Raw genomic sequence first — 53,747 nt, 5'->3', positions numbered from 1 at the left:
GGCGTCGTCGTCTTCATCTTCGGCGCGCTGACGCTCTATCTGCAGGACGACATCTTCATCAAGATGAAGCCGACCATCGTCAACACGCTGTTCGGCGGCGTGCTGCTCGGCGGCCTCTACTTCGGCAAGTCGCTGCTCGGCTATGTCTTCGATTCGGCCTTCAGCCTCGACGCCGAGGGCTGGAGGAAATTGACCTTCCGCTGGGGTCTGTTCTTCCTGTTCCTGGCCCTTGCCAATGAAGTGGTGTGGCGGAATTTCTCCACCGACGCCTGGGTTACCTTCAAGGTCTGGGGCATCATGCCGATCACGCTTCTGTTTACCTTCAGCCAGATGCCGCTGATCCTGCGCCATTCGCTCGAGGACAAGGCCGGGAAGGAAGAGAAGGCGGGCAAATAGCGCAATTCCAGGAAAAGCGCATAGCGCTTTCCCTCAGGCAATTGCGTCAAACAAAGCTCTGGGGAGAGGGCCATGGAATTCGTCACCACGCGCGATGAACTGAGGACGATCTACAAGACGCCGCGACCGACCGATGGCTCGATCCGCAAGGAATTGAAGACGCTCGACGGCCATTGCCGCTCCTTCATCGGCAAGAGCCCCTTCGTGCTGATTGGCTCGTCCGATGGCGCCGGCAATGCCGATGTGACGCCGAAGGGCGACAGGCCCGGCTTCGCCGCCGTTCTCGACGACAGGACCATCGCCATCCCCGACCGGCCCGGCAACAACCGGCTGGACACGCTGGAAAACATCCTCCTCAACCCGTCGGTCGGGCTGCTGTTCCTCATTCCCGGCATGAACGAGACGCTGCGCGTCAACGGCGACGCGCGCATCACCGTCGACGCGACCTTGCGCGAACAGCTCGCCGTTGACGGCAAGCAACCGCAAAGCGTCGTCGTGGTCTCCGTCAAGGCCGCCTACATGCATTGCGCCAAGGCCTTCATGCGCTCGGATCTGTGGAAGCCGGAAACCTGGTACGATCGCGCGACACTGCCAACGCTCGGACAGATTCTACACGACCAGCTGGCGGTGGCCGATTCGGCCGAGGCGACCGACCGCTGGCTGGACGACGCCTACAAGCAGACCATGTGGTAGGCTTTCGGGACGACGATTCGTCCTGACTGGTTCCAATCCTTGCTGAACTTCCTTGCCATTTCCGGCAGCCTGCGGGCGGCCTCCACCAATTCCGCGCTGGTCGCGGCCCTGGCGCGGAATGCTTCGCCCGGCTGTCGGGTCACAGTCTATGACCGGCTTGGTCGTCTGCCGATCTTCAATCCCGACGATGAGGGCGAGCGGACGCCGCTCGCGGCATCCGAACTGATCGACGCAGTCACTCAAGCCGACGGCGTCATCGTCTCCTGTCCGGAATATGCCCATGGAGTGCCGGGGGGCTGAAGAACGCCCTCGACTGGCTGGTGTCACGCGACGCCGCTGTCGAGAAACCTGCGATGCTGGTGCACGCCTCGCCGCGTTCGCTGTTTGCCCGCGCCGCGCTGACCGAGATCATGCGCACGATGTCGTTTGCGCTTTGCGAAGATGTGCTGGAGATCGCCCTGCTCGGCAAGGAGCCGCCGGAGGTGGAGACCATCCTGTCTAAGCCGGAAAACCGGCTGGCGATGCACAATGCGCTGTCCGCTTTCGCGGACTTCATCGCCAGCCGCTGAGGCTACTTCTTGCTTCTCAGTGTCTCCACATCGGTCTTGCCGACGTACCAGTCGCGGGCGTTGACCTCCTCGAAGACCACCCAGACATCGTCATTGCTGAGGCCGGTGGCGTCCACGATGGCGGCCGTGACTTTCTTGGCTATGTCCGCCTTCTTGCCCGCCGGATCGGCGGCGATCACTTCCTTGACGATGCGGATGTTGACGAATGGCATGATTTCCTCCCCTTCGATTTTGTTAACGGCAGCTCAGTACGTTTTGGCGCCGTTGACCATCAGCCGCACCATGTAGAGTGAGGTGGTGCCGGCTATATAGAGGCAATTCCGCTTGTTGCCGCCGAACACGCAATTGGCCGTCACTTCCGGCACCTTGACCTTGCCGATCAGCGTCCCATCCGGATCGTAGCAGTGGATGCCGTCGGCGGCACTGGTCCAGATGCGGCCGTCCTCATCGAGCCTGAAGCCGTCGAACAGGCCGGCCGTGCAATCGGCGAAGACCTTTTCGCCCGACACCTTCTTGCCGCCCTTGCCGACATTGAACACCCGTATATGGGCAGGATCCTGCGCGCCATGCGTGCGGCCGGTGTCGGCGACATAGAGCTTGCTCTCGTCGAGCGAGAAGGCAAGGCCGTTGGGCCTGACCATGTCCGTGATGACGGCCTCGACCTCGCCGGTGCCGGGGTCGACCCGGTAGACGTAGCAGGCGCCGATCTCGCTTTCGGCCTTGTCGCCCTCATAGTCGGTGTCGATGCCGTAGCTCGGATCGGTGAACCAGATCGAGCCATCCGACTTGACCACCGCATCATTGGGCGAGTTCAGCCGCTTGCCGCGCCATTTGGTGGCAATGGTGGTGACCGAGCCATCGAACTCGGTGCGGCTGACGCGGCGGCCCGAATGCTCGCAGGTCACCAGCCGGCCCTGCCGGTCGACGGTGTTGCCGTTGGAATTGCCGGAGGGCTGACGGAAGACGCTGACATTGCCGTCCGTCTCGTCGTAGCGCAGCATGCGGTTGTTGGGGATATCCGACCAGACGACGTAACGGCCGGCGGCGAACCAGGCTGGCCCTTCCGCCCATTGGCATCCAGTGAACAGCTTTTCCACTTGCGCGTTGGAACTGAACAGCCGCGCGAAACGCGGATCAAGAATTTCGTAATAATCTGCGGCGGCCATGCTTTTTCTCCCGGCATTTAGGTCGGGCGCATGATCCCGAAAAATCGATTCCGATCTTCGGAAAGGATCATGCGCAAAATGAAAGTGCTACAGCGTTCTTTGCACGTCCGGAAGGACGCAACGCTACAGGCGCGATCAAGCCAGCCGGAAATCGATCTGGCAAGATCGATGATGAGCGCTTCACCGCATCTTGACCTCTCAAGGCAGATGGGAAGCAACGCCAACTCATCAGAACTGCCAGTAAGGACCGATTAACCGGCTATGCGCTGCGTGCAATGGTGCATTGCAACATCTTCTTTTTGCAATGCATCACTACTATGTCATGCTTCGTATCGATCAAGGGAGGAACAACCGGCCGCCAGAAACGCGGCACAGAAGGAACCTTGCTATGATCTTCAACGATCTCATGACCCGCGCTCGCACCAGCATTGCCAAGCGCAAGCACTACAACCGCCTCGTCGCCGAAATCGACAGCTTTTCCAGCCGCGATCTGGCCGACATGCGCGCTGACCGTTCAGAAATGCTCTACCAGGTCCACAAGCAGATCTACGGCTGATCTCGGACTATTGCTCGGCGCCGCCCAGGCGCGTTGAGATTGAGGTCAGGCTGAGCCGAAAACGGTGGATTCCGAGAACCGGAGCGGAGCGTACTTTTGAGTACGTGAGCACCGGAAGCAAAGGAAGCCGCCGTTTGCAGGCCGGCAACACCTGAATATCAATGCGCCGCCAGTGCCCTGTCGATCTGCGGCAACAACACCATCCGCGCCGCCTCGGCCGTCAGCGGCCCGACATACTTGTAGGCGATCCTGCCGTCCTTGCCGATGACGAAGGTTTCCGGCACGCCGTAGACGCCCCAGTCGATCGCCGTGCGCCCGGCTTCGTCGACCCCTATCGCCTGGAACGGATTGCCGAGATCGCCGAGGAACCGGCGGGCGTTTTCCGGTTGGTCCTTATAGTTCAGCGCCGCCATCACGAAACGCTTGTCCTGCGCCAGCGCCAGCAGCACCGGGTGCTCTTCGCGGCACGGCGCGCACCACGACGCAAACACGTTGACCAGCGTCACCTTGCCAGCGAAGGATTTCGTATCGAGCCCGGGCAGGTTGATGCCCTCCAGCGCCGGCAGGTTCGTCTGCGGCGCCGGCAGGCCGATCAGGGCCGACGGCACTTCCGAAACATCGCGCCCCGACAACAGCTGCGACAGGAACAGTCCGGCCAGGCCGAGGAAGATCAACAGCGGCAAAAGCACGAATAGGCGGCGACTGGGTGGTGGCGTTTCCGTTTCCATGCTCATGGCTTGGCGCCCTTGTCGGAACGCCGCCGCACGCCTGACGCTTCGAGTTCAGCGAGTTCGCGCTTGCGCGCCCGCTGGTCGAGCAGGATCCAGCCGACCAGCCCGGCCAGCACCACGGCGGTGATCGTATAGGCGGCGGTCACGTAGAGGGCGTGCGCGCTCATACGCCAGGCCCCGCCAAGGTGCCGCTTTCCAAACCGGTCATGTCGCCCAATTCGAACATGCCTTCCCTTATCCCCGCACCATCGGCTTCGCAATCGGGCGCCGCGCCGCAGCCTTTGATGTCACCTCAATCCGTTCCATGACGAAGCGCCAGCGCCGCCGAGACCGGGCCCAGCACCGCAAGAAACAAGGTCAGCGCGGCAAGAATGAGGAAGGGCTGCAGAAACGGATCGGGATTGGCCGTCGCGCCGTAGCTCGCCGAAACGCCGAAGATCAGCACTGGGATGGTCAGCGGCAGCACCAGCACCGAGATCAGCAGCCCGCCACGCGGCAGCGCCACCGCCACCGCCGCACCGGCCGCCCCGATAAAGGTGATCGCCGGCGTGCCGACGAGCAGCGTCAGCGCCGTGGCACCGATGCTGATCGGCTCCATGTTCATGAACAGGCCGAGCAAGGGAGCGGCGACCACCAACGGCAGCACGCTGCCCGCCCAATGCGCCAGACATTTGGTCAACACCGTCAAGGCCAGCATGTGCCGATCGTTGCCGAGCACCAGCAGATCGAGCGAGCCGTCCTCGCGGTCGGCCTGGAACAGCCGGTCAAGGCCAAGCAGGCAGGAGAGCAGCGCGCCAATCCACAGGATCGCCGGCCCGATGCGGGCAAGCAGCTTGAGGTCCGGCCCGACGCCGAAAGGGATGGTGGCGATGACGGCGAGGAAGAAGATGACCCCAGTCAAGGCCCCGCCGCCGGCACGGATGTTGAGACGGATGTCGCGCAGGAAGAGGGCTAGCATGCTTTGAGGTGCCTTTGCCCAGGGAGGAACGCCGACATCACTGCCCCATCCTCAATTCCTTCGCCTCATCCAATCCCAGCGGCAAATGCGTCGCCGCAACGATGATCCCACCCTCCCCACAATGCTTCCCCATCAACTGCGCAAATCGCCGCTCCGAAGCCTTGTCCAGCCCCGCCGTCGGCTCATCAAGCAGCCACAGCGGACGGTGGCTGACCAGAAGCTTGGCGATCGCCGCGCGCCGCCGTTGCCCGGTCGAGAGATAGCCGAAGGGCAGGTGGCCGATGCCGCCCAGCCCGACCGTTTCCAGCGCCTCTTCGACGCCGGCATGTCCATCGCCGTTGAAGTCGCGCCAGAAGCGCAGATTTTCCGCCACGCTGAGCGCAGGCTTCATGGCGTTCTGGTGACCAAGGTAATGACAGGCCGCAGCGATCGACGGAAATGCCTCGCCCCCGTCTTCAATCTCCACAACGTCTTCGATCTTCACAACGCCTTCGATCCGCACACTGCCTTCGGCCACCGGCAGCAACCCGGCGATGACCCGCAGCAAGGTCGATTTGCCGGCACCATTGGGCCCGGTGACAACCAGCGCCTGCCCGTCCTCCAGGGCAAAGCCGATGCCGGAAAACACCGTGTCGCCGCCGCGTTCGCCGCCCAGATTTTCGGCGATCAGCCGCATCCCTCGCCTGCCCTGAAAACCATGTGTCGCGGCAGCTGCCGCATCGCACAAATTTGCTTTGCAACTGTCTAGAACTATTCCAGAAAATTCTCTATATGCGGTGCATCCGTGCCAGCGGTCGGCGCGGGAACAGAATTAGCGCCGAACCAGCGCACGCGCCGCCTTGAACGGCTCGGGTTGCTTGGGAACGGACAGCGGAAATGGCCGTACCCGCACCTTTGCGCGTGATTGCATGCCATCGGCGTCCGTTCCCTTTCAGGCTGAACAGACAAGGATCGCACGTGTCAAAATCCCTAGACAGTTTCAATTGCCGCCGCACGCTGACCGCAAGCGGTACGGAGTATGTCTATTTCGATCTCATCGAGGCCGAGAAGAACGGCCTCACGGGCATTGCCCAGCTGCCCTATTCGATGAAGGTGCTGTTGGAGAACCTGCTGCGCAACGAGGACGGTCGCTCCGTCACCAAGGAATCGATCCAGGCGGTCGCCGGCTGGCTGACCGACAAGGGCACCGCCGGCGTCGAGATCGCCTATCGCCCAGCTCGTGTGCTGATGCAGGATTTCACCGGCGTTCCGGCCGTGGTCGACCTTGCCGCCATGCGCGACGCCATGGCCTCGCTCGGCGGTGATCCGCAGAAGATCAACCCGCTGGTTCCCGTCGACCTCGTCATCGACCATTCCGTCATCGTCGATGAATTCGGCACGCCGCTGGCCTTCGCCCGCAATGTCGAGCTCGAATACGAGCGCAACGAAGAGCGCTACAAGTTCCTGAAATGGGGCCAGCAGGCGTTCCGCAACTTCCGTGTCGTGCCGCCCGGCACCGGCATCTGCCATCAGGTCAACCTCGAATATCTCGGCCAGGTGGTGTGGACCAACACTGAGGACGGCGAAACCACCGCCTATCCCGATACCTGCGTCGGCACCGATTCGCACACCACGATGATCAACGGCCTTGGCGTGCTCGGCTGGGGCGTCGGCGGCATCGAGGCCGAGGCGGCCATGCTTGGCCAGCCTGTCTCCATGCTGCTGCCCGAGGTCATCGGCTTCCGCCTCACCGGCAAGCTGAAAGAAGGCGTCACCGCCACCGACCTCGTGCTCACCGTCACCCAGATGCTGCGCAAGAAGGGCGTCGTCGGCAAGTTCGTCGAGTTCTTCGGCCCGGGCCTCTCAAACATGACGCTGGCCGACCGCGCCACCATCGGCAACATGGCGCCCGAATACGGCGCCACCTGCGGCTTCTTTCCGGTCGACAGCGAAACCATCCGCTACCTCACAATGTCCGGCCGCAGCGAGGATCGCATCGCGCTGGTCGAGGCCTATTCAAAGGCGCAAGGCCTGTGGCGCGACACCGGCTCGGCCGACCCGGTGTTCACCGACCTGCTCGAGTTGGAACTTGGTTCCGTCGTGCCGTCGATGGCCGGCCCCAAGCGGCCCGAAGGCCGCGTCGCGCTGGAAGGCATTCCGGAAGGCTTCACCAAGGCGATGGAGACCGAGTACAAGAAGGCCGCCGAGATCCACAAACGCTACGCCGTCGACGGCACCGACCACGATCTCGGCCATGGCGATGTCGTCATCGCCGCCATCACCTCCTGCACCAACACCTCGAACCCGAGCGTGCTGATCGGCGCCGGCTTGCTGGCCCGCAACGCCAACCGCCTCGGTTTGAAGCAGAAGCCATGGGTCAAGACCTCGCTGGCGCCGGGCAGCCAGGTGGTCGCAGAATATCTGGAAAAGTCAGGACTGCAGAAGGAGCTCGACCAGATCGGCTTCAACCTGGTCGGCTTCGGCTGCACCACCTGCATCGGCAATTCCGGCCCGCTGCCGGCGCCGATCTCGAAAACCATCAATGAAAAAGGCTTGATCGCCGCCGCGGTCCTGTCCGGCAACCGCAACTTCGAAGGCCGCGTCTCGCCCGACGTGCAGGCGAACTATCTCGCCTCGCCGCCGCTGGTCGTCGCGCACGCGTTGGCTGGAACCGTCACCAAGGACCTCACCACCGAGCCGCTCGGCGACGACAAGAACGGCAATCCGGTCTATCTCAAGGATATCTGGCCGAGCTCGGCAGAGATCCAGGAGTTCATCGAGAAGAACGTCACCCGCGAGCTGTTCGCCCGCAAATATGCCGACGTCTTCAAGGGCGACGAATACTGGCAGAACGTCGAGGCGCCGGTAGGCCAGACCTACACCTGGGACGACAACTCGACCTATGTGCAGAACCCGCCCTATTTCGCCGGCATGACCGCTGGTTTCGGCAAGATCGGCGACATCAAGGGCGCCCGCGTGCTCGGCCTGTTCGGCGACAAGATCACCACCGACCATATCTCCCCGGCCGGTTCGATCAAGGCGGCCTCGCCGGCGGGCAAATATCTCACCGACCATGGCGTCGGCGTCGCCGACTTCAACCAGTACGGCACGCGTCGCGGCAACCATGAGGTGATGATGCGCGGCACCTTCGCCAACATCCGCATCCGCAACCACATGCTGGGCGAGAATGGCCGGGAAGGCGGCTACACCATCCACTACCCGTCGAAGGAAGAGGAATCGATCTACGACGCGGCGATGGGATACAAGAAGGAAGGCGTGCCGCTGGTGATCTTTGCCGGTGTCGAATACGGCAACGGCTCGTCGCGCGACTGGGCGGCCAAGGGCACCAATCTGCTCGGCGTGCGCGCCGTCATCGCCCAGTCCTTCGAGCGCATCCATCGCTCGAACCTGGTCGGTATGGGTGTCATCCCCTTTGTCTTCGAGGACGGCACATCCTGGGCGTCGCTCAACCTGAAGGGTGACGAGCTGGTCGAGATCGACGGGCTGAGCACCATAAAGCCGCGCCAGACGATGACCGCCAAGGTCACCTATGGCGACGGCACGGTGAAGAACGTGCCGATCATCTGCCGCATCGATACGCTGGACGAGCTCGACTACTTCAAGAACGGCGGCATCCTGCAATACGTGCTGCGCGATCTGGCAGCATAGTAATAAGGGAATAGGGCAGTAAGGGAGTAGGGGAGTAGGGCAAGCAAGAACAGGCTAACCTATTCCCCTACTGCCTTACTCCCATATTCCCTTACTCCCATATTTTTCGGCGCTCCGAAGCGCGCCGCTGCGGCCAGCAGCACGCCGAGCATCAGTCCGTTGAGGATGTGCCAGAGGAAATGCGTGCCGAGCGGGAAGCCGGCGCAGACCAGCGGGTCGACCATCCGGCAGATGACGGACACGACGAAGATCGCCGATCCCACCAGATTGTACCAGCCGGCGCGATTGCCGCTGGCCGCCACCAGTATGCCGAAGAAGGCGAGCGCCAGGAACGGCGGCAGGTAGCCCGTCGTGCCATTCGAGGCCTGGCGAAGCCAGTCCGGCACCGCCAGCGTCAGCAGCCCGGCAACCACGTAAAAGGCGACGAAGATGGCGATCGCCTTGCCCCATTGCATACCGAGGAAGCGGCGCAGGTTGAACAGCGTATAGGCCAGCGTAAAGCCGGCGATCGGCAGCACATCGGCCCAGACCGTGCCCCTGGTGGCGAAGGTGTGGAAGATCGTCGAGCCAATGCCGATTGCCACCACCCACCAGGCCAGCACCTCGGCGAAAGTGCCGGTGCGCAGCCTTCGCACCTCGCGCACGCCCCACAGGCCGGCCGCGATGAAGGCAAGGTTTGTCAGGGCATTGACCGGCTCGGACCAGAGTTCCGGCCCGGTTCGCTCGCAATAGAGATCGATCGGCCCCGAAAGAGTTTGCCACATCGTGATTGCCGCCCGAATCGGTTTCTACCCTGAACTGCGAGCCCTTCTCCTATTGCGCCGCTGCGGTCGGTTGCAACGGCAAAAATTTCACCGCAACGTGACTTCCCGTTGACTTCCGCTTCTGCCACATATTCCAGCAACGACAATAAAGCCGGCGCCACCGGCGGGAATCGGAATGACCATGGCCTCGCGAAAAACATTGTGGCTGGCGGCCCTTGCGCTGGCCTTCTCAGCGGCTGCCGGCACCGGCCAAACCGCCGAGCCCGGCAAGACGCAGGCCGACAGACCTCAGATCGACAGGCCCTTGGGCGTGGTCGARCTGTTCACCAGCCAGGGCTGCAATTCCTGTCCGCCGGCCGATGCGTTGTTCGCCGAGCTTGCCGCCAAGGAAGACATCGTCGCGCTCGCCTACCATGTCGACTACTGGGATTATCTCGGCTGGCAGGACACGCTGAGCCGCAAGGAGAACACCGAGCGGCAAAATGACTATATGCGCGCCTTCGGCAGCCGCTCGGTCTACACCCCGCAGGCCGTCATCAACGGCCGCGTCCATGTCAACGGCGCCAGCCGCGTCGATGTCGATGGCGCGCTGGCGCGGATGGCCAAGAGCGGCCAGGGCATGCGGGTCGCGGTCAAGGTCAGCCGGACCAGCGACCGCGTGATGATCGACGCCGGCGATGCCGGAAACGGTCCCAGCGATGCCCATGTCGTCATCGTCTATTTCGACCCGCCGCAGACGGTCAAGATCGGCCAGGGTGAGAACACCGGCCGCAAGCTGACCTACTGGAACGCGGTCTCGGGCATTCAGACCGCCGGCATGTGGCACGGCAAGGCGCAGCGCTATGAATTGCCGATGAGCGAGATCTCCAAGAAGGGCGGCTGCGCCGTGCTGCTGCAGTCGGTCGGCAGGGATGGCTTGCCCGGCCCCATTCTCGGCGCCGCCTTCATTCACAAGCCTTGAAGCTTTCACATCTCGATTGGCGCGTTCCGTTTCGCCGATAGCGAGACGATCGTCATTTCGTCATCCTGAGGCAGGGCAGGGGCAAGGCAACGATGCGCTGACGCCACAGCTTTACAGGACCTTGATGTCGGCGGGACAGCCCCCCTCTGGCCTGCCGGCCATCTCCCCCGCAAGGAGGGAGATTGGCAGCTTTGTCGTGTTCGCCATCTTGTTCGACATTGGAGATTGGCGAAAGCAGAAGTGAAATCCGATCTCCCCTTGCGGGGGAGATGTCCGGCAGGACAGAGGGGGTGGGAAGGCTCGCTACGGAACAACGATCATGCTCTGCCTCGCCGCATTGCCCCGCGCTCCGCCCCAAAAACAAAAAACCGACGTCAGCTTGCTTCTGACGTCGGTCATTTAGGTTTTGGGATCGTCGCACCCGATCCTTCCGAAGAAAGACCGAGGTTGGTTCGATCCGACGCAGACCCGTGGGCGGGGGGCTTGGGGTTTACGAGCCGGTGCCGGACCGAACCGTCTCAGGCAACGCGGGTAAACTCGTCGGACATTGGGGCAGGAGCGCGGATAAAAAATGGCGAGAATATGGCGAAGCATCACCAATTCCAACAAGGCGTTTCATAAAAGTGACTGGACGTTGCAGAAACAGCGCGCCTCCGCCCTGCTTCGCCGGGTCTTGCAATTCAGCTGCGAACGCGCCAACTTTGGTTGGCAAAGATTCATTTTGAAGGATCGAGGCATGACTGACGACAGCGGCGGGACGGGGGATGTTGACGCATCCGCAATATTGATCCCGCTGCACGAGGCGCGACCTGAGCGCCTCGATCAGCCGGTGCGGTTCGACCGGCGTGAACTGGACCAGATCCTGAGGCTCTACGGCCGCATGGTCGCCGCCAACGAATGGCGCGACTACGCCATCGATCATCTCACCGACAGGGCGGTGTTTTCCGTGTTCCGCCGCACCAGCGAAGTGCCGCTGTTCCAGATCGTCAAGGACCCGAAACTGGCACGCAAGCAGGGCGCCTTTGCCGTCATTGCCGCCGGCGGCCGCATCCTCAAGCGCGGCCAGGAGCTCGGCCGCGTGCTTGGCATCTTCGACAGCAAGCTGAAGCTCGTCGAGGCCTAACCACTTATTTTTGCTGGCGGAATTTTCGCTCCGGCAGCGAATCGGGATCGGGTGGAGCGAGCGCCCCGCCGTTCAGCGGGAGCTGCATGAACACCGTGTCCAGCCAGCGCCCGTGCTTGTAGCCGGAGCCTTCGAGGCATCCCGAATGGCGAAAGCCGAGCTTTTCGTGGAGCCGCACCGAGGCGCTCTCCGGCCGCCCGTCGCCGATCACCGCGATGACCTGACGGAAGCCCGCCGCCCGGCAGGACCCGATCAGGCTTTGCATGAGCAACAGCCCGACTCCCTGGCCCTTGGCCTCGGGCGCCACATAGACCGAATCCTCGACGATGAAGCGGTAGGCCGGGCGCGGCCGGAAAGCGCCGGCATAGGCATAGCCGAGCACGGCGCCGTCCTTTTCCGCCACCAGATAGGGAAAGCCGCCAGCCATCAAAGTGTCGAATCGCTCGCCCATCTCGGCGCGGCTGGGCGGCTCCAGCTCATAACTCGCCGTGCCCTGGCTGACCGCGTCGGCATAGATTTCCGTGATCCGGTCGAGGTCAGCCGCCGTTGCGGGCCGCATGATGATACTGCTCATTATTTATGCACGCCGTTATTCTGCCGCAATAACAGCAAAACCCGACACAAAAGAAAAGGGCGGCCCATTAGGCCGCCCTTTGGAACTCAATGGTCCAAGCGTCGCTGCTACTAGCGGCGGTCGCCCATGAACTGCAGCAGGAACATGAACAGGTTGATGAAGTCGAGGTAGAGCGTCAGCGCGCCCATGATGGCCTTGCGGCCGGCGACATCCGAAGCGTCGCCCTCGAAATACATCTCCTTGATCTTCTGCGTGTCATAGGCGGTCAGGCCCGAGAAGATCAGCACGCCAAGCGCCGAGACGGCGAAGGAAAGTGCCGACGAGTGCAGGAAGATGTTGATCACCGACGCTATGATGATGCCGAACACGCCCATGATCAGGAACGAGCCGAAGGCGGTCAGGTCGCGCTTGGTGGTGTAGCCGTAGAGCGACAGCGCACCGAAGGCCGCGGCGGTGGCGAAGAAGGTCTGCGAAATGCTGGCCGTGGTGTAGACCAGGAAGATCGACGACAGCGACAGGCCGACGAGGCCGGCATAGACCCAGAACGTCGTCTGCGCCGCCGAAACGCTCATCGACTGGACGCGGAACGACAGGAACAGCACGGCGGCCAGCGGCGCCAGCATCACCACCCAGCGCAGCGGCGAACCGAAGATCGCGTAGCCGAACGAGGTCAGCATCTCGCCGCTTGGCAGCGTTGCGACAGCCGAAGCCGGATCGGTGGTGGTGGCCAGCATGATCGTGCCGACGGCGGCAAGACCGGTGATGAGGAGGCCAAGCCCCATCAGATTGTAGACCTTGATCATATAGGCGCGCAGGCCCTGATCGATGCCTGCATCAACGCCGGCGCCGGGCACGGCGCGCGTCTGATAGTTGCGAATGGGTTCAGCCATGGGAGTCCTCTATTGCTTCTGCCCCGTCGGGTGTCAGGTCCACCGGACCCAGGCGCCGCTGGCGGGGCTCCAGCATGCCTGTGGCGAAATATGATGGTAATTCGCGTCAAGAACAAGACCGTAACCGGGTGTAATGCTTCGTGAGGCATCCACGATGCGGTTTTCCGGCCTTTGGCGGCCCAACATTACTCCGATTTAACCAAATCTCGGTCCCGGCGGGCGGAATTCAGAGCAATTCCAAAGCGTGCAGCGGTTTTGCGTCGGACTTGCGGTAGGTGAATAGTCAGAGGTTGCGCAGCACCGGCGCGGCCTTGTGGCCGAGCACCCGCCAGGTGCCGGCGAGACCGATGCCGACCGTGATGACAAGCGAAAACACAATGGTCGCCACCGCCACCTCGGGCATGAAATGCGAAGGCAAGGTCATGATGCGTGCGACGACGAACCAGGCGGCCGCACCACCTGCCGCCAGGGCGAAGATCGCGGTGGCAAGCCCGATCAGCATGTATTCGAGCGAGAAGGCGGCAATCAGGGTCGTGCGTGTGGCGCCCAGTGTCTTCAGCACCACCGCGTCATGGATGCGCGCCCGGTTGCCGGCGGCAAGCGCACCGGCAAGCACCAGCACCGAGGCGATCAGCGCCACGCCGGCGGCAGCCCGGATCGCCGTGCCGAGCTGCCCGACCAGCCGGTTGACGACGTCGAGCGCATCCTTGACCCGGACTGTCGTCACCGCCGGGAAGGCGCGGGTGACGGCATTGAGGATCCGCGCGTCGTCGGCCGTCGAGGCGGTCTTTTCGGTCAGCGTCGCCATCCAGCCATGCGGCGCCCCTGCGAATGTGTTGGGCGAGAACACCATGACGAAATTGATGCCCATCGTCTCCCATTCGACCTGACGAAAATTGGCGATCTTCGCCGTCACGTTGCGGCCGAGCACATTGACGGTGATCGTATCCCCAAGCTTCAGCCCGATCTCCTTGCCCTCCACGGCAGAGAACGAGACCAGCGGCTCGCCGGCATAATTGTCCGGCCACCAGCTGCCCTCGGTCAGCGTCGTGTTGTCCGGCTGGCTGGCGTCATAGGTCAGGCCGCGATCGCCTTTCAGCACCCAGGCGCCTTCCGCCGGCACCGTGACCTTGTCGACATCGACGCCGTTGAGCGCCATCACCCGGCCGCGCAGCATCGGCACTTTGGCCAGCGTCCCCTGTGGCGCCTGCTTGCCGATCAGCGTGGAAAACGCATCGACATCGCTGCTCTGGATGTCGACGAAGAAGAAGTTCGGCGCCCGCTCCGGCAGGCTGCTCGATATTTGTTGCCTGAGATTGCCGTCGATCAGCGCCAGCGTCACCAGCAGCGTCAGGCCGAGCCCCAGCGACAGCACCACCGATGGCGTCAAGGCGCCGGGTCGGTGGATGTTGCCGACGGCGAGCCGCAGCGCCACGAAGCGCACACGTGGGCTCTTCCTGGCCGCCCACTGCACCAGTGCGCCGACCAGGCGCAGCACCAGGAAAGCGAAGATGGTGGCGCCGACGAAGATCGAGGCGATGCGGCGGTCGCCTGAAAATAGGATGGCCAGCGCCGCCAGCAGCAGCGCGATACCGACGGCCGCCGCAACATAGGCAGGGCGCGGAAAGCCGCGGCCTTCGAGCCCCATCTCGCGAAACAGCGCGGTCGCCGGCACATCGCGGGCGCGGCCGAGCGGCAGCAGCGCGAAGGCCAGCGTCACCAAAAGGCCGAACAGCGCCGCCATGCCGAGCGCGCCGGGATAAAAGCCGCCTTCCGCCGGCACCGGAATGACCTGATGGAGGGCGGCACCGGCCGCGAACGGCATCAGCGCCCCGAGCACGAGGCCAAGCACGATGCCCAGGGCGGCGATGATCAGAATCTGCACCAGATAGACGGCAAAGACGAAGCCGCCCGAAGCGCCCAGGCTCTTGAAGGTGGCGATGACACCGCGCTTGCCGTCAAGATAGGCGCGCACCGCATTGGCGACGCCGACACCGCCGACCACCAGCGCCGTCAGCCCGACCAGCGTCAGGAATTGCGAGAAGCGTTCGATGTTGGACGACAGCGCCGGCGCCGCATTGCTGCGCGTGCGGATCGACCAGCCGGCCTGCGGAAAATCCTTAGCCGCCTGATCCTGGATGGCCTTGAGCCGCGCCTCATCGGCATCGGCGGGCAGCCGGATCTTGTAGGCGTTCTCGACCAGGCTGCCTGGCTGGATCAGCCCAGTGGCCGCCAGCCCGTCGGTCGAGATCATCAGTCGCGGCGCAAAGCCGAAACCGTCGGACACCGCATCCGGTTCGGTGACCAGCCTGGCGCGCAGTTCGAAGGTCGCGGTGCCGAGCTTCAGCCGGTCGCCGATCTGCAGATGCAGCCGTTCGAACAGCAGATCGGGTGCGGCAGCGCCGAAAACGCCGAACTCTTCGCCGAACAGTTCCTGCTTCGACAGCGCCGGCTCGGTCTCCAGCGCGCCATAGAGCGGATAGGCGTGGTCGACCGCCTTGGCCTCGACCAGCGCCTGGTCGGTTCCGTCGGCAAGACGCGCCATCGAACGCATGCTGGCGGTGCGCGAAACGACCCCCAGCCCGTCAAGGAAGCCACGCTCGGCCTGGCTGGCGTCGCGCTGGTTGATCTGGAAGCGGAGATCGCCGCCGAGCAGCGTCTGGCCCTGATTGGCGACACCGGCGGTGATCGAACGCGCCACCGAGTTGACGCCGCCGATGGCCGCGACGCCGAGCGCGATGCAGGCAAGGAAGATCAGGAAGCCGGACAAACCGCCGCGCATTTCGCGCAGCGAGAAGCGGACCGCAAGCTTCAGCGTCCGCGACAACGGCATCAAGCCGTCACCTTGACGGGCGCCGGCGCCTCGATCCGGCCCGACCGCATCGAAACCTGGCGCGAGCAGCGTGCCGCCAATGCCGGATCGTGGGTGACCAGCACCAGCGTCATGCCGCGCTCGGCCGCCTTGGCAAACAAGAGGTCGGCGACCTGCCGCCCCGTCGCCTGGTCGAGGTTGCCAGTCGGCTCGTCGGCAATGAGAATGCGCGGCGACGGCGCCAGCGCCCGGGCGATCGCCACGCGTTGCTGCTCGCCGCCCGACAATTCGCCGGGATAGTGGGTGACGCGATCGCTTAGGCCCACGGCCGCAAGTTCGCGCGCCGCGACAGAAAACGGATCGGCATGGCCGGCGAGTTCCAGCGGCACCGCGACATTTTCGAGCGCCGTCATGTTGGGAATGAGATGAAAGGACTGGAATACGATGCCAATGTTACGGCCACGAAACGAAGCTATCTGATCCTCGGTTTTGCCATTGAGCAGTTCGCCAGCGATTCGGACCGTACCCGAATCGACCCTTTCCAGGCCTGCCAGAACCATCAGCAATGTCGACTTGCCCGAGCCCGAAGGGCCGACGATGCCGGTCGCCTCGCCAGCCGCCACATCCAGGCTGACACCCTTCAGCACATGCACGGACGACGCCCCTTCGCCAAGTGTCAGCGATACGTCTTTCAGCGCGATGACGGCTTCTGTCAAAATGAAAGCGTCCTATATCAAGGGATGAAGGCTCTGCTTGCCGGATGCCGTCGGAAGAATTCCTTGGTCATATGGGGCCTGCCGCATGTCTTTCAAACGCCTGATTGCCGCAGGCTTCATCGTTTTCTCCGCCTTTTGCGGCGCCAGTTCGTCGGCGCGTGCGGAGCCGTTCAAGATCGTCGGCTTCGGTGACAGCCTGATGGCAGGCTTTGGCCTTGGGCCGGACCAGGGTTTTACCGAAAAACTGCAGGCCGCCCTTCGCGCCGAGGGTCACGACGTGACGGTCGCCAATGCTGGCGTCTCCGGCGACACGACGAGCGGCGGCCTGGCTCGGCTTGACTGGTCCGTGCCCGACGGCACGCAGCTGGTCATTCTCGAACTCGGCGCCAACGACATGCTGCGCGGCGTCTCGCCCGACATCGCCAGAAAGAACCTGGATGAGATGATGGGCAAGCTCAAGGACCGCAGGATTGCCGTGCTGCTGGCCGGCATGCGCGCCGCGCCCAATCTCGGCGCCGACTACCAGAACGCCTTCGACGCCATCTTTCCCGACCTTGCCAAGAAATACGACGTTGCGCTCTACCCGTTCTTTCTCGACGGCGTCGCCGGTCAGCCCGGCATGCAACTCGAGGACGGCCTGCATCCGAGCCCTCAGGGCGTTGACCAGATGGTCGAACGCATCTTGCCGACGGTCGAAAAGGCGATCGCGGCGGCGATGGGAGGTTCGTGAAATCGGACTAATTGCTTCCGTTGGGGAAACTTTTAACAAAGCCTGTGACCAACAAACCTCTTGCTCCGTTTGATTTTCGATGATTCGCTAGGGCTAATATTCGATTCGAGGAAGGGAGGCTCTTCATGCCGCGTCTTTTCACCGCCCTCGAAATACCGCGTGACGCCGCCCTTTCGCTGTCCCTGCTGCGGGGCGGCCTGCCCGGGGCCCGTTGGATCGACGTCGAAAACTATCATCTGACGCTGCGCTTCATCGGCGATGTACCGGGTCATGTCGCCGACGAGATCGCCAACGCACTCGACCGCGTCCACCGCCCCTCCTTCCCGCTGACCCTGTCCGGCGTCGGCGCTTTCGGCCAGAAGAAGCCGCACGCGGTGTGGGCGGGTGCCTCCGCCTCGCCCGATCTTGCCGCCCTTCAGGGCGAGATCGACCGCATCTGCCAGCGGCTCGGTATTCCCGCCGATCCGCGCAAGTTCATGCCGCACGTGACGCTGGCGCGCTTGCGCAATTCGACCCCGCTCGACGTTGCCCAGTATCTCTCAGCACGCGGCAATTTCTCGACACTGCCGTTTCGCATCGGCCGTTTCGTGCTTATGTCATCGCGCGATTCGGTCGGCGGCGGCCCCTACATCGTCGAGGAAGCCTGGCCGCTGTCGGGCAAGGACGCCCGTGCTTCCAGCCTTGTCGCCAGCGCCTCCGACGCCTCGCGGATCATGCGGTAGACCAAGGCGAAGGCTTCCGCCCCGTCATTATAGGGGTCCGGCACGTCGCGCGCATTGCCCTTGGCGAACTCCAGGAACAGGTGCACCCGGTCGTGCATGGCTGCCGGCGCCAAGGCTTTCAGGTCGCGAACATTCGACCGGTCCATGCCGAGGATCAGGTCGAAGCGATGAAAATCCTCCGGCGTGACCTTGCGCGCCCTCTGCCGGGAAATGTCGATGCCGTGACGCACAGCAACCGCGATCGAGCGTGGATCGGGAGGCGAGCCGACCTCCCAGCCGCTGGTTGCGGCTGAATCGAGCAGCATTTGTCCGCCCCATCCGCGCTCCGCCAGCATGGCGCGAACAACGCCCTCAGCCAGCGGCGATCGGCAGATGTTGCCGAGACAGACGAAAAGAATGGAATTTATGGGCTTCGCGCTCATCGATCCAACGCTATGGTGACGACTTCAGTCGAAATAGCATGGGAAGCTGACATGACGAGAGAGAAACTGGGCCGGGAAGCCGCTGAAGCGGCGTTGACCGGTCTCGACGGCTGGGCGCTGGCCGCCGATGGCGCCTCGATCAAGCGCACGTTCACCTTCGCGAATTTCTCCGAAGCTTTCGCCTTCATGACCCGCGTAGCACTGGCCGCCGAGAAGATGGACCATCATCCCGACTGGTCGAATGTCTACAAGACCGTCGACGTGACGCTGAACACCCACGATGCCGGTGGCGTGACGGCGCTCGATATCGATCTGGCGAAGAAGATGAACCGCTTTTTCGGTGGCTGAACGCGCAGCGGTTTGCCAAATCGGCGCCGGCATCTTGCAGCCCGGGTCGGGTTTCACCACATTTTCGCTCGCGGGGCATGCGCTGGAATGCGCATGGACGCTCGCAAGGAGAAATTGATGGCGCAACAATCCGGTTTTGACTTCTTCGGCTTCAGCGGCAAGCTCGGCGACGAGAACGAGGTGCGCGAGAAATTCTGGCGCACGGCGAAAAAGGCCGCGCGGCAGATCCCCTTCATGGAAGAGGTCGTGGCCGCCTATTACTGCGCCATGGACAAGAACACGCCGCTGCGCGCCAAGGGCATTCTGCTCGCCGCGCTCGGCTATTTCGTGCTGCCGGTGGACGTCATCCCCGACTTCGTCCTCGGGCTTGGCTTCACCGACGACATCGCCGTGCTCACCGCCGCGATCACTGCTGTCAGCGCCCACATCACGCCGGCGCACCGGCAGGCTGCCAAGGACGCCATCGCCGACAAGGGCTGAGCAGGCCGGCGCCCGCGCAAACGCCTTTGGAGCCTGCGTTTGACGGCAAAGCAAAAAGTCAAACTCTTGCCGCTTTCGTGGCCTCCAAGTCGCGAAAGGGACGTCGCGCCACCCGCTCGCAAGGCGGCGGCGCGGGAATGGCGGCGGTTTCCTCGGGTGCGGGTCCTTTTCTCAAAGGAAATTCACCGTTTGGTAACCCAGATTAAATCAAAATGAAGCGACGGGCAGGACGCCAAGCCGGCCTGCCGCCGCACCTTTGGAATACGGGAAAAACGATGCGCGGATTGATTGCTACAGTTTCGAGCCTGGTCCTGGTGGCCGTGGCAGCGCCGGCACTGGCGCAGTCGGCGACCAAGATCGGTCAGCACAATGCGTGGGGCACCTACAGCTACCAGGCATCGGGCGGCAAGGTCTGCTATGTCCTGACCGTGCCGACCGACAAGCAACCGCCGACGCTCGACCATGGCGACATGTTCTTCTTCGTCAGCCAGCGGCCCGGCCAGCAAGTGTCCTACGAGCCGCAATTCATCGCCGGCTACACCTTCCAGGAAGGCTCCAAGGCCACCGTCACCATCGACAAGAAGTCGTTCTCGATGTTCACGCGGGGCAAGTCGGCCTGGGTCGAGAACGCCGCCGAGGAACCGGTGCTGATCGCCGCCATGAAGACCGGCACCGACATGAAGGTGACGGCGAAGTCCGGCCGCGGCAATCCAACCTCCTATGTCTTCTCGCTGAAGGGTATTTCGGCGGCGCTGTCCTCGATCGCCAAATGCAAATAGGCAAATAGGCGAAGCTTCGATTTGCCAAAGCGTTGTTTTGCATGAAAGGCCGGGCCGCAGAGCCCGGCCTTTTGCATTTTCGGGCCGGCCTGTGTGCCGACGGTTCAGTCTTACATGGCCATTTTTTCACATTCGGCCTGAGCCTTCTTGGTCGACGTATCGATCATGAAGGCTTTGCCCTTGGCGTCGGTCATCATCATCATGCAGTGCTTGATTGGCTTTGCCATCTTCATCATCTCGGCGCCCATCTTTGCATCCGGCATCATGGTGCCCATATGCCCGTCCGGCATGATCGCCATTACTTCTCCACCCTTCATCATGGTCATCGTGCCCATCGCGTCTTCGGCAAGTGCCTGCGAGGCGGTTAGGCCGACGAGGCCGGCAATAACGGCAAGCTTGATAGAGTTCATTCTGCATACTCCCATTTTGTAGGGGCATGGTTGCCCCTTTCGGAATTCGAAGGCGCGATGGGAAACGTTACGCAAACACGACCATGTGATCGGTTCTTTTGCAGCTGGAAGATGGGGCAAGGTCGCTGGATGATCGCAACGGGCTGTCAGCCAGCGCGCATCGGGTTCCATTCTCCCCGCATGACTCCGCCCCCAACCTGTGCTATGCGCCGCGCTTCATGTCCGGTCCGATAAGTGAAATCGGCCGCAAACCGCTTATATCAGTGCAACCATGACCCTTTCATTCGATCTCACCGCCGATGGCGCCCGTGACGCATTGCGCGCCCGCGCCGCACAGCCGGAAAAGCAATCGCTGATCGGCCTGACGCGGGCCGAGCTCGGCGAGGCCCTGGTGGCGTCCGGCGCCGTGCCGGAGCGCCAGGCGAAGATGCGCGCCCAGCAGCTCTGGCATTGGATGTATGTGCGCGGCGTTTCCGACTTTGCCGGCATGTTCAACATCTCCAAGGATTTGCGCGCCGAACTCGACAAGCATTTTACGGTTGCCAGGCCGGAGATCGTCGAGGAGCAGATTTCCTCCGACGGCACCCGCAAATGGCTGTTCCGCTTTCCGCCGCGCGGCGCCGGCCGGCCAGTCGAGATCGAAACCGTCTATATCCCAGAGGAAGGCCGCGGCACGCTCTGCATCTCCTCGCAGGTCGGTTGCACGCTGACCTGCTCGTTCTGCCATACCGGCACGCAGAAGCTGGTGCGCAATCTGACGGCGGAGGAGATCCTCGCACAGTTGCTCACTGCCCGCGACCGGCTCGGCGACTTTCCCGATCGTGATACACCGGACGGCGCCATCGTGCCGGCCGAGGGCCGCAAAGTGTCCAACATCGTCATGATGGGCATGGGCGAGCCGCTCTATAATTTCGAGGCTGTGAAGAAGGCGCTGCTGATCGCCTCCGATGGCGACGGCCTGTCCTTGTCGAAGCGCCGCATCACGCTCTCGACCTCGGGCGTCGTGCCGGAAATCTTGCGCACCGGCGAGGAGATCGGCGTCATGCTGGCGATTTCGCTGCACGCCACCAACGACGATTTGCGCGACCTGTTGGTGCCGATCAACAAGAAGTACCCGCTGAAGGAGCTGATCGCCGCCTGCCGCGCCTATCCCGGCCTATCCAACGCCAAGCGCATCACCTTCGAATATGTGATGCTGAAGGACGTCAACGATTCCATCGAGGACGCCAAGGGCCTGATCAAGCTGCTCAAGGGCATTCCGGCCAAGATCAATTTGATCCCGTTCAACCCGTGGCCGGGCACCAACTACCAGTGCTCGGACTGGGAGACGATCGAGAAATTCGCCGACTACATCAACAATGCCGGCTATGCCTCGCCGATCCGCACGCCGCGCGGCCGCGACATTCTGGCCGCCTGCGGCCAGCTGAAGTCCGACTCCGAGCGCATGCGCAAGGTCGACCGGCTGGCCCTGGAAGCAATGATGATTGCGGGGCACGGCGAGGCGTGAGCCGCCGCTTAGCCTGGCTGAAACGCTTCGCCACGATAGCAGTCGGCTATTTTGCCGGAGTGCTGACCTCGATCCTGGTGCCGGTGCTGCTGATTGCTCTTCTGGAAGGGATAGAAGACGGCAACTGGTCGATCATTTTCGCATTCGACTGGCTGGGCTCCTTCCCGCTCGCCGTGTTGACCGTGATGGTCGGCGCGCTGCTGATTGTCGGCCCGGCGATCCTCGTCGCCGAACGGCTGTCGCTTCGAGGATGGTTCTATTTTGCAGCCACGGGTGCGGTGACCTCCACCGCCTTTGGTGTTTCCATCCCGCGCTCGGCCGGAAGCTTTGTTTTCAATCCGGGCTATCTCGGTTTTCTGGCCACTGCCGGCATTGCTGCCGGTTCGGTCTACTGGCTTCTGGCCGGGCGTAAGTCCGGTCACCTCACACGCCGGGATCCGGGATGAGCCGCCTCATTGCTTACCTCGTCCGTTTCGCCGTCATCCTGTTCGGCTATGCGGTGGCGTCGCTGGCGGCGAGCGCCTTCCTCAACATCCTGTTCCTGGCTTCGCTCGGCTACATGCCGGAGCACGCGCACCCGACGGCAACCGCCTCGCTGTATTTCTCAATTCCGTTCGTCGCCCTGTTCGTCGCCTATTTCGCCTTCATGCCGGCGGCGATCGTCATCCTGCTTGCCGAGATCCTTGGTCGGCGCGACTGGTTGTTCTATGCGCTGGCGGGCGCGGTGGTCGCGGCCGTTTTCCTCGGCCTGGTCGACAATGCTCGTGACTCGGCTTTCGCGGTCAGGGAGACCAGCGCCATCATGGCAGTGGTCGGCGGCGGCATGGTCGGCGGCATCTTCTACTGGCTCAGCGCCGGGCGCTGGGCCGGAAGCTGGTGGTTGAAGGATGAGAAGGCGCCTACTTCGCCTGGGCCGTCAGGATCTTGAGAGCGAAGGCGGAAAACACGCCGGCAAAGAGATAGTCGACCACCCGGGTGACGCGCGGGCTGGCCTTCATCGCCGCCGAGAATTTTTCCGCCGCCAGCACCATCGGCGCGGTCACCGGTATCGACAGCACGATAAACATCGCGCCGAGGAAAAACAGCTTTCCCGGCGCATTCGGATCATGCGCGGAGACGAACTGCGGCAGGAAGGTCATGAAGAACAGGATGATCTTCGGGTTGAGCAGATTGACGCCGAGCCCCGCGGCCCAGCTGCGCAACAGCGAAATCTGAGGCCCCGTCTTCTTTTCCGGCGAAAATGCCGAGCCCCGGGTGATCGCCTGCCAGGCGAGGAAGACCAGATAGCCGGCGCCAAAGATCTTCAGCACGAAGAAGGCCATCGGCGAGGCGACGATCAGCGCCGAGACACCGACCACAACCAGCGTGGTGTGGATCAGCGTGCCGCACAGCGCGCCCGCCATCGAGGCAAAACCGGTAGCGCGGCCCTGGCTCAGCGTGCGCGAGACGAACAAGGTCATGTCCGGTCCGGGCGTGATCGCCAGGATCACGGTGGCGATGGCGAACTGGATCAGCGTGGCGGTGTCTGGAATGAACGACATGGACGGCCCTTTGGCTCGGGAACAGGCAAGCCTATAATGGATACGAACCATCGCTGCCAGCAACTGGACTGCTGAAAGGCTGATCCAGCGCCCCGGGTCGTATCCCGTTTGACCCAACGGTCCGCGGCGTTCATCTCTTGCGCAGCCCGGAAACGGCGTGATACCTCGCCCGCCGAGAACTCGTGATCGCGGAACCGCCAAATGTCAAAAGCAAAAGACGTCAAGAAAGTCGTGCTCGCCTATTCCGGCGGCCTCGACACATCGATCATCCTGAAATGGCTGCAGACCGAACTCGGCGCCGAAGTCGTCACCTTCACCGCCGATCTCGGCCAGGGCGGCGAACTCGAGCCGGCTCGCCGCAAGGCCGAGATGATGGGCATCAAGGACATCCGCGTCGTCGACGTGCGCGAGGAGTTCGTCTCCGATTTCGTCTTCCCGATGTTCCGCGCCAACGCCGTCTATGAAGGCACCTACCTGCTCGGCACCTCGATCGCCCGGCCGCTGATCTCCAAGCATCTGGTCGAGATCGCCAGGGAGACCGGCGCCGACGCGATTGCGCATGGCGCCACCGGCAAGGGCAACGACCAGGTTCGCTTCGAGCTTTCGGCTTACGCGCTGAACCCCGACATCAAGGTCATCGCGCCATGGCGCGACTGGTCGTTCAAGTCGCGCACCGACCTGATCAATTTCGCCGAGCAGCACCAGATACCGGTGCCGAAGGACAAGAAGGGCGACGCGCCGTTCTCGGTCGACGCCAACCTTCTGCATTCGTCCTCTGAGGGCAAGGTGCTGGAAGACCCGTGGAGCGAGCCGCCGGAATTCGTCCACCAGCGTACCGTTTCGCCAATGGATGCGCCGGACAAGGTCACCGAGATCGAGATCGAATTCCTCAAGGGCGACCCGATCTCGCTCAACGGCAAGAAGCTGTCGCCGGCCACCATGCTGGCAGCGCTCAATGATCTCGGCCGCGACAACGGCATCGGCCGGCTCGACCTGGTCGAGAACCGCTTCGTCGGCATGAAGTCGCGCGGCGTCTACGAGACGCCCGGCGGCACCATCCTGATATCGGCCCACCGCGCCATCGAATCGATCACGCTCGACCGTGGTGCCGCGCACCTGAAGGACGAGTTCATGTCGCGCTACGCCGAGCTGATCTACAACGGCTTCTGGTTCGCGCCCGAACGGCTGATGTTGCAGGCGATGATCGACAAGAGCCAGGAAGACGTCGAGGGCACGGTGCGCCTCAAGCTCTACAAGGGCAACGTCATGGTCACCGGCCGCAAGTCGAAGAAGACGCTTTATTCCGATGCACTGGTCACCTTCGAGGACGACCGCGGCGCCTACGACCAGAAGGACGCCGCCGGCTTCATCCGCCTGAATGCACTGAGGCTGCGCACGCTGGCAGCACGCAGCCGCAAGAGTTGACCATCATATGGCATGTCCAAACCCGGCTTTGGCCGGTTTTGGACTGCTACCTCGACGCGAGTCATAATCTGCCGGCTAAATATCCAAGTCCGACACATGCGGATAGATGTGGACCACATAGCGACTGAGAGCGTGTCGTTCGGAAAGTCCCATGATATGGTGGACGACCTTGTACGCGGCCTCCCACTCCGCTTTTGTTTCGGGTCCTCCGATATCCCGGTCTCCGACGAAATTCGCCAGCACGAGCCAAGCTTTGCACCCCTCGCGACGAAGGAAGTGCAAATGGGAAAGCCGGTTTGCCAATTGATAAAATACATCGACCCATGGCGCGCGCGGTCTTGCTCCGAGATATTCGATAGTCTGAGCCAGCGCTTTCTCGATGACCATGCGCGATCTCGGACCGGCCGATGAGGCTGGCGAACACAACTCGGCAATATGCGCCTTCGCCTCGACCAGCAGAATATCTCCCGCACTCGTCCTGCCAAGCGCGTCCCACTGGGGTCCGCGTTGGGGCCAATACTCCGAGAGACGACCGGACAACTCACCAACACCGACCAGATCAAGAAAATCGCGATCACGATATTCTGCGTAGTCATCATTCGCTATCGGTGACAGCCAAACCGTCGACGCTGCAGTAGCAACAAATTCACCAAGGGGCTCGCTGAGCGCGCGTGGAGTTCTATTCACCGCGCGCTGGATCCATTTCAAGCTGCCGCGCTGGCCGACCTTCTGAACGACCCTCGACATCTTGCGCCCCCGATTCTTCCCATTCCCTGGCTTTGATGCGAAAGCCTGCTCATTCAGTCATAGCTCGGTCTCACCCAGACCGTAACCGGCACCGGCATCGGCGCTCCAGCCGTGGCCGCGCAGGAAAGTTGCGGTCGACGCCAACACGTCAGCATCAATAGAAAAGCCCGGCGCATGGCCGGGCCTTCTGCAATACGGAGATCTTTTACAGAGACGTCTCTTCAATCGCCATCGATCGCCGTGGCGATGCGGGCGATGGCCTGTTGATAGACGCTGGCGGAATTCCAGCCGGCAATGGCGCCGATATTCGACTCCGCGCTCGCACCGGCCCGCCAGCCATGGCCCTTGAGGAAGTTGGCGGTGGAAGCCAATGCAGTGGCCTTGTCGCGCAGGTTTCCGCTGCCGACGCCGTACTTCAAGACATTTCCGGGCAGGAACTGCGTGTGGCCGATCTCGCCATGCGCAGCGCCGACCGACGAGGAGGTCAACGCACCGCGATCAACCAGCTTCAAGGCCGCAATGGCATGTGGGTAAAAGAATTCCGGGCGGCGGCAATCATAGGCCAGCGTCAAAATTGCAGAGACCGTATTCTGGTTGCCCATCGCCGAACCGAAGCCAGTCTCCATTCCCCAGATGGCGAGCAGCACGCCTGGCGACACGCCATAGTTGCTTTCGATTTTGTCGAACAGCGCCGCGTTCGACTTCTTCAGCGCACGGCCTTTGGAAATGATCGCAGCGCCGCCACGGCGCTTCATGAAATCTTCCACTGAGCCGCTGAAAGCCTTGTGAATGCCGCGGTCGACGGAGATGGTCTTTGTTGCGTAGGTCGCGCCGGCCAGAGCGGCCAGACCCTTGGGACCCACACCTTCGGCCCTGGCCTCCGCGGCGAACTCCGGCTTCCAGGCTTCGAAGCCGGCGCCAGTCTTGCCACAGCTGGCCGCCGCCTGCGCGCCCGTCGCCAGCGCAAGCACCGCCACCACCGCGGTCACAAAAATCCTACCCTTGGCAAGTAATGCCATGCTTTTCTCTCCTGATTGCCTGAATCACGTCCCGCTTGCGAATTTGCCAGCGAAACCCGCACTTGTCACTGTCTCTGCTGCAGTGCTGGCGAATGCCGGGGAATTTGCCTACGATCAAGTGAATATTGTGGCGGGGGCGAAATAGCCATGGAAGACGTTGATGTCGTGATCATCGGCGCCGGCTCGGCGGGTCTGGCCGCGGCCAGGACCTTGCAGGCAGCCGGCCTCTCCTTCAAGCTGCTCGAAGCGATGGGCCGCATCGGCGGCCGCGCATGGACCAGCGACCAGCATTTCGGCATCCCCTTCGACATCGGCTGCGCCTGGCTGCACGCCGCTGACCGCAACCCCTATTTTCCAGAAGCCCAGGCGGCCGGCTGGACGCTGCATCACCACGACATGAATGTCGACCATCTCTATTATCGCAAGCGCAAGGCAAGCGAGGCCGAGGAAGCCGAGATGAAGGCGGCCGACGCGCGGCTGTTCGAATTGCTGGCCAAGCATGAGGTGAAGCAGGGCGCCGACGATAGGCTTTCGGCGCTGCTCGCCAAGGGCCACGCGCCGCGCGCCGCCGCAACCTTCGCCGGACCGATGGATTTCGGCGCCGACGAGGACGAGATTTCGATCCTCGACTTTCAGGCAGCCGCCGATCTCGACCCCAACTATTTCAGCAAGGAAGGTTTTGGTGCGCTGGTCGCCCGTTTCGGCGCCGACCTGCCGGTCGAATTGTCGACGCCGGTACGCAGGATTCTCTGGGACGGACCTGATGTCGCCTGCGTCACCGATCGAGGCACCATCCGCGCCAAAGCGGTCATCGTCACGGCCTCGCCTTCGGTGCTCGCCTTTGAGGAGATCGAATTCACGCCGGCACTTCCCGACACGCATTTTGGCGCCTTCTTCGACCTGCCGATGGGCATGCTGACCAAATTGCCGGTCGAGATCCGGGGCACGAGGCTTGGCCTGCAGCCCTTCGACGACCTTTTGATCGAGCGCATGGCCCGGCACGACATCTATTTCCTGTGTTTCCCCTTCGACCTCGACCTGATGGTCGGTTTCGTCGGCGGCGACTTCGCATGGGAGATGTCGGCAGCGGGCGAGGCTGCGGGCATCGACTTCGTCGTCGACCGGCTGTGCGGCATTTTCGGCAGCGACACCCGCAAGCACGTGGCGCGCGCCATGATGACCAATTGGGGCGGCGAGCGCTTCGTTCGCGGCGCATACGCTGCCGCCCGACCCGGCCGGTCGCTGGCCCGTGCGACGCTGATGCAGCCGGTGGCAGAAAAAATCTTCTTCGCCGGCGAGCACCTCGCCGGTCCGCTCATCCAGACCTGCGGTGGGGCAAGGCTGTCGGGCGAAGCGGTGGCAAGACAGGTCGCCGCCCAGCTTGCGGCAAAATAGCCTCGATCGGAACACCGACCGGCGGTTCGCGTTGGGCACGGGCCGCCGTGCACCTATATGCTGGCTCTGAAGGTTTGACACCAACATGAAACTCTTCGACTGCCCGCATTGCGGCCACCGCCTCTATTTCGAGAACGCCCAGTGCCTGAACTGCTCGAGCTTCGTGCTCTACGATCCCGAGCATGCGCGTTTTGCGCTGTCGGGTGTCGACGGCATCTTCCAGTGCACCAATGCGGATGAATGCGCCTGCAACTGGATGGCCGAGCCGGGACAGGCTTTTTGCCGCGCCTGCGTGCTGAACCAGCTGATCCCGGATCTGTCGGTCGACGGCAATCGCCGCCGCTGGATCCGCGTCGAGGCGGCGAAGAAGCGTGCCATCTATTCGCTGCTCGCGGTCGGACTGCCGGTCGCGCCCAAGCAGAACCCTGCCGACGAGGTCGGCCTTGCCTTCGACTTGCTAGCCGATCCGATCGGCGGCGGTCCCGGCGGCGAGCGCATCCTGACCGGCCACGACAATGGCCTGATCACGCTCAACGTCGCCGAAGCCGACTCGGCCGAGCGCGAAAGGCGGCGCATCGAGATGGGCGAGATCTATCGCACCTTGCTTGGCCATTTCCGCCACGAACTCGGCCATTACTACTGGGATCGCCTGATCCGCGACGATCCCCAGAGGCTGGAGGCTTTTCGCGCGCTGTTCGGCGACGAACGCGCCGATTACGAACAGGCGCTGAAGACCTATTATGCGAGCGGCGCGCCACCCGACTGGCAGCAGAGCCACATCTCGGCCTATGCCACTTCGCATCCGTGGGAGGACTGGGCGGAAACCTGGGCCCACCACCTGCACATCACCGACACGCTGGAAATGGTCCATGCGCTGAACTTCCCGCTCGGCCGGCTTGAGACCGTGGAGGCCAACGACTTGCCGCAAGGCGACACCGGCGGTGGATTGCAGGCGGCGCCCTCGGAGCCTGCCGCAGCACCTGACCCTTTTGAAAAGATCCTCGCCCGCTGGCTGGTGCTGTCGGAAGCCTCCAATTCGATCAACCGCTGCATGGGCCTGCCCGACCTCTACCCCTTCGTCATTTCAGATGTCACGGCGCGGAAATTGGCCTTCGTTCACGAACTTCTGACTGATTTGCCAAGGGAAGCCGGAACAAATCGTGAGTTGGCGCAGGCGTTTTAGCTGGAACGCATGCGCCACTGCCCCGTTTTCGCTGGCGAGGGACCATGAAAACGGAGAGAAAACCATGAGATCCGTATTGTTTCCCGCAGTCGCTGGAATGCTGACGATCATGTCGGGCGCCGCGTTTGCCGACACCGCTGTATCCGCCGTCACCGATCTTAACGTGCGCGCCGGCCCCGGTCCGCAATATCCGGTGATTGGCGTGCTCGCCGCCGGCCAGTCGGCGACACTCAATGGCTGCATCGAAAACAGCAAGTGGTGCACCATCGCCGAAGCCGGCGGTCAGGGCTGGGTCTATTCCGACTATGTGACGGCTGATTTCGGCGGCAGCCGGGTGGTGCTGACGCAGCGGCCGCACGGCTCCAGAGTCGCGATCGTCTCGCCGCCGGAGGGCTACTCGACCGACTACACCGGAGCGATCATCGCCAGCGATCCGCTCAACGATGCCTTTCCCCCGCCTCCGACCGAGGTCAGAACCTATGTCGGCGCGCATCGCCTCGACCCCGTCTATCTAGATGGCGAGGTGGTGACCGGCGCGACCTTGCCCGACACGGTCGAGCTGCGCGAAATTCCGGACTACAGCTATCGCTATGTCTATGTGAACGGCCAGCCGGCACTGGTCGATCCGTCGACACGGCGCATCATGTACGTGGTGCGTTGACGTTAACGGGGTGACCGCTGCGAAGTGCAGCGGCGGTCGCCTTATGGCGTGTCGCCACGTCGGATCGGTGCGTGCGAACCGTCGAAGTCCGCGAGGCAGATATGATTGCGCGCGAGACGGCGATCTCCTAGATCGTGCGACCTGAAGCACTTGCCCCCGAAGCACTTGCCCAAGGAATTCGCGTGATCGACCCTGCCGCCTTCGAACGCTACCGGCATTCGCCGAATGCCAGGACGACCTTGCCGCGCCTGTTCGTGGGAACGGCGATCGTCATCCTGTTCTGGGCCGCAACGACCGTGGCCGTGCTGTTCGGCGGCGCCTATCTGTTCTTCACCTGGCAGGCATCTGCGGCTCCGTCAGCCGATGGAGCGATGCAGGACTTCCTCGCCTCGCCGATCGGCATTCTCACCGCGCTCACCTCTTTTGCCGGCATCTGGATCGGCCTGTGGATCGCCATGCGCTGGGTTCATGGCGAGAAGCTGTCGGCGCTCTTCAGCGTCAGCCGTCGTGTTTCGCGTTCGGGCTTCCTCAAGGGGCTGATCGCGGTGCTGATCACCTCGTTTCTGTCCGAAATCCTGCTTTATCTGCTGCAGCCCGAGATTGCGCGCGGCCCGATCAGCCTGTCGTCCTGGCTGCTGTTCATGATCCCGATCGTCGCGCTCACCTTGCTGCAGACATCTTCGGAAGAGGTGCTGTTTCGCGGCTATCTGCTGCGCGGTCTCGCAAGCCGGTTCAAGAGCCCGTTCATCTGGGGGTTGCTGCCGGCCCTGCTGTTCACCTCGCTGCATTGGAGCAATAACTCGTCGGCCGCCATCAACGCCTGCGTGCTGGCTTCGGTCGCCGCTTTCGCGCTGCTTTTGACGCTTGTGGTCTATGCGACCGGCAATCTCGGGGCTGCGTTCGGCGCCCATCTCGGCAACAATCTGAGCGGATTCCTGCTGATCTCACACCAGCAGAGTTACAATTCCTTCGCCTTGTTCAGCGCCAAGCCGCTCGAAGGGCCGGGCTGGATGGTGTCGGATGCAATTCTCATTGCCCTGATCGGCATCGCCTGCAGCATGCTGACGGTTGCGTTGCTGCTGCATCCACGCTCGCCGCTGAGGGTAGCCGCCGAGCTCCCGAAGGCGAGCTGATAGACGCCGTTGCACCAAAGCCCGGAACGCGCGAGCCCTTGCAAAAAAGGAAGCTACTTCAATTGATTGATCCTCGGCCCGTCACCAGCGAAACTATCCTGAGGATTTTGCACCTTGTTCTCATCGAAATTCGCGCGACCGATAAGCTGGAAAAGGCCCGTATGCTTGCGGACGCGTTTCATAATGCGCCGGGCATGATTGCATCCGGCCACGACCCGAAAGATATCTGGGCAAGCGTCTTGTCCACTGCGCGAAGGCTGGAGATGGAGCCCTATGTCAATTCGCTGCTGAGCCATGTCCAATCGCGTCACATTTTGCACTGAGACCCCTACCGGCACGGCCCTTGTCTTGACTCTGCCACCGATTTCCTGTCTACACCCCACGAATTCCGCGACGAGTATCCCTCCGAGCAAGCCGACCAGGACGCCGAAGCCTCTTTGAGGTGAAGCGCTGTAAATCGATCCTGGAGGCCAACACCCGGCAGCGCTGAGCGCCCCCGGGTGCTTTTTGGTTTTGGCTTTTGCTTGGCGACCTGGCGCGAACGCATTACCTCTCGGGTCGAATGAACCGGGATCAAAGGACGCAAGATGTTTGAATCGCTTCAGGAGCGCCTTGGCTCCATCCTGAACGGCCTGACCGGCCGCGGCGCGCTGTCGGAGGCTGATGTCTCGGCCGCGCTGCGTGAAGTGCGCCGTGCGTTGCTCGAAGCCGACGTGGCGCTGGAAGTGGTGCGCTCCTTCACCGACAAGGTGCGCGAGAAGGCCGTCGGCGCCGCCGTGGTCAAGTCGATCAAGCCTGGCCAGATGGTCGTCAAGATCGTCCATGACGAGCTGGTCGAGATGCTCGGCGCCGAGGGCGTCGCCATCGACCTCAACGCGCCGGCCCCGGTCGTCATCATGATGGTCGGCCTGCAGGGCTCCGGCAAGACGACCACTTCGGCCAAGATCGCCAAGCGCCTTTCCGAGCGTCAGAACAAGAAGGTTCTGATGGCCTCGCTCGACACGCGCCGCCCGGCCGCGCAGGAGCAGCTGCGCCAGCTCGGCGAGCAGGTGAAGGTGGCGACGCTTCCGATCATCGATGGCCAGTCGCCGGTCGACATCGCGCGGCGTGCCGTCCAGGCGGCCAAGCTCGGCGGCCACGACATCGTCATTCTCGACACCGCCGGCCGCACCCATATTGACGAGCCGCTGATGGTCGAGATGGCCGACATCAAGAAGGTGTCGAGCCCGCACGAAATCCTGCTGGTCGCCGACTCGCTGACCGGCCAGGACGCCGTCAATCTGGCCAAGAGCTTCGACGAACGCGTCGGCATCACCGGCCTGGTGCTGACCCGCATGGACGGCGACGGCCGTGGCGGTGCTGCCCTTTCCATGCGCGCCGTCACCGGCAAGCCGATCAAGCTGATCGGCACCGGCGAAAAGATGGACGGGCTGGAGGAATTCCACCCCAAGCGCATCGCCGACCGCATTCTCGGCATGGGCGACATTGTTTCGCTTGTCGAAAAAGCAGCCGAGAACATCGACGCTGAGCAGGCGGCGGCGATGGCCAAGAAGATGCAGTCGGGCAAGTTCGACCTGAACGACCTCGCCGGCCAGCTTCAGCAGATGTCGAAGATGGGCGGCATGGGTGGCATCATGGGCATGATGCCCGGCATGGGCAAGATGAAGGACCAGATGGCCGCTGCCGGTCTCGACGACAAGATGTTCGGCCGCCAGCTCGCCATCATCTCGTCGATGACCAAGGCCGAGCGCGCCAACCCCGATATCCTCAAGCACTCGCGCAAGAAGCGCATCGCCGCCGGTTCCGGCACCGACGCCGCCGAGATCAACAAGCTCCTAAAAATGCATCGCGGCATGGCCGACATGATGAAGGCTATGGGCGGCAAGGGCAAAGGCGGCGGCCTGATGCGCGGCATGATGGGCGGCCTTGCCTCCAAGATGGGCCTCGGCGGCATGATGCCGGGCATGGGCGGCATGGGCGGCGGCATGCCCGACCTGTCGAAGATGGATCCCAAGCAGCTCGAAGCCTTGCAGAAGCAGGCACAGGCGGCCGGCCTCGGCGGCATGAAGGGCCTGCCCGGCGGTCTTCCCGGCGGCGGTGGCCTGCCTGGTCTGCCCGGCGGCATGAAGCTTCCGGGGCTTCCCGGCATGGGCGGTGGCGGCCTGCCCGGCCTTGGCAAGAAGAAGTGAGGACGCGATGAACGAAGAAAAGGACATGGCTGACGCACGCATCATCCTGGCCGACTATCGCGCCTCGATCGACAACATCGATGCCGCCCTCATCCACATGCTGGCCGAGCGCTTCCGCTGCACCAAGGCGGTAGGCGTGCTGAAGGCGACGCATGGCTTGCCGCCGGCCGACCCGGCGCGCGAGCAGCAGCAGATCGCCCGCCTTCGCCAGCTAGCTAAGGATGCGCATCTCGACCCGGATTTCGCGGAGAAATTCCTCAACTTCGTCGTCCGCGAAGTGATCCGCCACCACGAACAGATCGCCGCTTCCAACGGTGTGACGAAAGCCGGCTGAGAAACCAGTGCATATCGCCCAAAACTGCGCAGCGGCTTTGGGATAACGAAAACCACAAACCAACTAACGAAATCAGAGTTTTTAGGAGAAAAGAAATGCCCTTGAAGATCCGACTGGCCCGTGCGGGCTCGAAGAAGCGTCCTTACTACCACGTTGTCGTTGCCGACGCCCGTTCCCCACGCGATGGCCGTTTCATCGAGTCGCTCGGCTCGTGGAACCCGCTGCTGCCCAAGGACGGCGAGCGCGTCAAGGTCGACGCCGACCGCGTCAAGCATTGGCTGTCGCATGGCGCCCAGCCGACCGACCGCGTGCTGCGCTTCCTCGACGAGGCCGGCCTTGCCAAGCGCGACGCCCGCTCCAACCCGAAGAAGGCCGAGCCGGGCAAGAAGGCGCAGGAACGGGCTGCTCTGCTGAAGAAGGCGCAGGAAGACGCTGCCGCCGCTGTCGCGGCCGCTGCAGCTGCGCCGGCCGAGGCGGAAGCCGCCACCGCCGAATAAGTATTGCCGTATCGCATTCACGAAAACGGCGGGCCTGTGCCCGCCGTTTTTGTTTGAACGCCGCCCGCCCAAGTCTATTTTTCGCCGAGGCGCTTCAGATTGGCGAGGCCGGCCTCGAAATCCTTGCCTATCAAAGTGTCGAAGTTCATGAACAGGCCCATCAGCTTTGCGATGAAGGGCCGACTGCCGCGCATCGCCCAGGTGACGGCGGTGTTGTCGCCCGAAGGCTTCAGAGTGAAGTCGACACTGTTGTTGGCCCTGAACGGCTTCTCGAAGTCGAGCTTGAGCGACACCAGCGAGGACGGCACCGAATTCGTGATCTCCATACGTCCCTTGCCGGCCTTGGCATTGCCTTCCCAGGCATAGGCCGCGCCCTTGCCGCTTGTCGGGCCGGAGAGCGTGCGCTTCATCTGAGGGTCGAGCTTTTCGTAAGGCGACCATGTCGGCCAGCGGCTGAAATCATTGATCAGCGGAAAGATCGCTTCCGGCGGGGCCTTGATGCTGGCCGTGCGGGTGGTGACGAAATCGTTTGGCCGTGTTGCCGCATAGATAAGCACGGCGGCGATGATGACGACCAGGATGATGAGGATGGTGCCGAACATTTCTCTCTCCTTCGTATCTATCGGCTGAACGGGATCAGTGCGCGCACCCGGGGGTCGCGCAGGTACAGGCCGCCCCACAGGATGACGCCGAGATAGACGCCGAACAGCGTGTGCGAGAACAGCGGGTTGTCGACACGCACATTGGTGGCGATGGCGCCGCCCATATAGGCGGTGAGCAGGATGGCGCCGAGCACCGAGGTGCGCGGCAGGGCGTAGAGCGCGGTCGAGATCAAACCGACGATGCCGAGCATGCGCGCGACATTGACGTCGGCCGGCCAGCCGAGCGGCACCATCGTCTGCGTGACGATGTCGAGCGGCGGCAGTTTGATGACGCCGTCGAAGACCATGAACAGCACGATGACGCCGCTGAGTGCGCGGCCGGTCCACAGGGCGCCCGCCGAGACGGGCGCGGTTTCGGAAATGCTCATAGTGTTTCCTCCAAGTTTCGAGCCCTATACACTGGGGTCAAGCCAAGGACGCGGTATGCGTCGGCGATCCGACACGGGTAGGATTCTTTTTGGCGCCGGTGGCAGCAAAGCCGTTCTGCTGCGATCCTTCGCCAGCGTTCGCGCTTCCACATCGCGGCGGCCGACAGAACCCTGTGTCGAGCACCTAAGAAAAATAGAACTTCTCGGCCGGCAGCATCTTCGGCGGCGTTTCGCCCAGCGCTTCGAATACCGAGATTTCGCAGACGCGGCAGAGACCGTCGAGGGCGAGGTCGTTGGCCTCGGTGCCGAACGGATCCTCGAGTTCTTCGGAAAGCGCGTCGAGGCCGAAGAAGGTGTAGGCGATCAGCGCCGTGAACAGCGGCGTTGCCCAGCCGGTGGTCGCGATCAGCCCGATGGGCAGAAGCATACAGACGATGTAGGCCGTGCGATGCACCAAAAGCGTATAGGCGAAGGGCAAGGGCGTGCCGGCGATGCGCTCGCAGCCCGCCTGGATGGCGGTGATCGATGCCAGCCTTTCATCGAGGATGCGGAACCCGATCGGATCGAGCTGAACAGCCCGACGCTGCGCGTTGGCGCGCCGGCCCATGCGCCTGACCATCTCGTCCGCCGGGTTGGCGAAGTTCGCGGCCGTGTCGGCCTCGGTAGCAATGAAGGCGCGGGCGTCCTTCATGCTGTCGATCTTGCGCAACTGGCCGCGCAGGAAATGACAGAAGGCGAGCGCCTCCATCAGCAGCGCGCGCTGTTCGGCCGGATCGGCGATGAGACTGGTGGTGGCGCGCGCCAGATTGCGGATTTCGAAGACCAGCGTGCCCCACAATTTGCGCGCCTCCCACCAGCGGTCGTAGGCGGCGTTGTTGCGAAACGACAGATAGATCGACAACGTCACGCCAACCAACCCGAAAGGCGTGATGTTGAAGACGCTGAAATCGAGATGGAACTGGCGCGCCACGGCGAGGATGACCGCGGAATAAAGCGCGAAACCCAGGATCTGCGGCAGGATGCGTGGCACCACCGAGCCGCGCATGACGAAGAACAACTGCAGGAAGGTGGGGCGCGGGCGAACGATCATCGAAAGACCTTTTCACGGACCGGCATCGGCCCTGAGCTTCGCTATTGTGCGAGGCAACAGGCGGGCAAGCTCAGCCGTCAGCGACATCGCCATGTCGTGCGTGCAGTGTGCGGACTATCGGTATGCTTCGGCGGCAGATATTGAAGAGCCTGCGCCCTGCATCAGTCGAGAGGAAAAAATGGCCGGCGAGACCGATCTGAAGACACTGCTGGCATCGATGACGCCGGAACTGCTGGCCGGCACCTATGTCTTCGCCACGCTGGCGCCCGGCATTGCCCAGCCGGAAGGCCTCGCACCGATGATGATCTTTCGCGAGCGCGAGGGCGTGACGCTGATCGTGACCGAGGATGCGGCCAGCACTACGGGGCTGACCGCTTCATTCCGCTGCCGGATGGTGACGCTGAACATCCATTCGTCGCTGGAAGCCGTCGGCTTCCTCGCCGCCATCACCACGCGGCTGGCCGCCGCCGGCATTGGCGTCAACCCGGTCTCGGCTTTCTACCACGACCATCTGTTCGTCCCCGCCGACCGGGCGGAGGAGGCCCTGGGGCTGCTGCGCCAGCTGGCCAAGGACAGCGCCGGCTGAATCAACGCCTGCGGACAAAGAGGATGTCAGGCAGGCATTCCTCGTTGTTGGTGCCGTCGCCAAAACCCTCGGCAATGAAGCCATGGCGCTCATAGAAGCGCCGGGCGCCGGTATTGGCTTGGAAGCAATGCAGCCTGACGACCGGCAAAGCAGCAGTCGTGTCGATCAGCAACCGGCTGCCGATGCCTTGTCCCGTCCAAGCCGGATCGAGATAGAGCTGCTCCACCCATTCGCCGCTGACGGCAATGAAGCCGACAATGGCTTTGCCGGCCTCGGCGACCGTCAACTGCTGCCGTGGCAGCACGATATCGCGGATGAAGCCAAGGTCCTCGTCCGGCGTATGGATGACCGGCATCCAGTCGAACGACCCAAGCGCCGCCCGCATAATCTTCGCGATGGCTGCGTCCGAACCGATGGCCGGACGCAGGATGATATCTAAGGGCTGAGTGTTAGTCATGAAGGGAACGCCAACGTCTCACTCCGCTGGAACACCCCTCATCCGTCTCGGCGCTACGCGCCGATCCACCTTCTCCCACAAGGGGAGAAGGAAGAAACGCCCCGGCCCAAGGCCGAGGCCTTGACCGCGGGCCGCCGGCTTTCCGGCGCCCTCGCGGAGGGCCCGCCGCAGCTGCGGCGATACGGCCCGTAGGCGAAAACTATGCCGCCTTCTTCTTCGGCTGGATCAGGCCGCGCTCGACCAGCAGCTCGGCGATCTGCACCGCGTTGAGCGCCGCGCCCTTGCGCAGATTGTCCGCGACGATCCACATCGACAGGCCGTTGTCGATGGTCGAATCCTCGCGGATGCGCGAGATGAAGGTGGCGTCCTCGCCGGCCGATTCCAGCGGCGTGATGTAGCCGCCGTCCTCGCGCTTGTCCAAGACCTGGCAGCCAGGCGCCTCGCGCAGGATATCGCGCGCCTCGTCGGCCGTGATCGGCTTTTCGAACTCGATGTTGACCGCTTCCGAGTGGCCGATGAACACCGGCACGCGCACGCAGGTCGCCGTCAGCTTGATCTTGGGGTCGAGCATCTTCTTGGTCTCGGCCACCATCTTCCATTCTTCCTTGGTGAAGCCGTCGTCGAGGAAGACGTCGATATGCGGGATGACGTTGAAGGCGATGCGCTTGGTGAACTTCTTGACGTCGACCTGGTCGGCGACGAACACGGCGCGGGTCTGCGTGAACAGCTCGTCCATGCCTTCCTTGCCGGCGCCCGACACCGACTGGTAGGTGGCGACGACGACGCGCTTGATGGTGGCGACATCGTGCAGCGGCTTCAGCGCCACCACCAGCTGCGCCGTCGAGCAGTTCGGGTTGGCGATGATGTTCTTGCGCGTGAACAGCGAGATCGCGTCCGGGTTCACTTCCGGCACGATCAGCGGCACATCCTGGTCATAGCGGAAGGCCGACGAATTATCGATGACGACGCAGCCCTGCTTGCCGATCTTCGGCGACCATTCCTTGGAGACGTTGCCGCCGGCCGACATGATGCAGATGTCGGTGTCGGAAAAATCATACTGGTCGAGCGCCCTGACCTTCAGCGTGCGGTCGCCGAACGACACTTCCGTGCCCTGGCTGCGCCGCGAGGCCAGCGCCACAACTTCGCTTACTGGAAAGCCGCGCTCTTCCAGTATGTTGAGCATTTCCCGGCCCACATTGCCCGTGGCGCCGACGATCGCAACCTTGAAACTCATAAAGATCTCCTGTCCCTCTCCGCTCGGTTTTTGGAGAAAACCCGCCGGCCGAAGCGGGTTCCGTCCCCCGGGCCGGACCCGGGAGAGGGTGGTTAGGCCAAGGGAATCACACCGTTTTGGTGGTGGTTTTGCCGGTTTTGGCCAAGAACGTGGTTTTGCTGGAACGAGAAGACGCGACAACGCGCCCGGCCCAATGATTTGCATTGTGGCCAAGGAAATCGAATGCAAGAGGAGCCATCAAAAGGCCGCGCATCGAAACCGTCCTGTTCGGTGCCGGCTTTTACGCGGTTTGCGTCAAGAGTCAATTGCCCTGCCGTCCGGCCACGTGCCCTGTACAATGGTGGCGGCAAGAAGTACGAACAGCCAAGATTGTTTGGCTGGCGCTGCGTCAGCCCCGGCACGTGCTCGATGACGAGCGCAGACCCCGAATTCCGAAAGAGTGAGATGTCCAACTTCGAAGCTATTGTCCCAGCGCTTGCCAGGGCGCTGGAAAAGCGCGGCTATTCCGAACTGACGCCGGTGCAAAAGGCGGTCCTGGCGCCCGAACTGGGGCAGGCCGATGCGCTGGTGTCGGCGCAGACCGGCTCCGGCAAGACGGTGGCCTTCGGCCTCGCCCTGGCGCCGACCCTGCTGGGCGACGCGGAGCGCTTTGCCCAGGCCGCGGCGCCGCTGGCGCTGGCGGTGGCGCCGACACGCGAGCTGGCGCTGCAGGTGACGCGCGAGCTGGAATGGCTCTACGAGCTGACCGGCGCCACGGTGGCGTCCTGCGTCGGCGGTATGGACATGCGCACCGAGCGGCGCGCGCTGGAGCGCGGCGCCCACATCGTCGTCGGCACGCCCGGCCGCCTGCGCGACCACATCACGCGGCACTCGCTCGACATGTCGGCGCTCAAGGCCGTGGTGCTGGACGAAGCCGACGAAATGCTCGATCTCGGCTTTCGCGAGGACCTCGAATTCATCCTCGACGCCGCACCAGCCGAGCGCCGGACGCTGATGTTCTCGGCCACCGTGCCGCGCTCCATCGCCACGCTCGCCCAGGGCTATCAGCGCGATGCCGTGCGCATCTCGGCCGCCGGCGAGGAAAAGCAGCATCTCGACATCGAATACCGGGCGCTGAGCGTTGCCCAGGCCGACCGCGAGAACGCCATCATCAACGTGCTGCGCTTTTATGAGGCCAAGAACGCGCTGGTGTTCTGCAACACGCGTGCCGCCGTCAACCATCTCACCGCGCGCTTCAACAACCGCAACTTTTCCGTCGTCGCGCTGTCGGGCGAACTCAGCCAGAACGAGCGCAGCCATGCGCTGCAGGCAATGCGCGACGGCCGCGCCAAGGTCTGCATCGCCACCGACGTCGCGGCGCGCGGCATCGACCTGCCCAATCTCGAGCTGGTGATCCACGCCGACCTGCCGACCAACCCGGAGACGCTGCTGCACCGCAGCGGCCGGACCGGACGCGCCGGCCGCAAGGGCGTCAGCGCGCTGATCGTCCCCAACAGCGCCCGCAAGCGCACCGAACGGCTGTTGCAGAACGCCGGCCTCAAGGCGACATGGGCCAGCCCGCCCTCGGCTGACGACGTGCTGCGCCGTGACGATGAGCGCATCCTTGCCGACCCCGCCTTCAGCGAGCCTGTGAAGGATGAGGAACGCGGCTTCATCGGTGAGCTTCTCGAAAAGCATGGCGCCGAACAGGTGGCGGCGGCCTTCGTGCGCCTGTGCCGTTCAAGCCGCTCGGCGCCGGAAGATCTCCTGGAAATCGCGCCGTTCACGCCGTCTCGTGAAAGACCGGCGGGCGAAAACTTCGCACGCCGCGATGAAGCGCCCAGCCGCCGCGACGATTTCGGCGCCAGCGTCTGGTTCTCGCTGTCGATCGGACGCCGGCAGAATGCCGAGCCGCGCTGGCTGATCCCGATGCTGTGCCGCGCCGGCAGCATCAGCAAGCGCGAGATCGGCGCCATCAAGATGCAGCCGGAAGAGACCTTCGTGCAGATCGCGGCCGACTGGGCCGACCGCTTCCTGGCGGCGATCGGTCCCGACCGCAAATTGCAGAACAACATCGCTGTGAAGCGGCTGGACGGCACGCCCGACCTGTCACGAGCCGGCTATCAGCAGCCGGGACCCGACAAGAAACCGCATCGCGGCAAGGCGCCTTTCGACCCGAACGCGCCGAAGCGCAAATTCGAGAAGCGTGCACCGGCACCAGCATCGGCTGATCAGCGCCCCGCCGCATTCGAGGCAAAGCCGTGGGCCAAAAAGCCGGGCAAGCCGAAGTTCGAAAACACCGGCGCGTCGAAGAACAAGAAGGCGAAGAAGCGGCCCTCGTAGGGCCTGGGGGCGGCTTCACCTGACCGCAAGACGCGGGCCGCATCCCAACGCGGCCTTGCCCATAGGCGCGGCCCTGTGTCACATCTTGGCCGGGACGTGGCGAGAGGGGGCAGGATATGCGCGGCGAAGTGCTTCATTATGACGAGGAGCAGGGCTTCGGCTTCATCACTGGAGCGGACGGCAACCGCTACACCTTCACCCGCGAGAACCTGCGCCGGCAAACCGCCATGTCCAAGGGCACGTCCGTCGAGTTCCAGCCGGGTGGTGGGCAGGCGCGCGACGTCTTTTCGATCGCAGCCCAGACCGCACCCCCTGCCGTCGACGCCAACATGAGCGCCGCGCAGCCTCAGGCCGGCAATAAAGCTGCGGCCGGTGCACCCCAGGCCCAGCATTTCGGTCGCTCCTCCGGGCCTGCCGAACCCACCGATTTGTGGGGCTATTTCTGGCGCGGCGTGACGCGGAACTACTTCAATTTCGCCGGCCGCGCCCGCCGTAAGGAATATTGGGGCTACTGCCTGTTCTGGACGGTTTGCCTGCTGGTCATCGGCGGCATCGGTCTGTTCACCGATACGGATATGGGCCATTTCGACAGCGACGTATCGGCGGCGGTGACCGTTGGCCTGTGCGGCACCTTCCTGCTTGCGACATTTCTGCCCAGCCTCGGCATGATCGTCCGCCGGCTGCACGACATCGGCCTGTCGGGCTGGCTCAGTCTGGTGATCCTCATCCCCACCATCGGCAGCCTGATCATCCTGGTCTTCGCGCTGATTCCGACACAAGCCCGGGAAAACCAGTGGGGACCGGTGCCGGCAGGGATCAGGGTTTAGCCGCCTTAAGTGCCTCGCCCGAAAGCCTGAGAAAGACCTTTTGGCCGTGGCGCTCGGCGCCGAGCCTGTCGTAGAACCGCAGCGCGCCCTCGTTCCAGTCCTCGGTGGTCAAGTCGATACGGCCGATGCCATGGCGCCGGCAATGGCCGGCGAGAAAGCCGATCAGCGCCCGGCCGACGCCGGCGTTGCGAGCCTTGTCGCGCACGAACAGGTCCTTGAGGAACAGCAACCGCTCGAGATCAATGCCGGGATGCGCGATCGCCACCGACGCCAGGCCGCTGACCTCGCCCTCGACGAAGGCTAGCGCGAAATGCGGATAGGCCGGACTTTCCTCGCCGAGCCATTTCCGCGCCGCTAACAAGGCCCGCTCATGGTCGAGCGGTGGCTGCCGGTAGTGCACGGCCATCTCGCACAGCATGGTGGCGAGCGCGGTCGCGTCCTCGATCGTCGCCCAGCGGACGTCGACCGTCACGCGATCAGCCGAGGAATTTGGCGATGATCGCGTCGCCCATCTCTACGGTGCCGACCTCGGTCATGCCCGCCGACAGAATGTCCTTGGTGCGCAAGCCCTGGTCGAGCACGGCGGCGATCGCGGCTTCGACACGGTCGGCTTCGTCGACCATGCCGAAGGAATAGCGCAGGCACATGGCAAAAGAGGCGATCATGGCGATCGGGTTGGCGATGCCCTTGCCGGCAATGTCCGGCGCCGAACCGTGCACCGGCTCGTACAGCGCCTTGCGCTTCTTGGTCTTCACGTCCGGTGCGCCGAGCGAGGCCGACGGCAGCATGCCGATCGAGCCGGTCAGCATGGCGGCGATGTCGGACAGCATGTCGCCGAACAGATTGTCGGTGACGATGACGTCGAATTGCTTGGGCCAGCGCACCAGTTGCATGCCGCCGGCATCGGCCAGCATGTGGTCGAGCTTGACGTCGGAGTAACGCGCCTTGTGGGTCTGGGTGACGACCTCGTTCCACAACACGCCCGACTTCATGACGTTGCGCTTTTCCATCGAGGTGACATGGTTCTTGCGCGTGCGCGCCAGCTCGAACGCGACGCCCGAAATGCGCTCGATCTCGAACGTATCGTAGACCTGCGTGTCGATGCCGCGCTTCTGGCCATTGCCGAGATCGATGATCTGCTTGGGTTCGCCGAAATAGACGCCGCCGGTCAGCTCGCGCACGATCAATATGTCGAGGCCTTCGACCACCTCCTGCTTGAGCGACGAGGATGCGGCGAGCGCCGGATAGCAGATGGCGGGGCGCAGATTGGCGAACAGCTCCATGTCCTTGCGCAGCCGCAGCAGGCCGGCTTCGGGGCGCACCTCGTAAGGCACCGCATCCCATTTCGGCCCGCCGACCGCGCCGAACAGCACTGCGTCGGCCGCCATTGCTTTTGCCATGTCGGCATCGGAAATCGCCGCGCCATGCGCATCGTAGGCGCAGCCGCCGACCAGACCGTCCTCGGTGGCAAAGCCGCTGCCGAGCTTGTCGTTCATGACGGCGATCAGCTTCTTGACCTCGGCCATCGCCTCCGGACCGATGCCGTCGCCGGCGAGCAGGAAAAGATGCTTCGTTGCCATGGAGAACCGTCCTGGAAAGAATTGAACCGCGGCCTTGCTAAACGCCAAGCGCCCGGTGCGCAAGCCTGCGCGTTACAACGGCGATCACCGATGCGAGAGAATGTTGACCAGCCGGCCGAACGGATCGCGCACATAAAAGCGCCGCACACCCCAGGGCTCGTCGGCCGGGCCGTATTCGATGGCAAGGCCGGCCGCCTTCATGGCGTCGAGCGCCGCATCGACATCGTCGACCTCGATCGAGAGATCCGGCACCGGGGAACCGGAGCCGCCTTCGGCGGCGAAGCTGATCTGAACGTTCATTTTGTCTTGCGAGCCCAAGGTCCTGATCCAGCCATGGTCCATGACCACGTCGAGGCCGAGCACGTCCTGGTAGAAGCGCTTCGCCGCCGCGATGTCGGATGTCTCGATGTTGGCAACGATACGCAGGACTTTCATCGCCTGCCCGCCCTTCATGCCGTGCGCCGCAGCGCCGTCACTTCGATCTCGATCTTCATTTCCGGCTTGTTGAGTTGGCAAACGATCATCGTCGCCGCCGGCCTGACGTCGCCGAATATCTCACCCAGGATCGGGAAGACGATGTCCACGAAGGCGGCATCGGTGATGTAGTAATGCGCCCGCACCACGTCGGCCATCTCGAAGCCGCCGTCCTGCAAGGCCCTGCCGATGGTCGCCAGGCAGTTGCGCGTCTGCGCCTCGACCCTGTCCGGCATCGTCATTGTCGCATAGTCATAGCCGGTCGTTCCGGACACGAAACACCAGTCGCCCTGCACCACCGCGCGCGAATAGCCGGCGGTCTTTTCGAACGGCGAGCCGGTGGAAATCAGTTTTCGCATGGGGTGCCTCGCAGCATTGTGGCGATCATTTTGCCGGGAACAGGTCGGGCCTGCCATAGGCCAGACGGGATTGGCTGTTGTCGCGACGATGGAGGATATGTTGAGATTCAGGTCAGGCCGCGCCGAAAATGGTGGGCTCCGAGAACCGGAGCGGAGCGTACTTTTGGGTACGTGAGCACCGGAAGCGCAGGTATCAGCCGTTTGCAGGCCGGCATCACCTGAATATCAATATATCCTAATTCGCCGACCCCAGCGCCTTGTCGAGCGCCTCCTTCACATCGGCCGGCCATGTCGTTACCGCCGGCCAGGCGTTTGGCTGGCCATTGTCGCCGCGGCGGGCGAAATAGAGCTTGTGCTGGGCCGGGTCGACCGCCATGAAGCCGTCATTGCCGCCGCAGTCATGCGGCACGCAGCCGCTGGCGTAGAAGGCGCCTGATGCGGTCTTTTCCGTGCCGCCGCCGACCAGCAGGCTGGTCGCCATGTCGGGCATGTCCTTGCCGAGCAGCTTTTGCGCTTCCTTGTAGACAGCCTCGTTGTGGAAGACGTCGATGATGTTCTGGTACTTCTCCGGATTGATGTCCTTCCAGTCGGTGCCCGGTTCCGGCATGTAGGTCAGGTTGCCTGAAGTCGTCAGCCCCTCGGTCGGCGACCATTGCAAAGCCGGCTTCTCATCGCCCGGCAACAGATAGGGCACGAAATAGATGGCGTTGTCGGACACCGCCGACGGCGGCGCGCCGCACTCGTCCTGCTCGACCGTCGTGCTCTGGATGGTGCCGCCTTCCGGCTTCCAGACGATCACCGTGGCCGGGCCGCATTGATTGCCGCCATCGCCGACATCGAACAGCGCCACCTTGACACCGCCGACCTCGACGATTTTGTCGAAGAAGACGTCATAATTGCTCGCCAGCTGTTGGCCGTCATAGGCAAGCACTTTCTCGCCGTCCTGTTCCGGCTGGGTGATGGTCAGCTGGCCGCCTTCGAATGGCACAGGCGCCTGCTTGTCGTCGTCGGAAGCATCGGCGGCGCCTGTACCTTGGTCGGTGGCCGGTTTCTCGGCGGAGGGCGCCAGCTGCGCTGCGGGCGTCTGCGTCTGGGCCTGGGCATGAGCGCCGGTCAGCAGAAGAAGCGCCAGCCCGCAAGCGCCGGCAAGAAGCGAACGAGTCATGACATCCTCCATTTCGTCGGATCATAGCCAATCGCTCCGGAAACAAAACACCAGTTGCTTTGAGTCACACCAGGTGGATGGCCAACCGTGTTCTCGAACGAGTCAGGTGTGTTGAGATTCAGGTCAGGCCGAGCCGGAGTCGAAGACGGGCGCGAAGCGACCAAACAAGGTGGCTTCCCATAAGCGTACGTTTGGGTACGTGAGCACCGGAAGCGCAGGTATCAGCCATTTGCAGGCCGGCATCACCTGAATATCAATATACCTAATGCAGCGTGCCAAACGCCTCGTCCAGCGCCGCCTTGACCTCGGCCGGCCAGCTCTGCACCGGAGGCCATGCATCCATCACGGGCTTGCCACTGCTGCGGGCGAAATAGAGCTTTTGGTTGGCCGCGTCGACCGCCATGAAACCGTGATTGCCGCCGCAATTGTGCGGCGCGCAGCCGTCGAAATAGACGATGCCAGACGCAGTTCTTTTCGTACCGCCGGCGGCCAGAAAACTGGCGGCCAGAACGGTCATGTCGTTGCCAAGCAGGGCCGCGGCGTCCCTGTAGACCGCCTCGTTGTGGAAGGCGTCGATCATGTCCTCGTATTTCGACACGTCGACATCTTTCCAGCCCGTGCCGGGATCCGGCATGTAGGTGAGATTGCCCGCAATCGTCAGCCCGTCGGTGGGCGACCATTGCATCGCCCGCTTGGAGGCGCCCGGCAGCAGATAAGGGACGAAATAGATGACATTGTCGGTCACCGACGCCGGCGCGCCGCACTCATCCTGCTCGACCGTGATGCCCTGGATCGTTCCGCCTTTCGGCTTCCACACAATCATCACCGGGGGACCGCAGAGATGGTCGATATTGCCGTCGCCGACATCGACCAGCGCCACTTCAGCGCCGGCGATGTTGACGATCCTGTCGAAGAAGACGTCATAATTGCTCGCCAGCTTCTGGCCGTCGTAAGCGAGCACCTTTTCGCCGTCCGGCTCCTGCTGGGTGATGGTAAATTGACCGCCCTCGAACGGGATCGGCGCCTGCTGGTCGATGACAGGCGCCTGGGCGAACAGGCTCGTTGCCGGAAGCAGGATCGACATCATCAGCCCGCAGGCGCCGGCAACAAGCGAACGTGTCATGACAAGTCCTCGTCTTATCCGAAGACTCGCCGTCGGCGCGGCCTTGCGGTCAGGCCGCGTATTTCAGGCCCAGGGGCGCTGTTCGGCGTTTTTCTTCTCGAACGAAGCGATGGCGCCGGCCTTTTCCATGGTCAGGCCGATATCGTCGAGCCCGTTGAGCATGCAGTGCCGCTTGAAATCGTCGAGGTCGAACGCGACCACGCCGCCATCGGGACCGCGGATTTCCTTAGCCTCGAGGTCGATCGACAAGGTGGCGTTGGAGCCGCGCGAGGCGTCATCCATCAGCTTTTCGAGATCCTCGGGGCTGACCGTGATCGGCAGCACGCCGTTCTTGAAACAGTTGTTGTAAAAGATGTCGGCGAACGAGGTCGAGATGACGCAGCGAATGCCGAAATCGAGCAGCGCCCACGGCGCGTGCTCGCGGCTCGAACCGCAGCCGAAATTGTCGCCGGCGACCAGGATCTGCGCCTTGCGGTAGGCCGGCTTGTTGAGCACGAAATCCGGATTTTCCGAACCGTCGTCATTGTAGCGCATTTCGGCGAACAGGCCGGTGCCAAGCCCGGTGCGCTTGATCGTCTTGAGATAATCCTTGGGGATGATCATGTCGGTGTCGACATTGACGATCGGCATGGGAGCGGCGACGCCGGTGAGCTTGGTGAATTTTTCCATGGCTTTTGCCCGTGTTCTTGTTTCGGGGGGATTGCTGAGGCACGGTTTACACAAAGCCGCGGGCAAATAAAAGGCAACTGTTTGTGCAGGATGGCCGGCTGCGCAAAACGGCTTCGAATTCACCGCCCGATGGTGCAGTCTGGTTGTCATGGCAGAAAACTCCCATGTCCTCTATGCCTGCGAGCCCGCGCTCGACATCGCCGAATTCCGCCGTGTGCTGGTCGACTCAGGCCTCGGCGAGACACGGCCTGTCGATGACGACACCCGCCTGCAGGCGATGCTGTCGGGCGCCAACCTGGTGCTGACGGCGCGTCTCAATGTGGAGGGCAAGCCGCTGATCGGCGTTGCCCGCGCCCTCACCGACTTCTCCTGGGTCTGCTACATCTCCGAGCTCGCCGTTTCCCAATCGGCGCAAGGGCTCGGCATCGGCAAAGGCCTGATGGACGAGGCGCGCCGGCAGCTCGGACCGTCCGTCGCCATCAGCCTGATCTCCATGCCCGACGCCGTCGGCTTCTATGAGCGCATCGGCATGACGCGCATGCCTGACGCCTTCTGGTTCTCCCGCAAGCGCTGACATTTTTTCCCCTGTGATCGCATCCAGCGGCCAACGGCGCGAAATCTTGCCTCTTGACATGCAACCAAATGGTTGCATATTAAGATCATGAGCATGGATGCCGTCTTTCGCGCCCTGGCCGACCCGACACGCCGGCAATTGCTGGACAACCTCCATGCCCGGAACGGGCAGACGCTGAACGCGCTGTGCGCGGAGATGGACATGACACGCCAGGCGGTGACCAAGCACCTGGCGATCCTGGAGGAAGCCAATCTCGTCACCACGCTCCGCAAGGGACGCGAGAAGCAGCACTACCTCAACCCGGTTCCGATCAACGAGATCGCCGAACGCTGGATCGGCAAGTTCGAGCGCCATCGGCTGGATGCATTGAGTGACCTGAAGAAACGCCTCGAAAGGGAAGACTGATGAGCAACAGCTTCGTTTACGTGACCTACATCCGCACCACGCCCGAAAAACTCTGGGAGGCGCTGACCGATCCGGAGTTCAACCGGCAGTTCTTCCTCTGCTCCCATCAGGAGAGCGAGTGGAAGGTCGGCTCCAGCTGGAAACTGATCTTCCCCGACGGCCGCGTCGCCGACAGCGGCGAGATCCTCGAAATCGACCCGCCGCGACGCCTGGTGATCAAATGGCGCAATGAATGGATGCCGGAGGTCAAGGAAGACGGCTACACGCGCTGCACCTTCGCAATCGAACAGGACGGCGAGTTGATGAAGCTTGCCGTCACCCACGAGGCCGACGGCCCGCACCGGCTGATCCCGAATGTCTCCAAGGGCTGGCCGCTGGTGCTGGCAAGCCTCAAGAGCCTGCTCGAGACCGGCAAGGGTTTCGAGCGCCCGCCATCGAAGGGTTGAAGCTTGGTTTCAGCAGCGAAACAAACTTTTGGAGGCACCTATGCTGCATGTCCCTGTCGTCCACAGCATGACCAATGGCGAGACCGTCATGGCAAGCGCCGACATCGGCGCACCCGCCGAGCGGATTTTCCAGGCCCTGGTCACGGACGAGGTCGAGCGCTGGTGGGGGTCCGCCGACACCTACCGGATGGTCGATTGGTCGGCCGATCTTCGCATCGGCGGCCGTTGGAAGGTCACCGTTCGAACGGCAGACGGCAGGGACCTGCCAGAGAGCGGCGACTTACTCGACATCGAGGCGCCGCGCCGGATCGTGCAGACGCGGGCCTATGAGTGGGACCATCCCACGCTTGGCCGGCGGCAAACGACGGTCGCCTGGCTGCTGCAGCCGATCGCCGATGGCACGCGCGTCACCATCTGTCATGGCGGCTTTACCGGCTTGAGCGACGCGGCGGCTGAACACGCCGAGGGCTGGGGCAGGGTGCTGAACTGGCTGCAGGTGTATTTTGACGCTGGGAGATTGGCCGCGGCTTAGCCGACTCGTGGCGGTGCATTTGATGTCGGCGGGACAGCATCCCCTCGGGCCTGCCGGCCATCTCCCCCGCAAAGAGGGGGATTACACGCTCAATCGCTGTCACCAATCTCGAAATGTGACAGGGGTGACGCGGCGTCGAAGCTGTCATCTCCCCACTTGCGGGGGAGATGGCCGGCAGGCCAGAGGGGGGGTGGGCGGGAACTCGGCGGGAACGGCATGTTCCCAACGCCTAACACCTCAAATCACATTCAATTCTCTAAACGCCCGCCCTTCCGCAACCCGGCCATAGCCAAACGCCGAGCAATCCACCGTGCGGTAGCCGCCATGCACGATCAGCTCGGCCAGCGCCTTGCCGACGGCCGGCGCCTGCTGCAGGCCGTGGCCGGAAAAGCCGTTGGCGAACAGGAAATTCGTCAGCTGCGGATGCGGGCCGATCACCGCGTTCTGGTCGAGCGTGTTGTAGTCGTAGTGGCCAACCCAAGCGCGGGTCGGCTTGATCGCCTCGAAGGCCGGGATGCGGGTGGCCAGCACCGGCCAGATCACCTCTTCGAACAGTGGCCAGTCGACATCGAAATCCTGGGGATCGGCGGGCCCGTCGCCCTCTTCCGGCTCGGCACCAGCGGTGATGTAGACCGAGCCTTCCGGCCTGAGCCAGATGCCGCTCGGGTCGACCAGTAGCGGCATGTCGGCATATTTCTCGCGCGCCTCGAAGACGAAGACGTTGCGCTTGCGCGGCTCCACCGGCAGCGCCAGCCCGGCCATACCAGCCACCTTGCCGGCATTCGGCCCGGCGGCGTTGACGACGATGCCCGCTTCCAGCGTCTCGCCATTGTCGAGGCTGACGCCGGTGACGCGGTCGCCTTGCCGCTCGATGCCGGTGACGTCGGCGGTGATGAAATCGATCTTCTTCTCGCGTAGCGCCTTGCGGAACAGCATCAGCATCGCATGCGCGTCGAACCAGCCCTCGCCGGTCCGCCCATAGGCGCCGGCGGTGATGCCTTCGACCGACAGCCAGGGGAAGCGACGCACCAAGGCGTCGGCATCCTCAAGCAGGATGTCGGCGCCCTCGGCGATCTGCGCCTGGTGATTGGCTTTCAGGATCGGCAGCCCGTTCTCGCCGGCAAGGATGAGATAGCCGCCTTCGTGGAAGCCTATATCGGCATCCGCGCCGAACTCGTCCTTCAGCCGCCGGAACAGTTTCAGCGTGAACTGCGACAGCCGGATGTTTTCCGGGATCGAGAATTGCTGGCGGATCGAGGCGCAGGACAGCGTCGTCGCCGCATGGGCAAATTGCGGATCGCGCTCGATCAGCGCGATGGAGCCCGAAAACCCCTCCTCGCGCAGATAGTAGGCGATCGAGGATCCAACGATGGCCCCGCCGATGATGACAATGTCGTAGCGCACGCTTTTTATGCCCTTTCCGGTTCGAGCCGCTGATTGGGGAGTCACGCGGTTGGCAAGGTAATCTCGAAGCGCGTGCCGCGTTCGGAGTCAACCAGCTGGATCATACCATCATGCGCTTTCAGGAGGGCCAGCACGATGCCGAGCCCCATGCCGGTGCCGCCGGAATCGCGCCGCGTGGTGAAGAATGGTTCGAAGATGCGCGCCCGGTTGCTCGGCGAAATGCCGGCGCCGTCGTCGCTGACCAGGATGGACGCCTTGCCGCCGGTGCTCGCCACGGTGACCGACACCTGCGTCGCGCCGTGCCTGGCTGAATTGTCGATGAGATTGGCAAGCACGATTGCCGCGTTCTCAGCCGATATGCGCAAATCGATCTCGCCGCCGGCCTCGACACGAACCGCCAGCCTGTTGTCTACAGGAAGCAGTGCCAGCGCTGCGCCGATCGAGGTACTTTCACCGCTCGGCGCCAGATTCTCGGCCCGCGCCAGGTCGAGCAGCCGGCGCACCAGCAGATTGAGCCGCCCCGCATCGGTGACGATGTTGTTGGAGAAGCGCTGCCGCTCGGCCTCGTCCATCGCCGAACCGGAATCGCGGAGCAGCTCGGCCGCACCCTGGATCGCCGTCAGCGGCGATTTGAGCTCATGCGACACATGGGTGGCAAAGGTCTGGATCGAGTCCGATCGCGCCTGCAGCTTTTCCGCCATGTCGAGGAAGGCGGCGGAGAGCTCCGCCATTTCATAGGTGCCGTGGTGGTCGAGCGGCTTGATGGCCTGGCGGTCGCCGGCGGCGATGCGCTGGGTGCGGTCGATCAGCGCATAGATCGGCCGACTGACGGTACGCAGGAAGACCAGGCCGATGAGCAGCGTGCCGCCGAGGATGGTGATTGCCGCCAGGGTCACCTTGCCGCGCTCGCCATAGAGATGCTTGACGATGTTGTTGGGCGTCCGCGACACATAGACCACGCCGGCGACCTTACCGTCTATGGCCACAGGCAGGGCGACAAAGACACGCACCTTGGTGCCTCGGCTGACCGAATAGAGCGGTGGCGCCGGCTGGTTGGGAATGCGCAGCCGCAGCGCACTGGCATAGCGGCCGGCAAGGGCCTCGCGCACCTCTTCAACCCCGTCAAGCGATTGCCCGACCTCGCCACGTCCGGCAATGACGACGCCGGTGGGGTCGAGCAGCCGGAAGCCGGCCAGCGTGGTTTTCTGCGTGGCATCGAGAACACCGGACAGGCGCGCGCCGATGGCGGCGAAGGCGGGATCGATGGTGGCAGGCATCGCCGCCGGCCGCGTCGGCAGCACGGTGTCGGAAGCGAGATCGAGCTGCGGCTCGATCGGCCTGTACAGAGGGTCGGGATCGACGCTGCGGCTCGCATCCGCGTTTGCCCGCGGCATTGGCGCGCCGAGTTTTTCCGGCGGGATGCCGGCATCGCGCACGTCCTGCGCATAGATGGCGGCGATGGCGGCACCTTGCGCGATCAACTCGGCTTCGGTCTGGCGGATCAGTTGGTTCTCGTAGAGCCGAAAGAAGAACAGGCCCACCAGCGGCAACGCCATCACCAGGATCAGGATGGCAACGACGACCGTGGCAAGGCGCGGCCGCCATTTGCGGCCGATCCATTTGCGGGAGGCCGTCAACCGCATCGGCCGAGCCGGAAGCCGACGCCGTGCACAGTCTCGATAGCATCCAGGCAACCCGCCGCCGCCAGCTTGGCGCGGATGTTGCGGATATGGCTGTCCACAGTGCGGCCGGCGACATGGATGTTGGCGGCATAGGCGTTTGCCATCACCGCGTCGCGGTCGAGCACATGCGTCGGCCGCGCCAAAAATCCTTTCAGGATGGAGAACTCGATCCCGGTCAGGGCAAGCGGCTTGCCATCGAAGCTGGCGGCGTGGCTGGCCGGCGCCAGAGCGAGCTTGCCATGCGCGAACTGCCTGTCGTCGGCCGGTTCGGGCAGCACCGGGCGGGCGCGCCGCAGGATGACGTTGACGCGGGCGACCAGCTCTCGCGGGCTGAACGGTTTTGTCACATAGTCGTCGCCGCCCATTTCGAGCCCGAGGATGCGGTCGATCTCCTCGTCGCGCGCGGACAGGAACAGCACCGGCACGTCGGATGTGTGCCGCAGCCGCCGGCAGACCTCCAGCCCGTCCATCTCCGGCATGCCGATGTCGAGCACGACGAGATCCGGCGCGCGGCGTCCGATCTCCTGCAAGGCGGCGGCGCCGTCGGCCACCCCAAGCGTTTTCATGCCGGCCTTTTCCAGCGCGAAGCAGATCACCTCGCGGATATGCGGGTCATCGTCGGCGACGAGGATGTTATGCGGCATCGGTCAGCGGCCCGGCAAGGAAGGTTGCGAAGGCTGAGGAAGCACGAGCGACCCCTTGCTGTCGAGATAGCGAAGCAGGCGCCAGTCGCGAAAGCTCCAGGCCCGCCAGTTTTCCTGAACGGTTCGATACCAGTCTTCGTCGTTGCCGCGCCGCCCTGCCAGTTCGCGGAAGACCGAATTGTTGGCGGCTCGACTCTGATGATCGAGGAAGCGATCCATTGCCGGAAACGCACCCGGGCCGAGCGAGCGCAGATACCAGGCGTCGAGGGAGATGCCTTGGCCGGTCATTTCGAGGGAGTGGTCGACATTGTAATTGGCGATCAGCGCGGCGAAATTGATGAAACAGCCGGTATAAAGCGTCAGAGATAACGTCAGAAGATTGGCGGACAACAGCCATTCATTGGATTTTCCGAGCGCTATGCGGGCGATGATCAGCGCAAGACCTGATGCCACCAGCCCCATCCAGACGAAAGCCGCGATGCGCCAGTAGGTCAGCGCGTAGATGCCGACATAGAGATCGAGCCGCAGGATCGACGAGATGACCAGCATGATGTTCTGCGCCACCCAGGCATAGACCAGCCGGCGGATGAGCGGATCCCCCGATGTTTCGCTTCCCGGCCTGAGCGCCGCCAGCACGAAGCCGGCGGCAAGCAGCGCGGTGACGATCAAGGGATAGGCGCCGCGATGCGCGTAAGCCGCATAGCTCAGCCCATCGGGCAGCGCCACCCCACCCCACAGATAGGTGGCGTCGAGCCCGGTCTGCAGCGCAAACAGGATGTTGAAGACAACAAGCGCGCGCAGGATGGCGGCTTTGCCGAACAGGATATCCTCTATGGCGATGGTTTTCTCAGCTTGAGTGCTGACCACCGCCGGCGTCGCGCGAGGGATGCGACGAACCCGACGCGGCAGGCGTGGCCGTAGAAAGGCCCAGACACAGACCAGCACGAACAGCCAGAAGGCAATCCGCGTGAGCTGGATGAGATCGAGCAGCTTCAGCAGGTCGATCAGCGACAGCCAGTAGTCGATGACCGGATTGGCGGCGCCGAACAGCGCCAGGAAGACGGC

Annotated in this window: 65 protein-coding genes (2 of these 65 cut by a window edge); 32 read left to right on the top strand and 33 right to left on the bottom strand. The window is 63.3% G+C overall.

Translation table 11 applies throughout. From position 1 onward, the window contains the following. From AC1D08_RS14250 to AC1D08_RS14235, 4 genes are all read left to right on the top strand, one after another. Positions 1-396: the 3' portion of a septation protein A gene (locus AC1D08_RS14250; RefSeq protein ID WP_095084002.1), read on the top strand. The gene continues 279 nt to the left of window position 1, outside the view; only the last 396 of its 675 coding nucleotides appear in the window; its start codon lies off the left edge, out of view; its stop codon occupies positions 394-396. A gap of 72 nt (positions 397-468) precedes the next feature. Then, a complete protein-coding gene (locus AC1D08_RS14245) occupies positions 469-1,089 on the top strand; it encodes a pyridoxamine 5'-phosphate oxidase family protein (protein WP_457151662.1) in 621 nt (206 codons plus the stop codon). A 39-nt stretch (positions 1,090-1,128) separates the two neighbouring features. Next, positions 1,129-1,389, top strand: a complete 261-nt coding sequence (locus AC1D08_RS14240; RefSeq protein WP_457151663.1) for an NADPH-dependent FMN reductase — start codon at positions 1,129-1,131, stop codon at positions 1,387-1,389. Positions 1,390-1,409: 20 nt separating this feature from the next. After that, on the top strand, positions 1,410-1,658 hold the full coding sequence (locus AC1D08_RS14235) for a hypothetical protein (RefSeq protein ID WP_477423419.1): 249 nt from the start codon (positions 1,410-1,412) through the stop codon (positions 1,656-1,658). Positions 1,659-1,660: 2 nt separating this feature from the next. Here AC1D08_RS14235 and AC1D08_RS14230 read toward each other — a convergent pair whose 3' ends face one another. Together AC1D08_RS14230 and AC1D08_RS14225 are read right to left on the bottom strand one after the other, a co-directional pair. After that, entirely contained in the window at positions 1,661-1,870 is a 210-nt protein-coding gene (locus tag AC1D08_RS14230; protein ID WP_477224718.1) for a tautomerase family protein, read from the bottom strand. Between the two features lie 33 nt (positions 1,871-1,903). After that, positions 1,904-2,824 (bottom strand): SMP-30/gluconolactonase/LRE family protein, encoded by a 921-nt coding sequence (locus AC1D08_RS14225; RefSeq protein ID WP_457152945.1) that lies wholly within the window; start codon positions 2,822-2,824, stop codon positions 1,904-1,906. A gap of 388 nt (positions 2,825-3,212) precedes the next feature. On the opposite strand from AC1D08_RS14225, the gene AC1D08_RS14220 reads away from it, so the two are divergent. Beyond that, positions 3,213-3,380, top strand: coding sequence for a hypothetical protein (locus AC1D08_RS14220; RefSeq protein WP_095083997.1), 168 nt, complete (start codon positions 3,213-3,215; stop codon positions 3,378-3,380). A 158-nt stretch (positions 3,381-3,538) separates the two neighbouring features. Here AC1D08_RS14220 and AC1D08_RS14215 read toward each other — a convergent pair whose 3' ends face one another. From AC1D08_RS14215 to ccmA, 4 genes are all read right to left on the bottom strand, one after another. After that, on the bottom strand, positions 3,539-4,114 hold the full coding sequence (locus AC1D08_RS14215; protein ID WP_095083996.1) for a DsbE family thiol:disulfide interchange protein: 576 nt from the start codon (positions 4,112-4,114) through the stop codon (positions 3,539-3,541). Then, a complete protein-coding gene (gene ccmD / locus AC1D08_RS14210; RefSeq protein ID WP_095083995.1) occupies positions 4,111-4,278 on the bottom strand; it encodes a heme exporter protein CcmD in 168 nt (55 codons plus the stop codon). The genes AC1D08_RS14215 and ccmD overlap by 4 nt, the downstream gene beginning before the upstream one ends. A 125-nt stretch (positions 4,279-4,403) precedes the next feature. Continuing rightward, positions 4,404-5,069, bottom strand: coding sequence for a heme exporter protein CcmB (ccmB, locus tag AC1D08_RS14205; RefSeq protein WP_095083994.1), 666 nt, complete (start codon positions 5,067-5,069; stop codon positions 4,404-4,406). Between the two features lie 37 nt (positions 5,070-5,106). Continuing rightward, the gene (gene ccmA, locus AC1D08_RS14200) at positions 5,107-5,745 is read right to left on the bottom strand and encodes a heme ABC exporter ATP-binding protein CcmA (RefSeq protein ID WP_457152946.1); all 639 of its coding nucleotides are present in this window, start codon (positions 5,743-5,745) and stop codon (positions 5,107-5,109) included. A 281-nt stretch (positions 5,746-6,026) separates the two neighbouring features. Between ccmA and acnA the strand changes: the two genes are divergently transcribed. After that, on the top strand, positions 6,027-8,717 hold the full coding sequence (acnA, locus tag AC1D08_RS14195; protein WP_457152947.1) for an aconitate hydratase AcnA: 2,691 nt from the start codon (positions 6,027-6,029) through the stop codon (positions 8,715-8,717). Between the two features lie 59 nt (positions 8,718-8,776). Here the strand turns inward: acnA and AC1D08_RS14190 are convergent, their stop codons facing one another. After that, positions 8,777-9,481: a ceramidase domain-containing protein gene (locus tag AC1D08_RS14190; protein ID WP_457152948.1), complete on the bottom strand. Its 705-nt coding sequence runs from the start codon at positions 9,479-9,481 to the stop codon at positions 8,777-8,779. A gap of 175 nt (positions 9,482-9,656) precedes the next feature. Here AC1D08_RS14190 and AC1D08_RS14185 point away from each other — a divergent pair, with 175 nt between their 5' ends. Both AC1D08_RS14185 and AC1D08_RS14180 read left to right on the top strand, forming a co-directional pair. Next, entirely contained in the window at positions 9,657-10,442 is a 786-nt protein-coding gene (locus AC1D08_RS14185) for a DUF1223 domain-containing protein (protein ID WP_457152949.1), read from the top strand. Between the two features lie 736 nt (positions 10,443-11,178). After that, complete coding sequence (locus AC1D08_RS14180) at positions 11,179-11,565, top strand: DUF2794 domain-containing protein (protein WP_095084393.1); 387 nt, start codon at positions 11,179-11,181, stop codon at positions 11,563-11,565. 4 nt (positions 11,566-11,569) lie between these two features. On the opposite strand, the gene AC1D08_RS14175 is transcribed toward AC1D08_RS14180, so the two are convergent. The 4 genes from AC1D08_RS14175 to AC1D08_RS14160 all read right to left on the bottom strand — a co-directional run bounded on the left by AC1D08_RS14175 (position 11,570) and on the right by AC1D08_RS14160 (position 16,557). Beyond that, complete coding sequence (locus tag AC1D08_RS14175; protein WP_457152043.1) at positions 11,570-12,139, bottom strand: GNAT family N-acetyltransferase; 570 nt, start codon at positions 12,137-12,139, stop codon at positions 11,570-11,572. A 110-nt stretch (positions 12,140-12,249) separates the two neighbouring features. Continuing rightward, complete coding sequence (locus AC1D08_RS14170; RefSeq protein ID WP_095083988.1) at positions 12,250-13,029, bottom strand: Bax inhibitor-1/YccA family protein; 780 nt, start codon at positions 13,027-13,029, stop codon at positions 12,250-12,252. A 283-nt stretch (positions 13,030-13,312) separates the two neighbouring features. Beyond that, positions 13,313-15,862, bottom strand: a complete 2,550-nt coding sequence (locus AC1D08_RS14165; RefSeq protein WP_457152044.1) for an ABC transporter permease — start codon at positions 15,860-15,862, stop codon at positions 13,313-13,315. After that, positions 15,862-16,557: an ABC transporter ATP-binding protein gene (locus tag AC1D08_RS14160; protein WP_457152045.1), complete on the bottom strand. Its 696-nt coding sequence runs from the start codon at positions 16,555-16,557 to the stop codon at positions 15,862-15,864. The genes AC1D08_RS14165 and AC1D08_RS14160 overlap by 1 nt, the downstream gene beginning before the upstream one ends. Before the next feature lie 85 nt (positions 16,558-16,642). On the opposite strand from AC1D08_RS14160, the gene AC1D08_RS14155 reads away from it, so the two are divergent. Continuing rightward, positions 16,643-17,287 (top strand): arylesterase, encoded by a 645-nt coding sequence (locus AC1D08_RS14155; protein WP_457152046.1) that lies wholly within the window; start codon positions 16,643-16,645, stop codon positions 17,285-17,287. 125 nt (positions 17,288-17,412) lie between these two features. Next, positions 17,413-18,009 carry an RNA 2',3'-cyclic phosphodiesterase gene (gene thpR / locus AC1D08_RS14150; protein ID WP_095083984.1) on the top strand — a complete coding sequence of 199 codons (597 nt, stop codon included), beginning with the start codon at positions 17,413-17,415 and terminating at the stop codon, positions 18,007-18,009. Here the strand turns inward: thpR and AC1D08_RS14145 are convergent. Then, positions 17,913-18,431: a low molecular weight protein-tyrosine-phosphatase gene (locus tag AC1D08_RS14145; protein ID WP_457152047.1), complete on the bottom strand. Its 519-nt coding sequence runs from the start codon at positions 18,429-18,431 to the stop codon at positions 17,913-17,915. The two genes, thpR and AC1D08_RS14145, sit on opposite strands and share 97 nt — an antisense overlap. 51 nt (positions 18,432-18,482) lie before the next feature. Between AC1D08_RS14145 and AC1D08_RS14140 the strand changes: the two genes are divergently transcribed. From AC1D08_RS14140 to AC1D08_RS14130, 3 genes are all read left to right on the top strand, one after another. After that, positions 18,483-18,779, top strand: coding sequence for a 4a-hydroxytetrahydrobiopterin dehydratase (locus AC1D08_RS14140; protein ID WP_457152048.1), 297 nt, complete (start codon positions 18,483-18,485; stop codon positions 18,777-18,779). Between the two features lie 117 nt (positions 18,780-18,896). Continuing rightward, complete coding sequence (locus AC1D08_RS14135; RefSeq protein ID WP_457152056.1) at positions 18,897-19,259, top strand: YkvA family protein; 363 nt, start codon at positions 18,897-18,899, stop codon at positions 19,257-19,259. 275 nt (positions 19,260-19,534) lie between these two features. Continuing rightward, positions 19,535-20,038: an invasion associated locus B family protein gene (locus tag AC1D08_RS14130; protein ID WP_457152049.1), complete on the top strand. Its 504-nt coding sequence runs from the start codon at positions 19,535-19,537 to the stop codon at positions 20,036-20,038. Between the two features lie 110 nt (positions 20,039-20,148). On the opposite strand, the gene AC1D08_RS14125 is transcribed toward AC1D08_RS14130, so the two are convergent. Then, positions 20,149-20,448 (bottom strand): hypothetical protein, encoded by a 300-nt coding sequence (locus tag AC1D08_RS14125; RefSeq protein ID WP_477224722.1) that lies wholly within the window; start codon positions 20,446-20,448, stop codon positions 20,149-20,151. A gap of 271 nt (positions 20,449-20,719) precedes the next feature. On the opposite strand from AC1D08_RS14125, the gene rlmN reads away from it, so the two are divergent. Genes rlmN through AC1D08_RS14110 form a run of 3 tightly spaced genes read left to right on the top strand, consistent with a single transcriptional unit; the run spans position 20,720 to position 22,883 of the window. Beyond that, positions 20,720-21,955 carry a dual-specificity RNA methyltransferase RlmN gene (gene rlmN / locus AC1D08_RS14120; protein WP_477423416.1) on the top strand — a complete coding sequence of 412 codons (1,236 nt, stop codon included), beginning with the start codon at positions 20,720-20,722 and terminating at the stop codon, positions 21,953-21,955. Beyond that, positions 21,952-22,401: a hypothetical protein gene (locus AC1D08_RS14115; RefSeq protein ID WP_457152052.1), complete on the top strand. Its 450-nt coding sequence runs from the start codon at positions 21,952-21,954 to the stop codon at positions 22,399-22,401. The genes rlmN and AC1D08_RS14115 overlap by 4 nt, the downstream gene beginning before the upstream one ends. Next, complete coding sequence (locus tag AC1D08_RS14110) at positions 22,398-22,883, top strand: hypothetical protein (RefSeq protein WP_457152053.1); 486 nt, start codon at positions 22,398-22,400, stop codon at positions 22,881-22,883. The genes AC1D08_RS14115 and AC1D08_RS14110 overlap by 4 nt, the downstream gene beginning before the upstream one ends. Here AC1D08_RS14110 and AC1D08_RS14105 read toward each other — a convergent pair. Further along, entirely contained in the window at positions 22,855-23,496 is a 642-nt protein-coding gene (locus AC1D08_RS14105; protein ID WP_457152054.1) for a LysE family translocator, read from the bottom strand. The two genes, AC1D08_RS14110 and AC1D08_RS14105, sit on opposite strands and share 29 nt — an antisense overlap. Positions 23,497-23,697: 201 nt before the next feature. Here AC1D08_RS14105 and AC1D08_RS14100 point away from each other — a divergent pair, with 201 nt between their 5' ends. Then, complete coding sequence (locus AC1D08_RS14100) at positions 23,698-24,921, top strand: argininosuccinate synthase (protein WP_477224724.1); 1,224 nt, start codon at positions 23,698-23,700, stop codon at positions 24,919-24,921. A 75-nt stretch (positions 24,922-24,996) separates the two neighbouring features. On the opposite strand, the gene AC1D08_RS14095 is transcribed toward AC1D08_RS14100, so the two are convergent. Continuing rightward, complete coding sequence (locus AC1D08_RS14095; RefSeq protein WP_477224725.1) at positions 24,997-25,668, bottom strand: hypothetical protein; 672 nt, start codon at positions 25,666-25,668, stop codon at positions 24,997-24,999. Positions 25,669-25,889: 221 nt separating this feature from the next. Then, entirely contained in the window at positions 25,890-26,687 is a 798-nt protein-coding gene (locus tag AC1D08_RS14090) for a lytic murein transglycosylase (RefSeq protein ID WP_477224726.1), read from the bottom strand. A 147-nt stretch (positions 26,688-26,834) separates the two neighbouring features. On the opposite strand from AC1D08_RS14090, the gene AC1D08_RS14085 reads away from it, so the two are divergent. The 8 genes from AC1D08_RS14085 to rpsP all read left to right on the top strand — a co-directional run bounded on the left by AC1D08_RS14085 (position 26,835) and on the right by rpsP (position 34,079). Next, the gene (locus AC1D08_RS14085) at positions 26,835-28,082 is read left to right on the top strand and encodes a flavin monoamine oxidase family protein (protein ID WP_477224727.1); all 1,248 of its coding nucleotides are present in this window, start codon (positions 26,835-26,837) and stop codon (positions 28,080-28,082) included. 85 nt (positions 28,083-28,167) lie between these two features. Further along, positions 28,168-29,265, top strand: coding sequence for a zinc-binding metallopeptidase family protein (locus AC1D08_RS14080; RefSeq protein ID WP_457152346.1), 1,098 nt, complete (start codon positions 28,168-28,170; stop codon positions 29,263-29,265). A gap of 64 nt (positions 29,266-29,329) precedes the next feature. After that, positions 29,330-29,926: a DUF1236 domain-containing protein gene (locus AC1D08_RS14075; RefSeq protein WP_095083978.1), complete on the top strand. Its 597-nt coding sequence runs from the start codon at positions 29,330-29,332 to the stop codon at positions 29,924-29,926. A 182-nt stretch (positions 29,927-30,108) separates the two neighbouring features. Beyond that, the gene (locus AC1D08_RS14070; protein WP_457152345.1) at positions 30,109-31,059 is read left to right on the top strand and encodes a CPBP family intramembrane glutamic endopeptidase; all 951 of its coding nucleotides are present in this window, start codon (positions 30,109-30,111) and stop codon (positions 31,057-31,059) included. Positions 31,060-31,121: 62 nt separating this feature from the next. After that, positions 31,122-31,382 (top strand): hypothetical protein, encoded by a 261-nt coding sequence (locus AC1D08_RS14065; protein WP_095083977.1) that lies wholly within the window; start codon positions 31,122-31,124, stop codon positions 31,380-31,382. Between the two features lie 264 nt (positions 31,383-31,646). Then, positions 31,647-33,248, top strand: coding sequence for a signal recognition particle protein (gene ffh, locus AC1D08_RS14060; protein WP_457152344.1), 1,602 nt, complete (start codon positions 31,647-31,649; stop codon positions 33,246-33,248). A 7-nt stretch (positions 33,249-33,255) separates the two neighbouring features. After that, a complete protein-coding gene (locus AC1D08_RS14055) occupies positions 33,256-33,582 on the top strand; it encodes a chorismate mutase (RefSeq protein ID WP_477224730.1) in 327 nt (108 codons plus the stop codon). A 95-nt stretch (positions 33,583-33,677) separates the two neighbouring features. Continuing rightward, positions 33,678-34,079, top strand: a complete 402-nt coding sequence (gene rpsP, locus AC1D08_RS14050) for a 30S ribosomal protein S16 (RefSeq protein ID WP_107651942.1) — start codon at positions 33,678-33,680, stop codon at positions 34,077-34,079. Between the two features lie 74 nt (positions 34,080-34,153). Here rpsP and AC1D08_RS14045 read toward each other — a convergent pair whose 3' ends face one another. The 3 genes from AC1D08_RS14045 to AC1D08_RS14035 all read right to left on the bottom strand — a co-directional run bounded on the left by AC1D08_RS14045 (position 34,154) and on the right by AC1D08_RS14035 (position 36,199). Next, on the bottom strand, positions 34,154-34,681 hold the full coding sequence (locus AC1D08_RS14045; RefSeq protein ID WP_457152341.1) for an SRPBCC family protein: 528 nt from the start codon (positions 34,679-34,681) through the stop codon (positions 34,154-34,156). Between the two features lie 17 nt (positions 34,682-34,698). Then, positions 34,699-35,109 carry a DoxX family protein gene (locus AC1D08_RS14040; RefSeq protein WP_457152340.1) on the bottom strand — a complete coding sequence of 137 codons (411 nt, stop codon included), beginning with the start codon at positions 35,107-35,109 and terminating at the stop codon, positions 34,699-34,701. A gap of 184 nt (positions 35,110-35,293) precedes the next feature. Next, positions 35,294-36,199, bottom strand: a complete 906-nt coding sequence (locus tag AC1D08_RS14035) for a bestrophin family protein (protein ID WP_457152339.1) — start codon at positions 36,197-36,199, stop codon at positions 35,294-35,296. A gap of 178 nt (positions 36,200-36,377) precedes the next feature. Between AC1D08_RS14035 and AC1D08_RS14030 the strand changes: the two genes are divergently transcribed. Beyond that, positions 36,378-36,785 (top strand): ACT domain-containing protein, encoded by a 408-nt coding sequence (locus tag AC1D08_RS14030; protein ID WP_457152338.1) that lies wholly within the window; start codon positions 36,378-36,380, stop codon positions 36,783-36,785. A 1-nt stretch (position 36,786) separates the two neighbouring features. Here the strand turns inward: AC1D08_RS14030 and AC1D08_RS14025 are convergent, their stop codons facing one another. The 3 genes from AC1D08_RS14025 to AC1D08_RS14015 form a co-directional block, all read right to left on the bottom strand. Beyond that, positions 36,787-37,242, bottom strand: a complete 456-nt coding sequence (locus tag AC1D08_RS14025) for a GNAT family N-acetyltransferase (RefSeq protein ID WP_457152337.1) — start codon at positions 37,240-37,242, stop codon at positions 36,787-36,789. Between the two features lie 199 nt (positions 37,243-37,441). Then, positions 37,442-38,476 carry an aspartate-semialdehyde dehydrogenase gene (locus tag AC1D08_RS14020; RefSeq protein ID WP_477224732.1) on the bottom strand — a complete coding sequence of 345 codons (1,035 nt, stop codon included), beginning with the start codon at positions 38,474-38,476 and terminating at the stop codon, positions 37,442-37,444. A 106-nt stretch (positions 38,477-38,582) separates the two neighbouring features. Then, positions 38,583-38,729, bottom strand: a complete 147-nt coding sequence (locus tag AC1D08_RS14015) for a hypothetical protein (RefSeq protein ID WP_457152373.1) — start codon at positions 38,727-38,729, stop codon at positions 38,583-38,585. Between the two features lie 191 nt (positions 38,730-38,920). On the opposite strand from AC1D08_RS14015, the gene AC1D08_RS14010 reads away from it, so the two are divergent. Together AC1D08_RS14010 and AC1D08_RS14005 are read left to right on the top strand one after the other, a co-directional pair. Continuing rightward, a complete protein-coding gene (locus AC1D08_RS14010; protein WP_457152372.1) occupies positions 38,921-40,798 on the top strand; it encodes a DEAD/DEAH box helicase in 1,878 nt (625 codons plus the stop codon). A 116-nt stretch (positions 40,799-40,914) separates the two neighbouring features. Then, the gene (locus AC1D08_RS14005) at positions 40,915-41,625 is read left to right on the top strand and encodes a DUF805 domain-containing protein (protein ID WP_457152371.1); all 711 of its coding nucleotides are present in this window, start codon (positions 40,915-40,917) and stop codon (positions 41,623-41,625) included. Here the strand turns inward: AC1D08_RS14005 and AC1D08_RS14000 are convergent. The 7 genes from AC1D08_RS14000 to leuD all read right to left on the bottom strand — a co-directional run bounded on the left by AC1D08_RS14000 (position 41,615) and on the right by leuD (position 46,995). Then, a complete protein-coding gene (locus AC1D08_RS14000) occupies positions 41,615-42,097 on the bottom strand; it encodes a GNAT family N-acetyltransferase (protein ID WP_457152370.1) in 483 nt (160 codons plus the stop codon). The genes AC1D08_RS14005 and AC1D08_RS14000 overlap by 11 nt on opposite strands. Before the next feature lie 4 nt (positions 42,098-42,101). After that, positions 42,102-43,205: a 3-isopropylmalate dehydrogenase gene (gene leuB / locus AC1D08_RS13995; RefSeq protein ID WP_477224734.1), complete on the bottom strand. Its 1,104-nt coding sequence runs from the start codon at positions 43,203-43,205 to the stop codon at positions 42,102-42,104. Between the two features lie 84 nt (positions 43,206-43,289). Further along, entirely contained in the window at positions 43,290-43,640 is a 351-nt protein-coding gene (locus AC1D08_RS13990; protein ID WP_457152374.1) for a VOC family protein, read from the bottom strand. 14 nt (positions 43,641-43,654) lie between these two features. Continuing rightward, positions 43,655-44,038, bottom strand: a complete 384-nt coding sequence (locus AC1D08_RS13985; RefSeq protein WP_457152368.1) for a RidA family protein — start codon at positions 44,036-44,038, stop codon at positions 43,655-43,657. A gap of 235 nt (positions 44,039-44,273) precedes the next feature. After that, on the bottom strand, positions 44,274-45,203 hold the full coding sequence (locus AC1D08_RS13980; RefSeq protein ID WP_457152367.1) for a hypothetical protein: 930 nt from the start codon (positions 45,201-45,203) through the stop codon (positions 44,274-44,276). A gap of 262 nt (positions 45,204-45,465) precedes the next feature. Then, positions 45,466-46,326 (bottom strand): hypothetical protein, encoded by an 861-nt coding sequence (locus AC1D08_RS13975; RefSeq protein WP_477224736.1) that lies wholly within the window; start codon positions 46,324-46,326, stop codon positions 45,466-45,468. 63 nt (positions 46,327-46,389) lie between these two features. Next, positions 46,390-46,995: a 3-isopropylmalate dehydratase small subunit gene (gene leuD, locus AC1D08_RS13970; protein ID WP_184872662.1), complete on the bottom strand. Its 606-nt coding sequence runs from the start codon at positions 46,993-46,995 to the stop codon at positions 46,390-46,392. A 148-nt stretch (positions 46,996-47,143) separates the two neighbouring features. Here leuD and AC1D08_RS13965 point away from each other — a divergent pair, with 148 nt between their 5' ends. The 4 genes from AC1D08_RS13965 to AC1D08_RS13950 all read left to right on the top strand — a co-directional run bounded on the left by AC1D08_RS13965 (position 47,144) and on the right by AC1D08_RS13950 (position 48,952). Further along, positions 47,144-47,569: a GNAT family N-acetyltransferase gene (locus tag AC1D08_RS13965; RefSeq protein WP_457152364.1), complete on the top strand. Its 426-nt coding sequence runs from the start codon at positions 47,144-47,146 to the stop codon at positions 47,567-47,569. Between the two features lie 93 nt (positions 47,570-47,662). Beyond that, positions 47,663-47,974 carry an ArsR/SmtB family transcription factor gene (locus tag AC1D08_RS13960; RefSeq protein ID WP_064987727.1) on the top strand — a complete coding sequence of 104 codons (312 nt, stop codon included), beginning with the start codon at positions 47,663-47,665 and terminating at the stop codon, positions 47,972-47,974. Then, positions 47,974-48,420 carry an SRPBCC family protein gene (locus AC1D08_RS13955; RefSeq protein ID WP_457152363.1) on the top strand — a complete coding sequence of 149 codons (447 nt, stop codon included), beginning with the start codon at positions 47,974-47,976 and terminating at the stop codon, positions 48,418-48,420. The genes AC1D08_RS13960 and AC1D08_RS13955 overlap by 1 nt, the downstream gene beginning before the upstream one ends. A gap of 40 nt (positions 48,421-48,460) precedes the next feature. Further along, positions 48,461-48,952, top strand: a complete 492-nt coding sequence (locus AC1D08_RS13950; RefSeq protein WP_457152362.1) for an SRPBCC family protein — start codon at positions 48,461-48,463, stop codon at positions 48,950-48,952. Positions 48,953-49,189: 237 nt separating this feature from the next. Here AC1D08_RS13950 and AC1D08_RS13945 read toward each other — a convergent pair whose 3' ends face one another. The 4 genes in view from AC1D08_RS13945 to AC1D08_RS13930 are tightly spaced (at most 41 nt apart) and all read right to left on the bottom strand, a layout consistent with a single transcriptional unit that may run on beyond the window. Then, positions 49,190-50,356, bottom strand: a complete 1,167-nt coding sequence (locus tag AC1D08_RS13945; protein ID WP_477423413.1) for an NAD(P)/FAD-dependent oxidoreductase — start codon at positions 50,354-50,356, stop codon at positions 49,190-49,192. A 41-nt stretch (positions 50,357-50,397) separates the two neighbouring features. Further along, positions 50,398-51,999 (bottom strand): ATP-binding protein, encoded by a 1,602-nt coding sequence (locus AC1D08_RS13940; RefSeq protein WP_457153455.1) that lies wholly within the window; start codon positions 51,997-51,999, stop codon positions 50,398-50,400. Next, entirely contained in the window at positions 51,990-52,682 is a 693-nt protein-coding gene (locus tag AC1D08_RS13935; protein WP_457153454.1) for a response regulator, read from the bottom strand. The genes AC1D08_RS13940 and AC1D08_RS13935 overlap by 10 nt, the downstream gene beginning before the upstream one ends. Before the next feature lie 3 nt (positions 52,683-52,685). Continuing rightward, positions 52,686-53,747: the 3' portion of a DUF4153 domain-containing protein gene (locus AC1D08_RS13930; RefSeq protein ID WP_457153453.1), read on the bottom strand. The gene runs 477 nt beyond the window's last position; the window shows 1,062 of its 1,539 coding nt (coding positions 478-1,539); the start codon falls outside the window, past its right edge; it ends in the stop codon at positions 52,686-52,688.

Source organism: Mesorhizobium sp. P2_E6 (assembly GCF_056403835.1).
This window is presented reverse-complemented; position numbering and strand designations above follow the sequence as displayed.

Bases quoted from the DNA above. Each gene is read 5' to 3' on its own strand.
- AC1D08_RS14225 (WP_457152945.1), bottom strand. From the start codon at position 2,824: ATGGCCGCCGCAGATTATTACGAAATTCTTGATCCGCGTTTCGCGCGG.
- leuB (WP_477224734.1), bottom strand. From the start codon at position 43,205: ATGGCAACGAAGCATCTTTTCCTGCTCGCCGGCGACGGCATCGGTCCG.
- AC1D08_RS14190 (WP_457152948.1), bottom strand. From the start codon at position 9,481: ATGTGGCAAACTCTTTCGGGGCCGATCGATCTCTATTGCGAGCGAACC.
- AC1D08_RS14105 (WP_457152054.1), bottom strand. From the start codon at position 23,496: ATGTCGTTCATTCCAGACACCGCCACGCTGATCCAGTTCGCCATCGCC.
- AC1D08_RS14135 (WP_457152056.1), top strand. From the start codon at position 18,897: ATGGCGCAACAATCCGGTTTTGACTTCTTCGGCTTCAGCGGCAAGCTC.
- AC1D08_RS14045 (WP_457152341.1), bottom strand. From the start codon at position 34,681: ATGTTCGGCACCATCCTCATCATCCTGGTCGTCATCATCGCCGCCGTG.
- AC1D08_RS14155 (WP_457152046.1), top strand. From the start codon at position 16,643: ATGTCTTTCAAACGCCTGATTGCCGCAGGCTTCATCGTTTTCTCCGCC.
- AC1D08_RS14145 (WP_457152047.1), bottom strand. From the start codon at position 18,431: ATGAGCGCGAAGCCCATAAATTCCATTCTTTTCGTCTGTCTCGGCAAC.
- AC1D08_RS14030 (WP_457152338.1), top strand. From the start codon at position 36,378: ATGGCCGGCGAGACCGATCTGAAGACACTGCTGGCATCGATGACGCCG.
- AC1D08_RS14100 (WP_477224724.1), top strand. From the start codon at position 23,698: ATGTCAAAAGCAAAAGACGTCAAGAAAGTCGTGCTCGCCTATTCCGGC.
- AC1D08_RS13980 (WP_457152367.1), bottom strand. From the start codon at position 45,203: ATGACTCGTTCGCTTCTTGCCGGCGCTTGCGGGCTGGCGCTTCTTCTG.
- AC1D08_RS14055 (WP_477224730.1), top strand. From the start codon at position 33,256: ATGAACGAAGAAAAGGACATGGCTGACGCACGCATCATCCTGGCCGAC.
- AC1D08_RS14165 (WP_457152044.1), bottom strand. From the start codon at position 15,862: ATGCCGTTGTCGCGGACGCTGAAGCTTGCGGTCCGCTTCTCGCTGCGC.
- AC1D08_RS13940 (WP_457153455.1), bottom strand. From the start codon at position 51,999: ATGCGGTTGACGGCCTCCCGCAAATGGATCGGCCGCAAATGGCGGCCG.
- AC1D08_RS13960 (WP_064987727.1), top strand. From the start codon at position 47,663: ATGGATGCCGTCTTTCGCGCCCTGGCCGACCCGACACGCCGGCAATTG.
- AC1D08_RS13990 (WP_457152374.1), bottom strand. From the start codon at position 43,640: ATGAAAGTCCTGCGTATCGTTGCCAACATCGAGACATCCGACATCGCG.
- rlmN (WP_477423416.1), top strand. From the start codon at position 20,720: ATGACCCTTTCATTCGATCTCACCGCCGATGGCGCCCGTGACGCATTG.
- AC1D08_RS14095 (WP_477224725.1), bottom strand. From the start codon at position 25,668: ATGTCGAGGGTCGTTCAGAAGGTCGGCCAGCGCGGCAGCTTGAAATGG.
- AC1D08_RS14245 (WP_457151662.1), top strand. From the start codon at position 469: ATGGAATTCGTCACCACGCGCGATGAACTGAGGACGATCTACAAGACG.
- AC1D08_RS14140 (WP_457152048.1), top strand. From the start codon at position 18,483: ATGACGAGAGAGAAACTGGGCCGGGAAGCCGCTGAAGCGGCGTTGACC.
- AC1D08_RS14080 (WP_457152346.1), top strand. From the start codon at position 28,168: ATGAAACTCTTCGACTGCCCGCATTGCGGCCACCGCCTCTATTTCGAG.
- AC1D08_RS14015 (WP_457152373.1), bottom strand. From the start codon at position 38,729: ATGCGCGGCCTTTTGATGGCTCCTCTTGCATTCGATTTCCTTGGCCAC.
- AC1D08_RS14215 (WP_095083996.1), bottom strand. From the start codon at position 4,114: ATGAGCATGGAAACGGAAACGCCACCACCCAGTCGCCGCCTATTCGTG.
- AC1D08_RS14110 (WP_457152053.1), top strand. From the start codon at position 22,398: ATGAGCCGCCTCATTGCTTACCTCGTCCGTTTCGCCGTCATCCTGTTC.
- AC1D08_RS13985 (WP_457152368.1), bottom strand. From the start codon at position 44,038: ATGCGAAAACTGATTTCCACCGGCTCGCCGTTCGAAAAGACCGCCGGC.
- AC1D08_RS14075 (WP_095083978.1), top strand. From the start codon at position 29,330: ATGAGATCCGTATTGTTTCCCGCAGTCGCTGGAATGCTGACGATCATG.
- ccmB (WP_095083994.1), bottom strand. From the start codon at position 5,069: ATGCTAGCCCTCTTCCTGCGCGACATCCGTCTCAACATCCGTGCCGGC.
- ccmD (WP_095083995.1), bottom strand. From the start codon at position 4,278: ATGAGCGCGCACGCCCTCTACGTGACCGCCGCCTATACGATCACCGCC.
- AC1D08_RS14090 (WP_477224726.1), bottom strand. From the start codon at position 26,687: ATGGCATTACTTGCCAAGGGTAGGATTTTTGTGACCGCGGTGGTGGCG.
- AC1D08_RS14025 (WP_457152337.1), bottom strand. From the start codon at position 37,242: ATGACTAACACTCAGCCCTTAGATATCATCCTGCGTCCGGCCATCGGT.
- AC1D08_RS14125 (WP_477224722.1), bottom strand. From the start codon at position 20,448: ATGAACTCTATCAAGCTTGCCGTTATTGCCGGCCTCGTCGGCCTAACC.
- AC1D08_RS13935 (WP_457153454.1), bottom strand. From the start codon at position 52,682: ATGCCGCATAACATCCTCGTCGCCGACGATGACCCGCATATCCGCGAG.
- AC1D08_RS14130 (WP_457152049.1), top strand. From the start codon at position 19,535: ATGCGCGGATTGATTGCTACAGTTTCGAGCCTGGTCCTGGTGGCCGTG.
- AC1D08_RS13975 (WP_477224736.1), bottom strand. From the start codon at position 46,326: ATGACACGTTCGCTTGTTGCCGGCGCCTGCGGGCTGATGATGTCGATC.
- AC1D08_RS14175 (WP_457152043.1), bottom strand. From the start codon at position 12,139: ATGAGCAGTATCATCATGCGGCCCGCAACGGCGGCTGACCTCGACCGG.
- AC1D08_RS13965 (WP_457152364.1), top strand. From the start codon at position 47,144: ATGGCAGAAAACTCCCATGTCCTCTATGCCTGCGAGCCCGCGCTCGAC.
- rpsP (WP_107651942.1), top strand. From the start codon at position 33,678: ATGCCCTTGAAGATCCGACTGGCCCGTGCGGGCTCGAAGAAGCGTCCT.
- AC1D08_RS14020 (WP_477224732.1), bottom strand. From the start codon at position 38,476: ATGAGTTTCAAGGTTGCGATCGTCGGCGCCACGGGCAATGTGGGCCGG.
- AC1D08_RS14035 (WP_457152339.1), bottom strand. From the start codon at position 36,199: ATGATCGTTCGCCCGCGCCCCACCTTCCTGCAGTTGTTCTTCGTCATG.
- thpR (WP_095083984.1), top strand. From the start codon at position 17,413: ATGCCGCGTCTTTTCACCGCCCTCGAAATACCGCGTGACGCCGCCCTT.
- AC1D08_RS14005 (WP_457152371.1), top strand. From the start codon at position 40,915: ATGCGCGGCGAAGTGCTTCATTATGACGAGGAGCAGGGCTTCGGCTTC.
- ccmA (WP_457152946.1), bottom strand. From the start codon at position 5,745: ATGCGGCTGATCGCCGAAAATCTGGGCGGCGAACGCGGCGGCGACACG.
- leuD (WP_184872662.1), bottom strand. From the start codon at position 46,995: ATGGAAAAATTCACCAAGCTCACCGGCGTCGCCGCTCCCATGCCGATC.
- AC1D08_RS14230 (WP_477224718.1), bottom strand. From the start codon at position 1,870: ATGCCATTCGTCAACATCCGCATCGTCAAGGAAGTGATCGCCGCCGAT.
- AC1D08_RS14220 (WP_095083997.1), top strand. From the start codon at position 3,213: ATGATCTTCAACGATCTCATGACCCGCGCTCGCACCAGCATTGCCAAG.
- AC1D08_RS14170 (WP_095083988.1), bottom strand. From the start codon at position 13,029: ATGGCTGAACCCATTCGCAACTATCAGACGCGCGCCGTGCCCGGCGCC.
- AC1D08_RS14180 (WP_095084393.1), top strand. From the start codon at position 11,179: ATGACTGACGACAGCGGCGGGACGGGGGATGTTGACGCATCCGCAATA.
- AC1D08_RS14010 (WP_457152372.1), top strand. From the start codon at position 38,921: ATGTCCAACTTCGAAGCTATTGTCCCAGCGCTTGCCAGGGCGCTGGAA.
- ffh (WP_457152344.1), top strand. From the start codon at position 31,647: ATGTTTGAATCGCTTCAGGAGCGCCTTGGCTCCATCCTGAACGGCCTG.
- AC1D08_RS13955 (WP_457152363.1), top strand. From the start codon at position 47,974: ATGAGCAACAGCTTCGTTTACGTGACCTACATCCGCACCACGCCCGAA.
- AC1D08_RS13950 (WP_457152362.1), top strand. From the start codon at position 48,461: ATGCTGCATGTCCCTGTCGTCCACAGCATGACCAATGGCGAGACCGTC.
- AC1D08_RS14040 (WP_457152340.1), bottom strand. From the start codon at position 35,109: ATGAGCATTTCCGAAACCGCGCCCGTCTCGGCGGGCGCCCTGTGGACC.
- AC1D08_RS14085 (WP_477224727.1), top strand. From the start codon at position 26,835: ATGGAAGACGTTGATGTCGTGATCATCGGCGCCGGCTCGGCGGGTCTG.